Source organism: Marivirga sericea, assembly GCF_900177665.1.
Lineage (GTDB): Bacteria > Bacteroidota > Bacteroidia > Cytophagales > Cyclobacteriaceae > Marivirga > Marivirga sericea.
Genome location: NZ_FXAW01000006.1, coordinates 115,343 through 173,013 on the forward strand (window position 1 = coordinate 115,343; position 57,671 = coordinate 173,013).

At 34.6% G+C, this 57,671-nt stretch carries 49 protein-coding genes and 2 pseudogenes (2 of these 51 running past the window's edge); 22 read left to right on the forward strand and 29 right to left on the reverse strand.

Going from position 1 to position 57,671, the window contains the following annotated elements; translation table 11 throughout:
* The 3 genes from B9Y84_RS14210 to B9Y84_RS14220 all read left to right on the forward strand — a co-directional run.
* Nucleotides 1–923, forward strand: the 3' portion of a protein-coding gene (locus B9Y84_RS14210) for an ArsO family NAD(P)H-dependent flavin-containing monooxygenase (RefSeq protein WP_085518059.1). Its footprint begins 145 nt before the window's first position; only the last 923 of its 1,068 coding nucleotides appear in the window; its start codon lies off the left edge, out of view; its stop codon occupies nucleotides 921–923.
* A gap of 177 nt (nucleotides 924–1,100) precedes the next feature.
* Nucleotides 1,101–4,025 (forward strand): SusC/RagA family TonB-linked outer membrane protein, encoded by a 2,925-nt coding sequence (locus tag B9Y84_RS14215; protein ID WP_085518060.1) that lies wholly within the window; start codon nucleotides 1,101–1,103, stop codon nucleotides 4,023–4,025.
* An 11-nt stretch (nucleotides 4,026–4,036) separates the two neighbouring features.
* Nucleotides 4,037–5,365, forward strand: a complete 1,329-nt coding sequence (locus tag B9Y84_RS14220) for a RagB/SusD family nutrient uptake outer membrane protein (RefSeq protein WP_085518061.1) — start codon at nucleotides 4,037–4,039, stop codon at nucleotides 5,363–5,365.
* 228 nt (nucleotides 5,366–5,593) lie between these two features.
* Here B9Y84_RS14220 and B9Y84_RS14225 read toward each other — a convergent pair whose 3' ends face one another.
* Together B9Y84_RS14225 and B9Y84_RS14230 are read right to left on the reverse strand one after the other, a co-directional pair.
* Nucleotides 5,594–6,202 (reverse strand): DUF6134 family protein, encoded by a 609-nt coding sequence (locus B9Y84_RS14225; RefSeq protein ID WP_085518062.1) that lies wholly within the window; start codon nucleotides 6,200–6,202, stop codon nucleotides 5,594–5,596.
* Nucleotides 6,190–6,879: pseudogene (locus B9Y84_RS14230) on the reverse strand (YifB family Mg chelatase-like AAA ATPase); the annotation flags it as partial. The pseudogene B9Y84_RS14230 and the gene B9Y84_RS14225, both read right to left, overlap by 13 nt.
* A 108-nt stretch (nucleotides 6,880–6,987) precedes the next feature.
* Between B9Y84_RS14230 and B9Y84_RS14235 the strand changes: the two are divergent.
* From B9Y84_RS14235 to B9Y84_RS14250, 4 genes are read left to right on the forward strand one after another with little or no spacing between them, the layout of a single operon-like run.
* Nucleotides 6,988–7,644 (forward strand): TnsA endonuclease N-terminal domain-containing protein, encoded by a 657-nt coding sequence (locus B9Y84_RS14235; RefSeq protein ID WP_085518063.1) that lies wholly within the window; start codon nucleotides 6,988–6,990, stop codon nucleotides 7,642–7,644.
* Between the two features lie 7 nt (nucleotides 7,645–7,651).
* Nucleotides 7,652–9,496, forward strand: a complete 1,845-nt coding sequence (locus tag B9Y84_RS14240) for a helix-turn-helix domain-containing protein (protein ID WP_085518064.1) — start codon at nucleotides 7,652–7,654, stop codon at nucleotides 9,494–9,496.
* Nucleotides 9,483–10,376, forward strand: coding sequence for a TniB family NTP-binding protein (locus B9Y84_RS14245; RefSeq protein WP_085518065.1), 894 nt, complete (start codon nucleotides 9,483–9,485; stop codon nucleotides 10,374–10,376). Before B9Y84_RS14240 ends, B9Y84_RS14245 begins: the two co-directional genes overlap by 14 nt.
* Nucleotides 10,327–11,352, forward strand: a complete 1,026-nt coding sequence (locus B9Y84_RS14250) for a TniQ family protein (protein WP_085518066.1) — start codon at nucleotides 10,327–10,329, stop codon at nucleotides 11,350–11,352. Before B9Y84_RS14245 ends, B9Y84_RS14250 begins: the two co-directional genes overlap by 50 nt.
* Here the strand turns inward: B9Y84_RS14250 and B9Y84_RS14255 are convergent.
* Complete coding sequence (locus B9Y84_RS14255) at nucleotides 11,349–12,932, reverse strand: hypothetical protein (protein ID WP_139828044.1); 1,584 nt, start codon at nucleotides 12,930–12,932, stop codon at nucleotides 11,349–11,351. The two genes, B9Y84_RS14250 and B9Y84_RS14255, sit on opposite strands and share 4 nt — an antisense overlap.
* Nucleotides 12,933–13,303: 371 nt before the next feature.
* On the opposite strand from B9Y84_RS14255, the gene B9Y84_RS14260 reads away from it, so the two are divergent.
* A complete protein-coding gene (locus B9Y84_RS14260; protein WP_085518068.1) occupies nucleotides 13,304–13,537 on the forward strand; it encodes a hypothetical protein in 234 nt (77 codons plus the stop codon).
* A 45-nt stretch (nucleotides 13,538–13,582) separates the two neighbouring features.
* On the opposite strand, the gene B9Y84_RS14265 is transcribed toward B9Y84_RS14260, so the two are convergent.
* Nucleotides 13,583–13,876, reverse strand: coding sequence for a helix-turn-helix transcriptional regulator (locus tag B9Y84_RS14265; protein ID WP_139828045.1), 294 nt, complete (start codon nucleotides 13,874–13,876; stop codon nucleotides 13,583–13,585).
* Between the two features lie 46 nt (nucleotides 13,877–13,922).
* Here B9Y84_RS14265 and B9Y84_RS14270 point away from each other — a divergent pair, with 46 nt between their 5' ends.
* The gene (locus B9Y84_RS14270) at nucleotides 13,923–14,159 is read left to right on the forward strand and encodes a hypothetical protein (RefSeq protein WP_085518070.1); all 237 of its coding nucleotides are present in this window, start codon (nucleotides 13,923–13,925) and stop codon (nucleotides 14,157–14,159) included.
* Between the two features lie 38 nt (nucleotides 14,160–14,197).
* Here the strand turns inward: B9Y84_RS14270 and B9Y84_RS14275 are convergent, their stop codons facing one another.
* Entirely contained in the window at nucleotides 14,198–14,704 is a 507-nt protein-coding gene (locus B9Y84_RS14275) for an ImmA/IrrE family metallo-endopeptidase (protein WP_085518071.1), read from the reverse strand.
* Between the two features lie 11 nt (nucleotides 14,705–14,715).
* On the reverse strand, nucleotides 14,716–15,021 hold the full coding sequence (locus B9Y84_RS14280; protein ID WP_085518072.1) for a helix-turn-helix transcriptional regulator: 306 nt from the start codon (nucleotides 15,019–15,021) through the stop codon (nucleotides 14,716–14,718).
* A 367-nt stretch (nucleotides 15,022–15,388) separates the two neighbouring features.
* On the opposite strand from B9Y84_RS14280, the gene B9Y84_RS14285 reads away from it, so the two are divergent.
* Genes B9Y84_RS14285 through B9Y84_RS14295 form a run of 3 tightly spaced genes read left to right on the forward strand, consistent with a single transcriptional unit; the run spans nucleotide 15,389 to nucleotide 17,547 of the window.
* Nucleotides 15,389–16,057: a multiubiquitin domain-containing protein gene (locus B9Y84_RS14285; RefSeq protein ID WP_085518073.1), complete on the forward strand. Its 669-nt coding sequence runs from the start codon at nucleotides 15,389–15,391 to the stop codon at nucleotides 16,055–16,057.
* Nucleotides 16,032–17,213: a ThiF family adenylyltransferase gene (locus B9Y84_RS14290; RefSeq protein WP_085518074.1), complete on the forward strand. Its 1,182-nt coding sequence runs from the start codon at nucleotides 16,032–16,034 to the stop codon at nucleotides 17,211–17,213. Before B9Y84_RS14285 ends, B9Y84_RS14290 begins: the two co-directional genes overlap by 26 nt.
* Nucleotides 17,194–17,547 (forward strand): ubiquitination-like system serine protease family protein, encoded by a 354-nt coding sequence (locus tag B9Y84_RS14295; protein WP_139828046.1) that lies wholly within the window; start codon nucleotides 17,194–17,196, stop codon nucleotides 17,545–17,547. The genes B9Y84_RS14290 and B9Y84_RS14295 overlap by 20 nt, the downstream gene beginning before the upstream one ends.
* Nucleotides 17,548–17,655: 108 nt before the next feature.
* On the opposite strand, the gene B9Y84_RS14300 is transcribed toward B9Y84_RS14295, so the two are convergent.
* From B9Y84_RS14300 to rho, 14 genes and pseudogenes are all read right to left on the reverse strand, one after another.
* Nucleotides 17,656–18,297: a hypothetical protein gene (locus tag B9Y84_RS14300; protein ID WP_139828047.1), complete on the reverse strand. Its 642-nt coding sequence runs from the start codon at nucleotides 18,295–18,297 to the stop codon at nucleotides 17,656–17,658.
* The gene (locus B9Y84_RS14305; protein ID WP_085518076.1) at nucleotides 18,287–18,964 is read right to left on the reverse strand and encodes a DNA-processing protein DprA; all 678 of its coding nucleotides are present in this window, start codon (nucleotides 18,962–18,964) and stop codon (nucleotides 18,287–18,289) included. Before B9Y84_RS14305 ends, B9Y84_RS14300 begins: the two co-directional genes overlap by 11 nt.
* 169 nt (nucleotides 18,965–19,133) lie before the next feature.
* Nucleotides 19,134–19,415, reverse strand: a complete 282-nt coding sequence (locus tag B9Y84_RS14310) for a hypothetical protein (RefSeq protein WP_085518077.1) — start codon at nucleotides 19,413–19,415, stop codon at nucleotides 19,134–19,136.
* A gap of 116 nt (nucleotides 19,416–19,531) precedes the next feature.
* Nucleotides 19,532–22,306, reverse strand: coding sequence for a M23 family metallopeptidase (locus B9Y84_RS14315; protein WP_085518078.1), 2,775 nt, complete (start codon nucleotides 22,304–22,306; stop codon nucleotides 19,532–19,534).
* A gap of 114 nt (nucleotides 22,307–22,420) precedes the next feature.
* A pseudogene (locus tag B9Y84_RS14320) lies at nucleotides 22,421–23,332 on the reverse strand (YifB family Mg chelatase-like AAA ATPase); the annotation flags it as partial.
* Complete coding sequence (gene lpcA / locus B9Y84_RS14325; RefSeq protein ID WP_085518079.1) at nucleotides 23,322–23,903, reverse strand: D-sedoheptulose 7-phosphate isomerase; 582 nt, start codon at nucleotides 23,901–23,903, stop codon at nucleotides 23,322–23,324. The pseudogene B9Y84_RS14320 and the gene lpcA, both read right to left, overlap by 11 nt.
* Nucleotides 23,904–23,911: 8 nt before the next feature.
* Nucleotides 23,912–24,295, reverse strand: a complete 384-nt coding sequence (locus tag B9Y84_RS14330) for a hypothetical protein (protein ID WP_085518080.1) — start codon at nucleotides 24,293–24,295, stop codon at nucleotides 23,912–23,914.
* 129 nt (nucleotides 24,296–24,424) lie between these two features.
* Nucleotides 24,425–26,254 carry an ABC transporter ATP-binding protein gene (locus B9Y84_RS14335; RefSeq protein WP_085518081.1) on the reverse strand — a complete coding sequence of 610 codons (1,830 nt, stop codon included), beginning with the start codon at nucleotides 26,252–26,254 and terminating at the stop codon, nucleotides 24,425–24,427.
* 190 nt (nucleotides 26,255–26,444) lie between these two features.
* A complete protein-coding gene (gene atpC / locus B9Y84_RS14340; RefSeq protein WP_085518082.1) occupies nucleotides 26,445–26,693 on the reverse strand; it encodes an ATP synthase F1 subunit epsilon in 249 nt (82 codons plus the stop codon).
* A 10-nt stretch (nucleotides 26,694–26,703) separates the two neighbouring features.
* Nucleotides 26,704–28,212 carry a F0F1 ATP synthase subunit beta gene (gene atpD, locus B9Y84_RS14345; protein ID WP_085518083.1) on the reverse strand — a complete coding sequence of 503 codons (1,509 nt, stop codon included), beginning with the start codon at nucleotides 28,210–28,212 and terminating at the stop codon, nucleotides 26,704–26,706.
* Between the two features lie 188 nt (nucleotides 28,213–28,400).
* On the reverse strand, nucleotides 28,401–29,657 hold the full coding sequence (metK, locus tag B9Y84_RS14350) for a methionine adenosyltransferase (RefSeq protein WP_085518084.1): 1,257 nt from the start codon (nucleotides 29,655–29,657) through the stop codon (nucleotides 28,401–28,403).
* A gap of 82 nt (nucleotides 29,658–29,739) precedes the next feature.
* On the reverse strand, nucleotides 29,740–30,450 hold the full coding sequence (locus tag B9Y84_RS14355) for an SAM-dependent methyltransferase (RefSeq protein WP_085518085.1): 711 nt from the start codon (nucleotides 30,448–30,450) through the stop codon (nucleotides 29,740–29,742).
* Between the two features lie 45 nt (nucleotides 30,451–30,495).
* Nucleotides 30,496–31,638: a magnesium/cobalt transporter CorA gene (corA, locus tag B9Y84_RS14360; RefSeq protein WP_085518086.1), complete on the reverse strand. Its 1,143-nt coding sequence runs from the start codon at nucleotides 31,636–31,638 to the stop codon at nucleotides 30,496–30,498.
* Nucleotides 31,631–33,238 carry a transcription termination factor Rho gene (rho, locus tag B9Y84_RS14365; RefSeq protein WP_085518087.1) on the reverse strand — a complete coding sequence of 536 codons (1,608 nt, stop codon included), beginning with the start codon at nucleotides 33,236–33,238 and terminating at the stop codon, nucleotides 31,631–31,633. The genes corA and rho overlap by 8 nt, the downstream gene beginning before the upstream one ends.
* Before the next feature lie 252 nt (nucleotides 33,239–33,490).
* On the opposite strand from rho, the gene serS reads away from it, so the two are divergent.
* The 3 genes from serS (at nucleotide 33,491) to B9Y84_RS14380 (ending at nucleotide 37,561) form a co-directional block, all read left to right on the forward strand.
* Nucleotides 33,491–34,765, forward strand: a complete 1,275-nt coding sequence (serS, locus tag B9Y84_RS14370) for a serine--tRNA ligase (RefSeq protein WP_085518088.1) — start codon at nucleotides 33,491–33,493, stop codon at nucleotides 34,763–34,765.
* A gap of 187 nt (nucleotides 34,766–34,952) precedes the next feature.
* Nucleotides 34,953–35,933 (forward strand): YpdA family putative bacillithiol disulfide reductase, encoded by a 981-nt coding sequence (locus B9Y84_RS14375; RefSeq protein ID WP_085518089.1) that lies wholly within the window; start codon nucleotides 34,953–34,955, stop codon nucleotides 35,931–35,933.
* Between the two features lie 104 nt (nucleotides 35,934–36,037).
* A complete protein-coding gene (locus B9Y84_RS14380; protein WP_085518090.1) occupies nucleotides 36,038–37,561 on the forward strand; it encodes a glycoside hydrolase family 32 protein in 1,524 nt (507 codons plus the stop codon).
* Between the two features lie 446 nt (nucleotides 37,562–38,007).
* Here the strand turns inward: B9Y84_RS14380 and B9Y84_RS14385 are convergent, their stop codons facing one another.
* The gene (locus tag B9Y84_RS14385; RefSeq protein WP_176223810.1) at nucleotides 38,008–38,778 is read right to left on the reverse strand and encodes a S1/P1 nuclease; all 771 of its coding nucleotides are present in this window, start codon (nucleotides 38,776–38,778) and stop codon (nucleotides 38,008–38,010) included.
* 45 nt (nucleotides 38,779–38,823) lie between these two features.
* Nucleotides 38,824–40,848, reverse strand: a complete 2,025-nt coding sequence (gene uvrB, locus B9Y84_RS14390) for an excinuclease ABC subunit UvrB (RefSeq protein ID WP_085518092.1) — start codon at nucleotides 40,846–40,848, stop codon at nucleotides 38,824–38,826.
* A 204-nt stretch (nucleotides 40,849–41,052) separates the two neighbouring features.
* On the opposite strand from uvrB, the gene B9Y84_RS14395 reads away from it, so the two are divergent.
* On the forward strand, nucleotides 41,053–41,442 hold the full coding sequence (locus B9Y84_RS14395) for a DUF302 domain-containing protein (protein WP_085518093.1): 390 nt from the start codon (nucleotides 41,053–41,055) through the stop codon (nucleotides 41,440–41,442).
* 33 nt (nucleotides 41,443–41,475) lie between these two features.
* Here B9Y84_RS14395 and B9Y84_RS14400 read toward each other — a convergent pair whose 3' ends face one another.
* The 4 genes from B9Y84_RS14400 to mutY form a co-directional block, all read right to left on the reverse strand.
* Nucleotides 41,476–42,447 carry a CNNM domain-containing protein gene (locus tag B9Y84_RS14400; protein WP_085518094.1) on the reverse strand — a complete coding sequence of 324 codons (972 nt, stop codon included), beginning with the start codon at nucleotides 42,445–42,447 and terminating at the stop codon, nucleotides 41,476–41,478.
* 32 nt (nucleotides 42,448–42,479) lie between these two features.
* Nucleotides 42,480–43,802 (reverse strand): gliding motility-associated protein GldE, encoded by a 1,323-nt coding sequence (gldE, locus tag B9Y84_RS14405; RefSeq protein ID WP_085518095.1) that lies wholly within the window; start codon nucleotides 43,800–43,802, stop codon nucleotides 42,480–42,482.
* Between the two features lie 17 nt (nucleotides 43,803–43,819).
* A complete protein-coding gene (locus tag B9Y84_RS14410; RefSeq protein WP_085518096.1) occupies nucleotides 43,820–44,272 on the reverse strand; it encodes a single-stranded DNA-binding protein in 453 nt (150 codons plus the stop codon).
* Between the two features lie 103 nt (nucleotides 44,273–44,375).
* Complete coding sequence (gene mutY, locus B9Y84_RS14415; RefSeq protein ID WP_085518097.1) at nucleotides 44,376–45,422, reverse strand: A/G-specific adenine glycosylase; 1,047 nt, start codon at nucleotides 45,420–45,422, stop codon at nucleotides 44,376–44,378.
* Between the two features lie 231 nt (nucleotides 45,423–45,653).
* On the opposite strand from mutY, the gene B9Y84_RS14420 reads away from it, so the two are divergent.
* From B9Y84_RS14420 to B9Y84_RS14435, 4 genes are all read left to right on the forward strand, one after another.
* A complete protein-coding gene (locus B9Y84_RS14420; RefSeq protein WP_085518098.1) occupies nucleotides 45,654–45,953 on the forward strand; it encodes an HU family DNA-binding protein in 300 nt (99 codons plus the stop codon).
* Nucleotides 45,954–45,961: 8 nt separating this feature from the next.
* Nucleotides 45,962–46,798, forward strand: coding sequence for a tetratricopeptide repeat protein (locus tag B9Y84_RS14425; RefSeq protein WP_085518099.1), 837 nt, complete (start codon nucleotides 45,962–45,964; stop codon nucleotides 46,796–46,798).
* A gap of 188 nt (nucleotides 46,799–46,986) precedes the next feature.
* Entirely contained in the window at nucleotides 46,987–48,540 is a 1,554-nt protein-coding gene (locus B9Y84_RS14430) for an Rne/Rng family ribonuclease (protein ID WP_085518100.1), read from the forward strand.
* Between the two features lie 151 nt (nucleotides 48,541–48,691).
* Nucleotides 48,692–50,944 (forward strand): ATP-binding protein, encoded by a 2,253-nt coding sequence (locus tag B9Y84_RS14435; RefSeq protein WP_085518101.1) that lies wholly within the window; start codon nucleotides 48,692–48,694, stop codon nucleotides 50,942–50,944.
* A gap of 4 nt (nucleotides 50,945–50,948) precedes the next feature.
* On the opposite strand, the gene B9Y84_RS14440 is transcribed toward B9Y84_RS14435, so the two are convergent.
* From B9Y84_RS14440 to B9Y84_RS14450, 3 genes are all read right to left on the reverse strand, one after another.
* A complete protein-coding gene (locus tag B9Y84_RS14440; RefSeq protein WP_085518102.1) occupies nucleotides 50,949–52,493 on the reverse strand; it encodes a tetratricopeptide repeat protein in 1,545 nt (514 codons plus the stop codon).
* 58 nt (nucleotides 52,494–52,551) lie between these two features.
* Nucleotides 52,552–53,580 carry a ferrochelatase gene (gene hemH / locus B9Y84_RS14445; protein WP_085518262.1) on the reverse strand — a complete coding sequence of 343 codons (1,029 nt, stop codon included), beginning with the start codon at nucleotides 53,578–53,580 and terminating at the stop codon, nucleotides 52,552–52,554.
* A 115-nt stretch (nucleotides 53,581–53,695) separates the two neighbouring features.
* The gene (locus B9Y84_RS14450; protein ID WP_085518103.1) at nucleotides 53,696–55,927 is read right to left on the reverse strand and encodes a GAF domain-containing protein; all 2,232 of its coding nucleotides are present in this window, start codon (nucleotides 55,925–55,927) and stop codon (nucleotides 53,696–53,698) included.
* Between the two features lie 113 nt (nucleotides 55,928–56,040).
* Between B9Y84_RS14450 and B9Y84_RS14455 the strand changes: the two genes are divergently transcribed.
* Nucleotides 56,041–57,468: a DASH family cryptochrome gene (locus B9Y84_RS14455; protein ID WP_085518104.1), complete on the forward strand. Its 1,428-nt coding sequence runs from the start codon at nucleotides 56,041–56,043 to the stop codon at nucleotides 57,466–57,468.
* Between the two features lie 186 nt (nucleotides 57,469–57,654).
* Nucleotides 57,655–57,671, forward strand: the beginning of a protein-coding gene (gene tpiA, locus B9Y84_RS14460) for a triose-phosphate isomerase (RefSeq protein WP_085518105.1). It continues 745 nt past the right edge of the window; the window shows 17 of its 762 coding nt (coding positions 1–17); it begins with the start codon at nucleotides 57,655–57,657; its stop codon lies off the right edge, out of view.

A 57,671-nucleotide genomic window follows, 5' to 3' on the forward strand; every position in this document is an offset into this window, starting at 1 on the left:
GGAAATCCTTGACTCTTTTTTCTCCAGCAGAGCATAGCTCTCTGCCTGGCTGGTTAATGCCAAAATCCCAGCAAGAATTCCCAGCCAAAGAAGAAGTGATTGATTATATCTGCCAATATGAACAACGATATAAGCTGCGAGTCAAAAGACCAGTTCAAGTAAAAGACGTTCGGAAGGAATCTGACTATTTCAAAATTATCACTGACTCTGTAACTTTCTATAGTAAATCTGTGATTTCAGCTACCGGCACTTGGAGAAAACCCTTTATTCCTGATGTTCCTGGGAAAGATCAATTCGAAGGAAGACAAATACATTCCGCCTATTATCAAGGGCCGGATGAATTAATCAGCAAGAAAGTCTTAATTGTTGGAGAAGGAAATTCTGGGGCTCAAATTCTGGCTGAAGTTTCCAAAGTTGGAGAAACGAGCTGGGCTACCCAGAAACCCCCAGAATTCTTACCAGATGATGTGGATGGAAGGGTTTTATTTGACCAGGCTTCTGCCAAATATTACGCTGAGCAGAAAGGAGAAAAATTCGACATGTCGAAATATAATTTAGGGAATATAGTCATGGTTCCTTCAGTAAAGGAAGCCCGTGATCGAAAAGTTCTACACTCTAAAGGCCAAGTCAAGTCTTTTTATAAGAGAGGAGTCATATGGGAATCAGGTGAAGAAGAAGCTTTTGATGTTGTGATTTGGTGTACTGGATTTAGTTACGTTACTGACCATCTCCAGAACATAGTGTCTACAGATGAAAGAGGTAAGATTAACACTACGGGAACCCAATCGATTGAGGAAGCTAATCTGTGGTTGGTGGGATATGGTGGGTGGACAGGTTTCGCGTCAGCAACCTTGATTGGAGTTGGAAGATCTGCAAGATCTACTGTGCAAGACATTACAAATAAAATTGGGAAAAAAGCGTGATTTCATGAAATAAGAGAACTATTATAAGCTAACGAGCATTCGTTTGTAAAACATACAAACGTTCTCTTAAACAAAGGAAATATGTAACTCTTCTAACAATTAAATAATTTATTTGGTTAACAATTGGATTAATACAATTTAATTGCTCATATTAACATAAAACCAAATATCAAATTTATGAAAAAACAGTATCTATTAATGATTATTCTATTCCTGATGGGGACGTATTCGTACGCCCAAGACCGGGTGATAGAAGGAACAGTAGTAAGTGCCAGTGATGGGTTACCGTTAATTGGAGCTACAGTTGTAAAAAAAGGATCAACTTCTGGTGCCACCACAGATTTAGACGGTCGATTCAAATTGGAAATATCTGAACCGGAAATTTTGGTAGTTTCTTTTATTGGTTTTGCCCAAAAAGAAGTGGCTGTTAATCCTGATCAAACAGGAGATTTAAATATTAGCCTCGAAGAAGACATTACTAAATTGAATGAAGTCGTAGTTTCTGGTCTTGCTTCAAGCGTTAAAAGATCAAACTTGGGTAATGCAGTTGCTACCGTTTCTGCTGAGGAACTGACAGGAATGACCAACCAACCTACAATGGATAACGCTTTGTATGGAAAGGTGACTGGAGTGAACATAACCTCAAGTTCAGGTGCACCAGGCGGTGGTATTGCGATGAGGTTGAGAGGGGTTACCTCCATTACAGGGAATAATCAACCATTATTTATAATAGATGGTGTTTATGTAAGTAATGCAGAGATTCCAAGTGGTTTAAGAAATGCTTCGGGTGCAAATTCAGGAAATGAAGAAAATGCATCCAATAGGATAGCTGATTTAGCTCCTAGCGATATAGAAAATATTGAAGTATTAAAAGGACCTTCTGCTGCTGCAATTTATGGTGCTCGTGCTAATGCGGGTGTGGTTATCATCACTACAAAAAGAGGTAAAAGAGGTGAAACTAGAGTCAACCTTACCCAAGATGTTGGATTCAGTACTATCCAAAGAAAAGTAGGAATAGGACAAAGAAACTGGACTCCTGCCTTAGTAGGTGAAACTTTTGGTCCTGACGAAGTAGCACGTTATAATGCCGCCTTAAATGGTAGAGGGTTGGTTGATTATGAGGAAGAGATTTATGGTGAAACAGGCTTAATAACGGATACTAAAATTAGTGCCACAGGTGGAAGCGAAAAAACTAAATTTTATGTGGGTGCTTCTCTAAGAGATGAAGAAGGAATTATAAAAAACACAGGCTATACTAGAGCAAGTGTTCGAGCAAACATTGATCATCAATTGACTGACCGAATTAAATTTACTACTTCAAGTAATTTTGTGAACTCCACTACACAAAGGGGTTTTACTGGAAATGAAAATGAAGGAGGTTTGAGTGTTGGTTACAACATGGCATTCACAAGACCATGGGCAAATTTGTATCCTGATGAGTTTGGCAACTACCCAGACAACCCAAATGCCGCTGGTAATATGCTATTGGTACGGGACCAAGCTCTAAATGACGAAGTAATTAATCGATACATTCAAGGTGCAAGTATTGATATTAGTTTATATGAAACTGATCAATCATTCTTGAAATTTAAATGGAATGGTGGTTTTGATACTTATAACCTTGAGACTTATGTCTATGTGCCAGAGTATCATCAAGCACAAAGAGGATTACAGAATGGATTTATAGGAGTTGGTAAAAACAGTATTTTCAACACGAATAATCAAGGTTTTTTAGTTTGGGATAATTATCTCAGCGGTGGTTCGGTTCAATTGACCTCACAAGTGGGATATACTTACATCACTTTTGACAGAGATTTGGTGTATAATCAAGCAACACAGTTGATTCCTGGTCAAACGACTTTAGGCCAATCTGGGACACAAGAATTCGATCAAACATTACAGAATGTGAGAGAGTTCGGTTTCTTTGCACAGCAAGAAGTGAATTATGAAGACAAAATTATTGGTACATTAGGCATAAGAGCAGATAAATCAACATTGAATGCTGAGCAGAACCAATTTTACTATTTTCCTAAGGCATCGATAGCGTTAAACCTAGCTAATTTTGATTTCTGGAATCTAGATTTATTTAATCAGTTTAAATTAAGAGCTGCTTATGGTGAAACAGGTTCTAGTGCTACTTTTGGTTCATTATATACAAGTTTCCAAGCTGTTAATATAGGAGGTTCGCCAGGAGTTTCTGTTGGTGGTCTGAGGGGAAGTGAAAATTTAATTCCAGAGACGGCCTCTGAGTTTGAAACGGGTATAGATGTTACATTATTAGAAAACAAACTATCTTTTACGGCTACTTACTATAATCGAAATATAAGTGACTTGATCCTGCAAAGGGCCTTACAGCCTTCTTCAGGATTTGGATTAGAGGTTACTAACTTAGCTGATTTGCAAAATCAAGGATTGGAGTTAGCATTGAATGCAAGCCCAGTACAGAATGAAAATTTTGTTTGGACTTCCACTACTAATTTCTGGTTTAATAGGTCAAATGTGACGAGACTTGATGTTCCTCCATTTGCACCTGCGGGATCGGGATTCGGTTTAGGTCTTGGAACTGCCTTTATTGAAGAAGGCCAGCCTGTTACACAATTGAAAGGAACGATTGACGGAGAAGTGGTAACTGTGGGAGATGCAGAACCTGATTTTCAGACTTCATTCCTCAATAACTTTACCATATTCAAGAATTTTGATTTTAGCTTCTTAATTCATGTAAAGCAGGGTGGAAGTAACTTGAACCTTACTACATATTTAACAGATTTAGCAGGTCTTACAGGTGATTTGGATGATCCTTCAGGTATAGAAAGAACTTCTAATCCTAATACTGACCGATTTATTGAAGATGCATCTTATATGAGATTAAGAGAAATTGCATTATACTATAGACTACCTGAATCAGCGGTAAGTGTATTCAACGGAGCAGTTAATAAAATTAAAATTGGTGCATCTGGGAGAAATTTATGGACTATAACTCCTTATACAGGATATGACCCTGAAGTTTCTGCTAAGGGTGGTGCTGGGTTGTCTACGGGATTGGATGTTAACCCATTTCCATCTACTAAGCAAGTTTATGTTCACCTAGCCCTAGAATTTTAAACCAAAAAATCATGAAAAATATTAATATAAAATCGATTGCATCAGGACTTTTGGCGTTTTCTATGCTGTTCTTCTATTCATGTGAATTTGAAGATCAAATAGATCCTAATAATCCTAATTTGCAACAGTACAATCAAGACGCCACTGTCAACGAGCTGAATAATATAGTGGTTGGAATGGAGTCTGGAATGCGTAATGGTTACACACTTTATGTAACCTCAACAGGTACAATTGCACGGGAGTTGTATTTATTTAATGCAGATCCTAGAAATACTGAAGAGCTTTTAGGTAAAAATGGCGGTCAATTAGATAATAACGTATTTTACTTGAATGGTCCTTATAATGGAAGCTACACAAACGTAAAAAATGCAAATATTTTGTTAAATGCGTTAGACAATACTGAATTTGTGTCAGATCAAGAGGCAAATGGGTACAGAGGTTTTGCTAACACAGTGATTGCCTTGCAAGAGTTACGTGTCTTAAACATGCTGGATGAAAATGGTATCAGAATTGATGTTGCGGATCCAGACAACTTAGGGCCTTTTGTAAGTAAAGATGCCGCTTTAACTCATATTGCAGATTTATTAAATACAGCTAACACTCAGTTAGGAAATGCGGGTGCTGAATTTCCATTTAGTCTTTCATCTGGATTTGATGGGTTTAATACTCCTGAGACTTTCGCCCAGTTCAACAGAGCTTTAGCTGCACGAGTAGCCATCTACAGAGAAGAATGGGCAGCTGTTCCTGGTTTTTTAGAAGATTCATTTTTTGATCTAAATGGCGATTTGACTGTAGGTCCGAAGCATAGTTTTTCTACGGCTTCTGGTGATCTCTTGAATGGATTGTTTAAAATCCCTGGTAATAATGGAGACATGATCGTTGTTCATGACAGACTTACCCAGGGAGAGGATACTTTAGATTTAAGGGTAATCAGAAAAATGGCTAAAAGAGAAAATGCAGCATCTCAAGATGATTTAAATGGAGATTACGAAACGGCATTATATCCTAGCCCTACTTCTCCTGTAGATATTATCCGAAATGAAGAGCTAGTCTTGATTTCTGCTGAAGCCAAATTGCAAAGTGGGGATATTGCTGGAGCAATTGCCGACTTGGACATTATCAGAAATTCTGCTGGTCTTGACCCTTATAGCGGTGTAGAAACTACAGCAGCGGTAACAGATGAGTTACTAGAGCAGAGACAGTATTCTCTATGGTGTGAAGGCCATACGATGGTCGACTTAAGAAGATATGGCAGATTAAATGCAGACAACCTTCCAATTGATAGAGAAGGAGATCAAGTTTTTTCTCAATTTCCTGTTCCACTAACCGAACTCGATTAGTGGATTAAAATCTCAAAATTAAAAATCTCCATTTTTCTAATCATGAAAAATGGAGATTTTTTTATTTTAAAAAACTAATTGTTATATAAATAGCTTGTAATCACAAATGCTTTCGTGCCAATCGATAAATTGGGGAATGATGTTCAGTTTTGTTAAAAGTCTGCCTGATATAAGGGGAAGCAAAACTATAACGAGAAAGAGTTTAATGACAGAACGACTTGGGCCTTATTATTCTCTCTTCCTTAATTTTACTTGATAATTTACAGCCCCAATATTAAAATTGCGCTGGATACAAGTTCCATTTTCATCGTATTCCCAAATCGTTTTTTCATTTTCGGAATTAACCATCATATAACGGTTTTCTTCCGGCAACTTTGCAATCTTAAAATATTGATGAACACTTTCTGAAAAGACGGAATCTCGCTTGTGGGGCTGATCAAAATAAAGTTTAACAGTACTTTTTACTATAGGTTTTTCATACCAATTTTTACTAGTATCTATAATCGTCCGGTAATATTTTTTACCTAGTAATTGTTCGATTTTCGCTTCTTCAATCGTTTCTCCATTTCTTTTATCTACAAAATAGGCCTGTCGTAAAGTATCATTCTGATAAACGGCTTCTTGCAATTGGATCAATTGAGTGGGTCTAAATAGTTTGTATTCTAAGTCCATCACAGCTGAATAATAGACTTTACCACTATCTAATACTTTTTTGGTCGCTAGCATATTGCCTACAGCTTTACCTTCAATCGAAACATCATACACCAATTCTTGAGAGACGCCTGAAAAGCTTAAGTTCACTAAAATGATTGTAATCAATGTTTTTAACCTGCCCATTCTTCCCTATCTAAACTTCTATATTGGATGGCTTCTGCCAAATGCTCAATTTTAATATCTTCGCTACCTGCTAGATCTGCGATAGTACGAGATACTTTCATGATTCGGTCATAAGCTCTTGCTGAAAGTCCCAGTTTTTCCATAGCATTCTTTAACAACGCCTTTCCTGCAGAGTTTATTACACATACCTCTTTAACCATTTGAGAGGGCATCAGAGCGTTAGAATGCACATCTTCTAATCCTTCAAAGCGCTTTTCTTGTATTTGTTTTGCTGCAATGACCCTTTTACGGATGGTATCACTACTTTCTGCCTTCCGGTCTGCTGTCATCTGATCAAAAGAAACCGGTGTGACTTCAACGTGCAGATCAATTCTATCCAAAAGAGGTCCACTTACTTTATTCAAATATCGTTTTACTGAACCTGGCGGACAAACACATTCTTTTTCAGGATGGTTGTAATATCCACACGGACAAGGATTCATGCTAGCCAATAGCATGAAGTTGGCTGGAAATTCTACAGAGACTTTTGCTCTTGAAATAGTTACTCTTCTTTCTTCCAAAGGTTGACGCATTACTTCCAAAACAGTTCTTTTAAACTCAGGAAGCTCGTCCAAAAATAATACTCCATTATTCGCTAGTGAAATTTCGCCTGGCTGCGGAATGCCGCCTCCTGTAATTTACAAAAGAAAATGCGAACTTGCAGAAGGTAAGTTCGCATTTTTACTTTACAAGCTGCAAAACTTCATAAAAGTATGTGCGAACAAATCTTATTTTAACCAAAGAAGATGCAAGTAAAAAAAGCACGTGAAGTAAAAAAAAGCCATGTTTCATTAACTGGACTTTTCTATAGTCAAAAAAATCTACGACAAATTAGCTTTGAGTCGTCCTTAGAAGCAGACTATGCTGAGCTACTAGAGTTTGATTCTGATGTAGAATCTTTTCTTGAACAGCCCACAAAACTACTGTTAAGTTCTTCAAAATATTTCCCAGATTTCTTAGTTAAATATTCCAAGAAAGCTAAAATAGAGAATGGTTTTGTTGATAAGTATGTAGAGATAAAATATACATATGAGCTCGAAAAGAAAAAAGATTATTATGAAAACAGGTTTCAAGAAGTAAGGGAAGTTGTAAGTAGTTTGAATATGAACTTTGAGATTGTAACCGAAAAAACTATCAGGAATAATTATCTTAATAATGTAAAGATATTAAATGGTTATAAATATCAACCAGTTGATGAGGTACTCAAAGGTATGGTTGTCGATCAAATTGAAAGATTAGGATATACAACGGCTGAGGAAGTGGTTAGAGGCATTGGTGGTGGTCTTTATGAAAGGGCCCACTCTATTTTCATAATTTGGCACCTGCTAGCAAATGATTTTCTTTATGCAGACTTAAATGAGCCAATCTCGATTGTAACTGAAATTAGTATTAATAAACCTTAAACTGCTTATGGCAAGTATTAGTATTGAAGTAAATTCTTTGATATGCTTCAACAATGAAAACTATTTAGTTAAAAGAATTTCAGACTTAGATTCAATTATTGGAGAAAGAACCTCTGATTTAAAAAAAATAAGAATTCCTATAAATGAAATTAAGAGTCCGATTATCGAGGGAGATATTGATACGAGTCCTACAGCAGCATACTCTGAGGAAGAATGGGAAATGGCTAGAAGGAGGTTTGAAATAATTGAACCATTCTTGCAACTAACAAACAGGGCGTCACAAATCAATGAATCTTCAGAAGAACACGGCATTCACCCTTCGACAATTTATAGATGGTTAGAAAGATATGAGTCATCAGGATTAATTTCTTCCTTAGTTCCTTATCAGAAGGATGGAGGAAGGGGAAAAGGGAGAATATCAGAAAAGCTTGAACCCCTTATTCAAGATATTATTGAGAACCAGTATTTAAGAAGTCAAAGGATTAACATTAGTCAAGCTTATATTGAATTACAGCTGGCATGTAGAAATGAGAATTTAGAAGCTCCTCATATCAATACTTTCAGAAAGCGAGTAAAAGCAATTTCTCTAGAGATTAGAACTAAGAATCGCGATGGTAAGAAAAATGCTCAAGAAAAATTTGAACCAATTAGAGGTTTATATAATAAAGCTACCTATCCATTATCAATTGTTCAAATTGACCATACACTGTTAGATATTATATTAGTTGATAATGAGACAAGACGGCCAATAGGACGACCATGGATAACTGTAGCTATAGATGTATATAGTAGAATGATAACCGGGTTTTATGTTTCTTATGATCCTCCCAGTTCAATGAGTGTTGGTTTATGTCTCTCACATTCTATTCTACCAAAAGAAAAGTATCTGCTTAATTTAGGGATTGAAGGCGAATGGCCTTGTTGGGGCATAATGAATACTGTCCATGCAGATAATGCCAAGGAATTTAAGGGAAGAGTTTTAAAAAGAGCTTGTGAGGAGTATAAAATTAATATTCAATGGAGACCAATAGGCACTCCACATTGGGGAGGCCATATAGAGAGGCTTATTGGGTCTCTGAATGGTGTTCTTCATACGCTACCTGGTACAACCTTTTCGAAGAAAGAATATAGAGAAAACTATAATTCTGAAGACAAAGCAACTTTATCGCTTATTGAATTAGAAAAATATCTGAGTATGTATATAGTGGATATTTACCATAAAAAAGTTCACAGTGGGTTGAAAGTTTCTCCTATGTTTAAATATACAGAAGGGCTACTTGGAAGTGGCTCATTTGGAGGATATGGATTACCAGCAAAGGTCTCTGATGAGGATAAATTAAAGAAAGATTTTATGCCATTCTTTGAAAGAACTGTTCAAAGGTATGGAGTTAAAATTGATCAGATATATTATTATCATGATATTTTGAGACGTTGGGTGAATTCTAACGATCCTAAAATACCTTCACAAAAAAGAAAGTTTATATTTTGTAGAGACCCGAGAGATATTTCAATTATTTATTTTCTAGATCCTGAAACCAGGAATTATTATTCGATTCCTTGTAGAGATATCACTAGGCCATCAGTAAATATTTGGGAGTTTAGGGATGCAATTAAACATTTGAAAGACCAAGGAGCAAAATCAATTGATGAGGATAAAATTTTTGATGCATATGAAAGACTTAACAATCTAAAAGAAGAGTCAAAGATTAAAACTAAACATAAGAAAAGAAGAACAAAAGAAGGTAGAACAAATGTCCATGAATCAATAAAGAAGATTCAAAGTGAGAATCTTGATACAATTGATGAGCTTGATATTAAACCTTTTGACGACATAGATTATGGATCATATTAAAAGGGACCTAATACCACTACTTAATAAAAGTAAGCAAGAAAGAATAAGCTTTATTCTAAATGATCTATGGATAGGCTATCCTAGAGCTCATGAAATACTCAATAAGCTTAATTTCTTGCTACGACATCCAAGAATAAATAGAATGCCTAGTATGTTATTGGTTGGAGAAACTAATAATGGTAAAACGGTTTTACTCAAAAAATTTATAAATGAAAATAAACCATTTCTTGATGAGGATGAAGAAAGATTAACAGCGCCAGTACTCTATATACAAGCTCCACCAGCTCCTGATGAAAAGCGATTTTATAATTCTATATTGGATGCTACTTTTACTCCTTATAGGCTTAATGATAAACTTGATAAACGTCATCAACAAGTAATCAAAGTATTGAAGCAATTGGATGTTAAGGTTCTAATAATAGACGAAATACAACACATTTTAGGAGGAACTATAAGTAAGAGAGTCTCATTTTTGAATGTGATAAAGTATATGTCAAACGAATTGAGGATATCGATTATTGGAGCTGGGATTCATGAAGCATTTAATGCTATTAGTACAGATCCTCAACTTATTAATAGATTTGACCAACAAGTGTTGCCAAGATGGTCATATGATTCAGATTTTTTGAGATTACTTGCAAGCTATGAAACTTTACTACCTCTTAGAAAATCATCACACTTAGTTAAAGATAGTACCTTAAATAAAAAGATTTTTAATTTGAGTGAGGGTATTATTGGAGAGGTGTCTTCTATTATAAAAAAGGCTGCAACATACGCAATAGAAAATGACATAGAATGTATAAATAATGAAGTTATTAAATTAATTAAATTTGCGCCTCCCTCGTCCAGAAGACATAATTCAGCCTATATTAACTCATAGTGATTTCTTTGATTTATTGCCTTGCTTTACCAAACCAAAGGAAAATGAGTTGTTCACATGTTGGGTGTATCGTATGGCCCACAGTCATGATTTAAAGGTTCAAACCTTTTTCAAAGTTCTTTTTGGCAATTACAATATATGGAATAGGGATATTGATCGACTTGTACCGGATGAGATCATTCACTTTTTATCAAAAAGAAATAATATTGATTATCAAAAGGGCTTAGCGACCACCTTAAAATATTATGAAGGAAAATTATTCCCAAAGCTTAATTTTTACGGTAATTCCAAGTGGATTATGCCTTACGGTATTTACCATCGAAAACGTTTTAAATATGGGATGCAGTTTTGTCCTACTTGTCTAAATAAGGATGATACACCATATGTAAGAGTATATTGGAGGCTTTCATTATTAACCTTCTGTGGTAATTGCCTTAAATACTTACTAAACAAATGTCCTAAATGTAATTCTCCGTTTGTTTTCTTCAGACAAGATGTTGGGTACAAGAATATTTTAGAGAAAAGTAGTATTTATAATTGCTTTAATTGCGGAATAGATTTAAGGAACTTTAGTGGAGAGGATGTCAATCCAAGAACTTTAGAGTTACAATCTTCATTATTTTTAGAGGTCACCAAAATTACTAGTAATTCTGCCTATAGTAAAATAGGGTTTTTTGAGGTCTTACATCAATTCCTTGCAGTGCTTTCTAGCCGATACTTTAGATGTGTTCCTGTGCAGAAATTTATGGACAAGAAATTTAATGTGGCATATGAACCAAGAGAGGGAGGGATTAAGAATTCCTTTGACTTTCAAACAACTGAAATAAGAGAATTAAGACTAAATCAGGCGATCTGGTTATTATCTAATTGGCCACTAAATTTTCTCTTTGTTAACAAGCAGATTGGAAATTATAGGAGTCATTGGATAAAGGATATGCATAATCCACCTAGTTGGTTTATGAAGGTTTTTGATTAAGTGGTTTTGCTCAACAATTCTAATCCGGCTTTTTTTATCCTTTTATATCTATTTTTAGAATGTTTACATATAATATAGTTGAATTGAAGGTTGTCCAAGGTTGCTTTATTCTTTCGCCACTTACCCTCTATAGTAGGCACTATTTTAATTAAACTCAATAATTGGTTATCGTCAATAAATTCAGAGTTTTTTGAAAAGACTAATGTGGTAAAATGTTCTGCTGACTTTTCTCTAATTCTAGGTTCTATTTCTAATATATAAAATATCTTCCCATTACTTTCAGCTTCAATTATGATAACTCCCCTTCTTCCAGACCAATTATTTCTGTTTACTTTAGTAAAGCACGCAAAGTGTTTAGCCTTTTTATCTAAACCATATAATGGAATAGTATTTAATATTTTATAATATTCTCTGTTAAGTACTTCGTCAGCTTCTTGATGAACAACTCTATTTGAAATTTTGAAATCATTTTCGAGTAGCTGCATTGATTCAAAGAATAGCTTTAAGTTATTAATAATTTCTCTTTCTATATTGTCATCTTTATTCTCATTATCTACGTTTGCTGCTGCAGGTCCGTCTGGATTTGATCCTTCTTTGCTTGTTGTTGTAATATCCTTCTTTTTTTCTTCTTTTATCAAAGTCTCAACCTTATACTTTTGTTTCTCTTTTGACATTCTCTCGCCTGAAGGGATGCCTAAGATTGAATCATTGAATGAAAGCTCTTCAAAGGGGAAACTATCATCATGATCTGAAGTTGGATTCTTATTGTTACCAGGCTCATCTGGATTCCTTTTATAATTCTTACGTTTTTCTAGATTCTCATCATCCTTATTAGCTCCTTGTTCACCACTTATTAGTGAAGCAAAATTTAAGAAATCATAGGAAAACTTAATAGAGAGTTGACTTAAATCGTAAGCTAATAATCCCCAAGTATCATTTATCTGTACTTTTTTCCCGTATAAGGCAAATGACTTCACGTTTGCAGGTATATATGCAGATATTGGATAAAATTCTTTATTAGTCTTAAAGTATTCATCTCTTAGCCTATTTTGACAATGCTTGAACATTGTTTCTACATTAGGATTTGAGAGTATATTTGCAATTACGTGAAAATCATATGGCTTATAATTCTCTATTGTAATTAATGAAACTTCCTTTTGGCCATTATCAAAGATTTCTTCTTGATAATCAAATACTATATCGGGATTAAATGAAAAGGAAGGGTTAAATTGGTATTCTACCATCCTTGGTGTTGAAAAAAACAGGGCTTTCAATAATGATAAAGGTGGAATCAATAAAAAACTAGGTTTAAACTTATCAGTTTCATCCTTTTTAATATAATCGAAGTTATCTTCCTTTACATAAATGAATTTAGTATCGTATAATTGACTTCTAAAAAGTTTTGTGTTTTCAGAATCACCATTTTTGCTTTCCAGAAAATCTATAAATGGCCATGAATTAGCCTCAATGATATCTCGTAGTCTGATTGATCTATTATAATTTCCATGAAATTTAAATTTATAAGTGTGATCTTTATATTGCATTGTCCTTTCAACAGCAACACCATTATTAAATATCATTCCAATATGAAGTCTCAATAATTCTTGGATTGGAAATTGAATTACAGCATCATATCCCACTATATTTTGAGAATTAAAAAGGTTTGACTTATAAAATGGAGCATTATTAAAATCATACTCGTCTTTTAATTTTCTTAAGTAAATAAGTACCTTTTGATTATTTGGTTTGGTGATTCCTGCTAATGAGGATATATACCATAAGCCTTTAAGATTGCGGATTTCTTGATAGATCATTAAAATTGGGGATGTGAATGATCAGGGCCATTCAATCTTAATTTGTTTACTAATTTATATAATAAAACATTAAAGTATATAAAATTTGATTTCGCAACAACTTATATCATATTTGAGAATAAAAGAATTTGAAAAAAATGGATATTTTAAAGTTTAGAGGCCTCTCAATCTCGAAAGAGCAATTCGAAGAAAAGTATAGCTTAGTTTTAAGTGATATTGAATGGAAGGTCGTTGTCTCCAATGCTATGGCTAGCTGGGAAAATGATATAGATCAAATAAGGCATTTGGCAACTAAATATGTAAGGGATTCTATGAAGGAGGCCGGCTATTCTCTTTCACTGGAGGATGGAGAGCTTAAGTTTAAAAAATAAAAAAACCATTGATGCCCCTTAACTTAGCTTAAATAAATATAATATTCACTCTTTTCTAAGACTTTCACTTATCGCCTTTATATAACCTTCTGGTTTTAAGTCTAAAGCTGCTGCTAACTTAAAAATTGTAACTAAAGTTGGTTGTTTATGTCCATTTTCCAATCTAGAAATATGAGTGGGGTGAGAATCTATCAAGTCTGCTAGTGCCTCTTGGGATAAGTTAAGTCTCTCCCTATATTCTTTTAGTAATTTACCATAAGCTGTAATTATTTCCTTATCCTCCATTAGCTCTAGCAAGCTAATTCCTTGAAGAAAAACCAACCATAGCCTAAAGGGCAAGATGTAAAATAAATTATTTATATTCCGATGAATTTAAATTTGAGCGATGAGTAAGAAACCACTAAGCCATTATTTGGAAAGCCAATTAGGGCCAGAAAACAAAGAAAGAAATAGGACTTTAAATGTACCAGAGTCCTTACATTCATTTTTTAAGAAAGCATCTTCTAATTATGATATCGGAATTTCAACATTAATATATAATGTTCTAACAGACTGGAAAAATGAATATGAAAATGATATAATAGATGATATGCTAATAAAATTTCGCAAGAACGGCCTATAAATAAAGTCTTATGCAATTACTATTTGAAAGCTCTTAAGTTAAATTAATCGAAGATTGGTTAGTCTATAAGTCATAGCAATATTACTAACTTTATATTCTTTAGCTAATTCTTCAATTTGTTCCTCACCAATCTCTTTTGATTCAAAGCTAAGTATGTTCTTTTCCAAAAGAAATTTTGGCATCAATAAAGAAGCTGCAAAAGCATTCGCTTCTACCTCGTGAATACCTTTTGCATTACCTCTTGTGAATGTTATCTTTTCATCAATGAAGGTTGATTTTAATTTTCTATGTAAAATGTAATGTCCCAACTCATGAGCAATCGTAAATCTTTCCCTTTGAGGACCTTGGGCAATGTCAATACCAATTACACTGTGATTATCACCTTTTAATACTAAAACTCCAGATAAGTCATTGCCAAGGGATTTTCTTATTATATTAATTCCGAGTCTGTTTGCAATTTCAGTCACATCGATAGATGGTTTTTCCTGTTTAGTAAGCTTTAAGAGCTTAGCAGACTCTATATCAATCTTATCAAAATTAATCATGGTCAATAAAATTATGAATTCAATTCTTCCAAGAATTTAGCTACATGAGGTTTGTTAGCTTTAATTCTTTTTTCCGCTTTTATTTGTTCTAACAAGTCAAATGGGAAAATGTCTTCCATTTTGGCGTTAAAAGTTAATAAAATATTAAATATTAAATGGATGGTAGGCTTTTGTCTACCCTTTTCAATATTTGTTATTGAGACTCTACTGAGATCTAGCTTAGAACCAAAGTCTTCCTGACTTAGTTTCTTAGAATTTCTAAATCTTCTAAGATTGTTGCCGAACTCAATGTATACCTGATCGAATGATGTTGTCATTAGATTACAAATATAATAAAAAAAAGTATGTTGGCAATACTTATCATATAAATAAATTATAAAATATTTTTAGTAACATTTGCAAACATATAGATAAATTTTCTATCTTTACATGTATGTAAATAAAAAAGCCAGATTTCTCTGGCCTTGATTTGATGTCAAAGGGCCTAAGACAGCCATTTTTGACTCATTTATTTGTTATTTTGCGATTCAAATATAATGAAAAATCTCATCTTGGCAAGCATTCTGCCTTTAAACTTTAAAATATAGAGCCGTCTTTTTATTGAAAAAATCAAATTCATAATTGGTTGAGTACATCCAAATCAAATGTACTATTTAATAAATATTGATTTTAAAAATAAAAATTATGGCTTTAGAAAAAAAGCAAATAAGATTACGCTTAGTAGTCGAAGGAGAGTGGTTTGATTGGGACCAACAATTTATTACTGGTCAAGAAATTAAGGATTTAGCTGGTATAAATACAAATAAACCGATTTATCTATCTTTAAAGGATCCTTGGGATGATGAACTTATTGAGAATGATTTAAAAGTTGATTTAGCACGTGAAGGAATAGAGTTCTTTTATGTTAAGAATCCTTTAAAATTTAAAATAGGAAATGATCAGTACGATTGGAATAGTCAGTATATAACTGGATTGCAATTAAGGCAAGTTGGTAGATTAACTGATGATCAGGACATATTCTTAAAGATAAAAGGTGGTTTTGAGGATGAATTGGTTGAAAATAATACCAAGATAGATTTAGCTAGGCCTGGGATAGAAAATTTTGTTCTAAGTAATAGGAATTATATTTTAATTATCTCTGGCAAGGAGAGAGAGTGGACAAAAGCTGAGATTTCCTTTAAGGAGGTTATTGAGCTTCGTTTTGGGGAATGTATTGATGATGGCAAAAGGTCATATTCAGTTACTTACTCAAGAGGACCAAAAGAAAATATTTCTGGTTCTATGATTTCAGGGGATAAAGTTTTTGTTAAAAATAAAATGATATTTAATGTCACTCCTACAGATAAATCATAATCCAGATTTAAAACAATTACGGAATGATGGTTATGAAATAACCATAAAAGGTGGACACTTATGTGTTCACCATATTCCTTATGTAAGTCCTAGCGGTATGATCTTATATGGAATGATGATTTCAAAGTTAGACCTTATTTCTAACTTAAAGATTGGAAAACCTAATACACACGTAGCATACTTTTCAGGAGAAGCGCCATGTGATGGGAAGGGTTCTATCCTAAATAAGATAGTTATTGGTTCACAAAAACAAGTTTTTGATGGGATTGAAGTCAATCATACGTTGTCAAGTAAACCTGGTCCGCAAGGGTATCTTAATCAATATGAGAAGGTAGTTGCTTACGTTCGTTTAATAGAAGCTCAAGCGCAATCAATCGATCCTAAAGTTACTGCTAGAACATTTAAGGTTATGATAGACGATGGTTCCGAGGATCAACATTTTATGTATCCTGATACTAATTCTAGTAGAGCAAACATAGAGGAGTTAAATGATAAGTTCACCAATCAAAACATTGCAATAATAGGTTTAGGTGGTACCGGTTCATATGTTCTGGATGCTGTTTCTAAAACTAGAGTAAATAGTATTGGAATTTTTGATGGAGATCAAATGAAGGTGCACAATGCTTTTAGAAGCCCAGGTGCTTATTCGATTGATGACTTGAACATGTTCGAGAAGAAAGTAAACATCCTGTATAAAACTTATTCTAATATTTCTAAAGTTATTCAACCTTACCCAGAATTTATTAGTGAGGATAACATTAATAAGCTTGATAGATACTCTTTTGTATTTGTCTGTGTTGATGATGCTGACAGTAGAAAATTAATTTCAACCTACCTTATTGACAAAGGCATTCCTTTTATTGATGTTGGTATGGGTGTTTTAAAGGTAAATAATCAATTGATAGGTATGGTTCGGACAACATTAGTAACCAGAGAGTATCATGACCATACAAAAGATAGATTGCCTCTAACCCAAGTTGATAATAATGATTATAATGATAATATCCAGATTTGTGAATTAAATATGCTTAATGCTGCGAAAGCAGTAATTAAGTGGAAAAAGTTTTCTTTATTTTTTCAAGATTTATTATTAGAACATCATAGTGTTTATTCAATTAACGATTCTATGCTACATAATGATGAGGTATCAACATAAATTCGTTTCACTTATTCCAGAGGACTTAGAAGAATCAGTACTATATGTTTCTACAGAATATGCAACAGTTAGTCATCTTTGTGCCTGTGGATGTAAGGAAGAGGTTGTGACACCTTTAAGTAAAGAAGATTGGTATCTGATTTTTGATGGTGTATCTATTACCTTAAAGCCTTCGATTGGAAATTGGGATTTTGATTGTCGGTCACATTATTGGATTATCAATAATAAGGTGGTTTGGTGTCCGCCAGAGGAACCTTTATTTAAGAATTCGAAAAAGAGCAACACTAGGAAATGGTGGGATTTTTTCTCGTTTTTTACCTCATTAAAGGTATAATAACTTTCTCTTAGTTGGCTTTGCTTTTCTAAGGTTTTTGAATAGCCGTTGGTATAAATTGCCAACGGTTATTTTTTAAAGAAGAATTTATGCAATAAAGTCATCAATTTATCTAACTGTTGTTTTGTCTGTATGCGGATTGTATGAAATTGTCCCTATTCGAGGCTGTACAATTCTTGTTAATTCTTTGTTTGATTCTAATCCTTGATTTCTCATAAAACAGAATACTCGTATATTTAATTCTTCAGTTGTGAAGAAATCCAACAAAAGTTTTGCAGTAGAGTAACTAGTTCTACCTAGAGTTAATATATCATCAACAATTGTAATGTTAGTAACTCCTCTTGGAATAATACCTGATACGGTCATACTTTTAATATGAGCTTTTGGAAAAACTCTATCCTTAGAATTAGCAAAATGAGAGCTTCTAGAAACTGAAGTCTGCCTTTTTACTAGGGGAGCTACTGAATGACCTAGATTAGCTTTTACTAAACTATCACACAAAATCTGAGTATTCCATAAGGAATTTGCTCTATATTTTCTGCTACTTGGAACAGGAATTAATAATGTATCTTCATTTAAGAAATCTTTAAAGTAAGTAAGGTATTTATCTTCCGTTAATACGTCTATTATTTTTTTAATATTATTTCTCTCTCCATTTTTTATGGAATCTTTAATTGTAACACTAGTTTTTGCTTTCTTGGTTGACCCTTTAGCAGAATAATTTAAAAGGGAGCCAAATCTAAAAGGCAAATTCCTTCCTTCTGGTGAGAGCTTGTACATTTTCTAAGTGTGTATTAAAATTATACCTATTTAAAATTTCAGCACCATAACTTATCATCTCAGTGGTCCAAGTTACCTTTGGATCATTAGTAATGTTCTCTAAAATAAATAATGATCTACCTAGCCTTAATGCTTCCCATCCTTGATGTTTAGTCCCGCTTTTCTCTGATGCCTCAACAATAATTGTTGCATCGCTTATAAGTGCCATAGTCTTATTCCTCTGAGGAAAATTTTTACCTTGAATAGGTATTCCTGGTCTAAATTGGCTAATTGCTAAATGATTCCTTTTTATCTCATCAAGAAGTTCCTTATTCTCAGCAGGGTAAACTTTGTCTAGAGGAGAACCTACAACAGCAATTGTTTTCCCTTTGTATTCAATTGCTGTTTTATGTGCCATTGTATCAACACCTTTTGCTAATCCACTAACAATAATAAAGTCTAGTTCCACTAGCATTTTAACTAATGATTTAGTTCGGGCAAGACCTTCTGGAGAAACATTTCTAGAACCAACAACAGAGACTCTTCTTCCTTCAATTAATAGACTTTCATCCCCATCTATAAATAGCTCTTTAGGTGCATTTTTTGCCTCAATTTCAGTTAATTCACCCTTTAATTCTTCTAAGTTTATTTTTCTCATACAGTAATAAATCATATTTGTCGAAAGACAATGATTGACAAAAATACCAGTAATTAAAATACATATAAATAAGCGAAAGGAAAAACTTTTTTAAAAATGAATTAAGCTGAATTCATTATGTAACAAAAAAATAAGAAAAATTAGTGTTGCCAATTAAAAAATTCCTAGATTAAGAATATTCAACTGATACTTCCTCGTCTTCGCTGATATCCTCATTACTACCACTTACATTCATAGGACTCACTGTAAAATTCCAATTGTACTCCATATCACATTTATCGCAAACAATTACATCCTCAAAATTGATGGCATCACTTTCTTTACTACTTGACATATTTGGAGAAGGGATTTCAATTTCATTAGAAGTTATATTATTTCCGCAATTAATACATGTATAACTTAATGTCATTGAATTTTGATGTCCAAATCCGTTTTGAAAAAAATAGCCCATAATTAATATAATTTTATATTTAGTATATAATTAACGCTAACAAGTGTTATTAGTTCTTAAGATTAGAAAATTGTAAGTTTGTATGTTTATAATAAAGAGAATTAAATTATTCTTTATTAATCAGAAATATTGCAAATTGCGGGATTTCTAGGTTTTTGGAGTTTAATATTTATTAGACCGTTCGGAGAAATGATTTTACAATCAGGACTAATATACTCGATGTGAATATGATTTTGCATATATCTTAAATGAGGATATAATTCTTTTACCATGTTTGTCATAGTTCCTATTTTCTGACCATAGTATACAAAATCTCCCTGTTTCACTTCTGGAAAGACATAAAAGTGCCTTGAAATATAGCCGAATTCGTTCTGAATAGAGATTATCTTCTGATTATCATATCCATTTTTGACAATTCCTATATCAATTACCTTCCCTGTCATTGTGGAAAAAATAGGTTCACCTGGTGTTGCTAAGAAATCAGTGCCTGAATGCTTTTTATCTAACCTATCAGAAAGAAACATTCCGTGACCGTCATAGTCGTTCCGGACTATGCCAGATAAAGTAGGGGATCCAAAATTGGCAAATCCACCAATATATTTGTTAGTCGTTCCAAAATTCACATTAAATATTGAAGATTTATCTATATTATTAACAATTGAATTATCATGTTTATTTTCATTCAGTTCTTGATCATGTTTATCTTTTTCTTCTATCAATGATAGAAAAAAGTTAATATCATTCAATTTAAACTCATAATTAAAGTATTCATTAATATCAGAAGCAGTTAAATAATAATTTTCGTATTCGTAATTAGGCCTAATTATTTCATTCCCCTGTTTATCAACATAGGACCAACCGGAGCCTTCTTCAAATCTTCCTCCAACATAAAAATTAAAGGTGCAATTATCAGCACCTGATAGATTACAAATTTCTTCTTCAATTTTCTCAAATACTTTACCTATATCTTCACTGAACCTATTATATAATTTATCCACTCTAAAAATATCTTTAGGAAACTTATAGGATGTATGCTCTACAGGGTATTTTACGGTGAAAGAAGTACAATAAGGATTATCCTTAACTTTTATTATTTCTCCCTTTTTACCATCATGAAAAATATAATATTCAATGTCATCCCATGCACATAAATTTGAAATGTCTCTATTGATTACTTTTGCAACTCCATATGTATCATATAAATATGTATCACCATAAAAATGATACTCATTATTGAACTTTTTATATCCACTCTTAATTTTCTTTATTGGGCTGTCAGGATAATAACAAATGATCTCATTCTTAGCTTTATCTATGAAAAAAATATCCGAACCACTTATCGAGTACTGGTGTTCCCCCCCTACGTTTATAATGTATTCTATTGTTCCCTTTGGTTTGTTTCTCACTCCCCTTATTTTGTTATAATTATCAAATAAAGTATTGGGTCTAAAATTTTCATTAAGTGAAATTATTTCCACCTTACTAGGTGAAACATCAAATTCTCTCAAGGGTAATATTTCATCATAAATATAGTTCTTGACACTGTCCTTTAGAATTCCATTCTCGTAATAGGCAATATATTTTACTTGGTTATTGCGAGATATTATATGTTTTCCATGTTTAACTCCATTGATGGAAATTCCTTTATAAGTATCATGTCCTATTTTTAACTCAAAAGCTCCATTTATTTTATTATTATCAAACATTCCTGCTATCCAGGCATTAGATTCAATTAAAAGATCTTTTTTATTATCAAAACTAATTGATGGTTTGTAATTCAGATATAGAATAGCATCCCCATTTATCTTACCTTCTTTGATTAGTCCCTTATACCCATAGACCTTAAACCCTTCATTTGAGAGCAGGCTCATATAAATACTATTTTTGTTTTTTTTTACTCCAATTGAATAGGTTGGATAGTCTTTTTGAAGTTTAATAATTTCATTAAATGGATTTCTTATTTCATAGTTTTTTAAAAAAGTTGTTTCATGAACTGATTTGATTTCGGACTGTTCAACATAGGAATTGAGTGTGGTTGTCCTATAATTTAATCCGTATACATATCTGAAAATAGATGTTTGAGGAAATATTATTCTACCAGGGCTCAAAGTAAATATTCCAAAACCAGAATCGTTAACACGTTTATTAATAGTTGAGATTACATTTATTCTTTCCGAATTAATATAATGTGGTTTAAGAAATATTTCTTTTATTTTACTTAAAATAGCTTTGTATTCAATTTCATTTATTGATTCTTCAAAAGTTGTATAATCATCAGAATTGATAAATATTTCATTAGCAAATTCGGAATCGAGGGTTGAATATTTTGTCCAACTAGGCTTTTTATTAGGTTCGGTTATTAAGGTTTTAGTTGAATCAAAGCTCAATATTCCAAAAGCGAAATCAATGTTTAAAATATTTTTGTAATCCAAACTAGCTAAATAATATATCACTTGTCCATCAGGTCCAAATCCTAATGATTTCACCCCTAAAAAATATTTTCTCTCTAAAAGATAATCGTAAAGGCCGATTTGATTTACTAATGTAATCGGTTCAAAAAAGTACTCTCCTGATTTAATTATTTCCTCCGTAAATCTAGGCTCATTATAAAAGTCGATTTCGTTAAACGGTGTTCCAAATTGGAAAATAGTACTATCAGCTTTAATAGTTGTAGACTTAATTATATTTGGATCGCTTCGAATGATAGCTGTAGAAATATACCACTTATCTCGATATTTAAAGTCTTGATCAAGCTCTCTATCAGAATAACTATAATTTATTTTTATCTTTTTTTCTTGGGCGAAACAGTAACTAGGATCAAGTATTGAAAAACTTAAAAAGAGTATAGTTGTAAAAATTTTTAAAGAAGTAGGAATAATATCTTCTGTCATTAAATTGATATTTATCAATTTAATATACAATTCTTAGAGCAAATTATCATTATATTTTTTATATAAATGAATTCCTTTTTAGAATCATGGTCTTTATCCGTTTCTTCTAAAGGTATTATTATTCGCATTTACTTCTGTAGGTTCGCAACCCCTTCTGTAAATCACACCTCCCCCGACAAGCGCCACATCAGAAATTGTGTGATGAGGTGCCCTGTAGGGTCTGGTCGCAATCAAAGAAGCATGAGCTCCTAACCTTCCGGCAACAGAATGTATTTTTGTTGTTTCTAATGCTTCAGTCAAGCTCAAAGGAGGCAAAATTGATGGAAATCGTTTTGCTAACATAGTTTTTCCTGCTCCAGGAGGACCTACCATGATTACATTATGTCCACCTGCCGCTGCAATTTCAAGTGCTCTTTTAATGTTTTCTTGTCCTTGTACATCAGCAAAATCTGCCTCATAATCATTGAGATTTGTAAAGAAAATATCCCGGGTATCCATCTCCATAGGCTTGATTTCCGATCTTCCTTCCAGAACGCCTATGGCATCATTTAAATTTGATACAGGAATAACATCAAGATTATTGACAATTGCGGCTTCGGCTGCATTTTCTTGCGGTAGAATAAACCCTTTAAAGCCTTGCTTTCTAGCTTCAATGGCTATTGGTAAAACGCCTTTTATAGGACGGAGCGTACCATCTAAGGCTAATTCTCCCATAATCATATAGTGCCCTAATTCTTGAGTGAAGATTTGTTCTGAACCACTTAAAATTCCAAGAGCAATTGGTAAATCATAGGCAGACCCTTCCTTTTTTACATCAGCCGGAGCTAAATTGATGACTACTTTCTGCCGTGGCATTTTGTAGCCACTGTATTTGATGGCAGCATCAATACGGTGCTCACTTTCCTTGATGGCATTATCTGGCAATCCCACCATATGAAACCTAGTGCCTTGGCTTACATTCACCTCAATTGTGATAACATTTGCATCTACTCCATAAACTGAACTTCCATAAGACTTAGCTAACATACCCTAATCTTTTTTCTATCAGTAAAATAAAAATATGAATAATTTTGATGTGAATTTCTTGAATTCTGTCAGCATATCCAGTGTGAGGAACACGAATATCTACATCAGAGACTTGAGACAATTTGCCTCCATCTTTTCCTGTTAAACTAATAATTTTGATTCCTTTCGCTTTTGCTGCTTTGCAGGCTTCAAGGATATTCTCCGAATTTCCGCTTGTGCTAATGGCTAAAAGCACATCCCCTTTTCTCCCTAATGCTTCTACAGCTCTACTGAAAATAAAATTAAACCCGTAATCATTTCCGACACAAGTAATATGACTAACTTCAGATAATGCCATAGCAGCTATAGCTGGTCTTTCTTCTCTATATTTTCCACTTAATTCTTCAGCGAAATGCATGGCATCACAATGAGAACCGCCATTTCCACAGCTCATTACTTTTCCCTCCGCTGAGAAGGAGTTCACCATTAATTCTACGGCAGCTTCAATATTAGCTAACTGCTCTGGTTGGTTCAAAAAGTCATTCAGCGTCTTTTGTGCTGAATCCAATTCATTTTTAATAAGGTTAATCATTGAGCTTTTTAAGATTGGGGATTTGTATCTTCGGTTTTGGTTGTGTCATCTTTTTGATTGTCTTCTTCCTTTTCACTAGAAGGTTCCGTTTTTGTAGAGGCAGCGGGTGTACTTTCAGCCTCTTTTTTATCATAAAGCTTGGCCTTAAACTGATTGAGCTCCTGCTCATGTTTCTCCACTAACTTAGCCTTGGCTTTTTCTTCCTGTTTGAATAAAAATATAACCACCAGAAACAGCACAAGTCCAGCAATGGAGGTGTACTGCACTAAATCCATTTGCTTAAATAGATCAAACAGGAAATTGAGATCATTCTTTCCTATTGATATAATGACTACAGTGGCAATATGAAAGATTAGAAGCGCCACAAAGAGAATAGTTTTAAAAGTCTTCATAAAATGATGCGGTGGTTTTGATTATGAATATAAACAAATATAGAAATTATTTAACAACTCCTATGGTAGAATTTCATTGCTGTAGCAATTACGATCATTTTGATCTGCTCAATCAAGAAATGAAATGGCTCAAGAAACGGATTGTATTTCAATCAGCTTTTTATAAACCCCTCCATTTTCCATTAGTCGTTCGTGTTTGCCTTCTTCAATGATTTCTCCCTCTTGCATAACATAAATTCTATCTGCTTCTTGAATGGTACTCAACCTATGCGCGATCACGATGGATGTACGATTCTTCATTAATTTGGTTAAAGCATCTTGCACCAGCTTTTCAGATTCAGAATCTAAAGCAGAGGTGGCTTCGTCCAAGATCAGAATATCTGGGTTTTTTAAGATAGCTCTAGCAATGCTTACTCTTTGTCTTTGTCCGCCAGAAAGCTTAGTTCCTCTTTCTCCTATCACTGCATCATAAGCCCCATCCATTTGAGTAATAAAATCATGAGCATTAGCAACTTTAGCTGCTTGCATTACTTCTTCTAGTGTGCACTCAGGCTTTCCAAAGGCTATGTTATTAAAGATACTGTCATTAAATAATATAGATTCTTGGCTTACTATCCCCATTTTGGCCCTCAGGCTCTCAACTGTGATGTCTTTAATACAAGTACCGTCTATTTGTACTTCACCAGCTATCGGGTCATAGAAGCGAGGAATTAAATCTGCTAAAGTTGATTTCCCTCCTCCCGATGGGCCCACTAAAGCAATTGTTTCTCCTTTTTGAATATTGATATTAATATTTTTTAATACCTTCTCTTCCCCATAGGCGAATGAGACATTCTTAAAACTAAGCACACTTTTAAATTCATCTAACCTTTTTGAGGATTGTTTATCTTTTATGGCTGGCTCCAAGTCAATGATTCCAAAAATCCTCTCAGCAGAGGCTAAACCTCTTTGAACATTACTGAATGCGGTAGATAAAGCTTTTGCAGGCACTAGTAATTGAGAATATATAGCAATGAAGGTAATAAAGCTCCCTGCATCTAACTCCGATTCGCCTTCCAAGATCATAGCTCCGCCAATTAGTAAGACTCCGACCACTACAAATACGCCTAGAAATTCAGAAGTTGGCCCTGATAAGGCCTGTCTTTTTTGCATGCTGATATTAAAACCTGCATAATTATCTACTTCTTTTTGGAAACGATTCTTCGAGAAATTAATAGCATTGAACGCTTTAATAATCCGCATACCGCTTAAGGTTTCCTCCAGGATATCTGAAATTCTCCCGATGGTCTCCTGACTTTTTCGGGCCTTCTTTTTTAATGAAATTGCAATATAAGAAATGATAAAACCGGAGACAGGAAGTATGATTAAAGTGATTAAAGTAAGCTGAACGGATATAAAAAAAAGAGCTATGAAGTATCCAATTAGCATTAAAGGCTCCTTGATAATTACTTTTAAACTATTGACTACTGTATTCTCGACTTCCTGTACATCTGCCATCACCTTAGACATGATATTCCCTTTTCGTTCTTCAGTATAAAAGCCTATATGCATGTTTATTAACCTATTGTAGAGCGCATTCCGTAAATTAGAAATTACGTTTGCTTTTACGACAGCAGAAATCACTGCCAGTAAGTAGCGAAATAGGTTTGAGAAAAATATGCTGACAATCAGAATGATGCAAACAAACTGAAGTGCAAGAAACTGATCTTCCTGCATGATGGAGAGGAAGTAAAAATCAAATACTTCTTTAAAATACTGTATGCTTAAGCTGAAATCAGGTAAGACTTCAGGTATTTCATTTTGTTCCTCTTTCACCTTGAACAAAACATTCAGTACAGGCGCTAATATACCTAGGGTAATTACACTAAATACAGTTTGAAGTAAAGCATAAACCAGATATTGTGGAGCTAACCATCCTAAAGGTCTTGCATAAGAAAGTACTCTAAAATATGTTTTCACGAATATTGAATTGGTTTTTCAGTCAGTTTTGATTCATCCATTAAGGGATAAGACTATTTTTTTAGACTTGTTGGCAATTTACAAGATATTGTTGGTATTAAGAACTCAGAAACACTTGTTGTATAAAAACGAAAAAAGCCGATTTACATTTCAGTAAACCGGCTCATTCTTTTATATATATTTAACTAAACTACTCTTCAATCACTTTTTCAGCTAGAACAGTAATGTTATTATTTAAAACCTCTACTACGCCACCGTCTACCACAATAGTTTTGGTTTTACCGCCATCAGAAAATTTCAAGTCTCCTTTGTCTAATGAACTAATTAGTGGTGCGTGGTTATTCAAAACCTGAAAAGAACCATTGCTCCCCGGAAAAGTAGCAGAATCTACATTTCCTTTAAACACATTTTTTTCCGGTGTAATGATTTCTAAAAGCATAATTTCAATTTTAAGCTTCTGCTAACATTTTTTCTCCAGCTTCAATAGCTTCTTCAATAGTACCTTTCAAGTTGAAAGCCGCCTCTGGAATATGGTCTAACTCACCGTCTATGATCATATTGAAACCTTTGATCGTATCTTTGATATCAACCAAAGTACCTTTCAAGCCTGTAAATTGCTCGGCAACATGGAAAGGCTGTGACAAGAATCTTTGTACTCTTCTTGCTCTATAAACAGTTTGTCTATCATCCTCAGATAATTCGTCCATACCCAAAATTGCAATGATATCTTGCAATTCTTTATATCGCTGCAAAATTTCTTTCACTCTTTGTGCACAATCATAATGATCATCGCCTACAATACTTCTCTCCAAAATTCTTGAAGTGGAATCTAATGGATCCACTGCAGGATATATACCTAACTCAGCAATTTTACGAGATAATACTGTAGTAGCATCTAAGTGAGCAAAAGTCGTTGCAGGAGCAGGGTCAGTTAAATCATCCGCAGGAACGTAAACGGCCTGAACAGAAGTAATTGAACCATTTTTAGTAGAAGTAATTCTTTCCTGCATGGCCCCCATTTCAGTGGCCAATGTAGGCTGGTAACCTACAGCAGATGGCATTCTTCCTAATAAGGCAGAAACCTCAGAACCCGCTTGAGTGAAACGGAATATATTATCAATAAAGAATAGAATATCTTTTCCTGTTTCATTGCTATCTTTATCACCATCACGGTAATACTCTGCCAATGTCAGTCCAGACAACGCCACTCTAGCACGTGCACCAGGAGGCTCATTCATTTGACCAAACACGAAGGTAGCTTTAGAATCCTTTAAGGCTTCTTTATCTACTTTAGAAAGATCCCATTTGCCTTCTTCCATTGAGTGCATGAATTCATCACCGTATTTTACAATACCTGATTCTAACATCTCTCTAAGCAAGTCATTTCCTTCACGAGTCCTTTCACCTACACCGGCAAATACAGACAACCCACCGTGTCCTTTGGCAATATTGTTTATCAACTCTTGAATCAAAACGGTTTTACCTACACCGGCACCACCGAACAAACCAATTTTACCCCCTTTAGAGTAAGGCTCAATTAAGTCAATAACTTTAATTCCTGTATATAATACTTCAGAAGAAGTAGACAAATCTTCAAATCGTGGAGCGTCCCTGTGAATAGGCATTCTGGTTTTTCCTTCAGGCTGGTCAATTCCATCGATGGCATCACCAATCACATTAAACAACCTTCCTTTGATATCTTCACCAGTAGGCATTGAGATAGGTTGCTCAGTATCTACAACTTCCATACCTCTTGTCAAACCTTCAGTACCATCCATTGCGATGGTTCTTACCCTGTCTTCACCTAAATGTTGCTGACATTCTAAAACGATTACAGAACCGTCAGATTTCTTTACTGTAAACGCATCAAAGATGTTCGGTAATTTTGCGCCTTCTGCTTCAAAGCTCACATCCACTACCGGGCCAATTACTTGGGTAATCCTACCAATATTTGCCATGATTTAATAATTATAAATAAAATAAAATTGCTATCTTCTTTCAGGGTGCAAAGCTAAGGTTTAATTCAATTATAACAAAGCATTTTTAGCTTTCGGTTTGAGTTGACTTAGAAATTCCGAAGTCAAATGCTTGATGTATTTTGAAATTTTTATTTTTTCCTGCCTTTGTTCGCTTTTTCTAGTATTGATTATAAGCCAAAAGCCTCCTTTACTTTATCAACATAATCCAATTTCTCCCAAGTGAAAAGCTCTACATCTTTCGAGAAAATATCTCCATTGCTAGCATTAAAAGTTTTCTTTTCAGTTCTTGGTTCTCTTCCCATGTGCCCATAAGCAGCAGATTCACTGTACATTGGATTTCTTAATTTTAATCGGGTTTCGATTGCATAAGGACGCATATCGAATATTTGAGAAACTTTTTTGGCGATTTCACCATCTGTCATATCTACATTAGCGCTTCCGTACGTACTAACATAGATCCCCATAGGTTCCACAACTCCAATAGCATAAGAAACTTGTACTAATATTTCATCTGCAACACCAGCCGCTACTAAGTTTTTAGCGATATGACGAGTGGCATAAGCTGCAGATCTGTCTACTTTTGAGGGATCCTTTCCAGAAAAAGCTCCACCACCGTGAGCTCCTTTTCCACCGTAAGTATCCACTATAATTTTTCTTCCTGTTAAACCAGCATCACCATGAGGCCCACCAATTACAAACTTTCCTGTAGGATTTATATGATATTTGATATCATCATTAAAAAGCTTTTGTAATTCAGGCTTTAATTGAGCTTTCACTCTAGGAATTAAAATATTGATGATGTCATTTTTGATTTTAGTCAACATCTTTTCATCATCATTATCAAAGCCATCATGTTGAGTAGAAACCACTATAGCTTCTATTCTCTGTGGAATATTATCATCAGAATACTCAATAGTAACCTGAGATTTAGAATCTGGCCTAAGATATTGGATTTCATTATTCTCTCTCCTTAAGTTAGCTAATTCCATTAGAATCTTATGAGAAAGATCTAAAGCTAGAGGCATATAATTTTCTGTCTCTTTAGTTGCATAACCAAACATCATACCTTGATCACCAGCACCCTGTTCTTCAGGATTACCTCGATCCACTCCTTGATTGATATCTTGAGATTGCTCATGAATAGTAGAAATAACTCCACAAGAGTTGCCATCAAACATATACTCGCCTTTGGTGTATCCTATTCTATTGATCACGTCTCTGGCTACTTGCTGAACGTCTACATAAGAATTACTGCGAACCTCACCGCTCAATACTGTCAAGCCAGTTGTTACCAAGGTTTCGCAAGCCACTTTGGATTGTGGGTCAAAAGCTAAGAAATTATCTAATAATGCGTCAGAAATCTGATCGGCTACTTTATCAGGATGTCCTTCTGAAACCGACTCTGAGGTAAATAAATATGGCATAACGTTTTAATTTTTCAGTGGGCAAATTTAATAGACTATTTATAATTATTTTAATTTATTTCTGATTTCTATAAGGCACTGATCAATTGAGGCCTAAAAGAAAAATGCAAGGTACTTTATGTAATTCAGGCTTATTCTTTTTCCAGTTCTCAATGGTATCCGTCTTTATTATTTCATCCTCAGCATTAATGTTTTTTGCAATACATAATTTCATTTGAGGGGCACAGGTCTTTAAAAGATCCTCAACCAATTGATTATTGCGATAAGGGGTTTCCATGAAAATCTGCGTTTCACTTGTTTTGAACACTTTTTGTTCGAGCTGCCGAATTACTTGCGATTTTTCTTTTTTATCGATTGGCAAATAGCCGGAAAAAGCAAAAGATTGACCACTGAAGCCTGAGGCCATTAAAGCTAAGAATATGGATGAGGGCCCAACCCAAGGTTCTACTCTTATCTCATGTTCATGAGCGTAAGAAACTGCTTTTGAACCTGGATCAGCAATGCCGGGGCAACCAGCTTCTGACATAATACCAATAGATTTGCCTTCAAAAAGCGGTTGCATTAAACCTGCAATTTTTGATTCTTCTGTTTTCTTGCTCAATTCATGAAAGCTGATCTCAGGTATCGGTTTACTAATATTCATTGCACTCAAACATCTTCTAGCTGTTCTGACATTCTCCACCAAGTAATAATCTAGAAGATTACATAGTTGGATTAAGTCTGGAGACAATGCTTTTGTCTCAGAATTGGGCGCAATCACTGTGGGAATTAAATATAGAACTCCTTTTTTCATAAGCTTAGATACATTAAAAGGACTACCTTAGAGAGTTGTCATCTATTACATCCACTTTTTATATTTGAAGATCGCCAACGTTACCACTGCCATTCCGATTATCAATGACCAAAAGTAAGCATATCCAAATTCCCATTTAAATTCCGGGACATTTTCAAAATTGATTCCATATACTCCGGCAATGAAAGTAAGCGGGATGAAAATTACAGAGAAGATAGTAAGCGTTTTCATTACTTGATTCAGCTTATTACTGATAACTGACTGATATAAATCTCCTAAACTAGAAATGAAGTCTCGGTAGGTTTCCACTGAATCTATTGCTTGGATGGTATGGTCGTAAACATCTCTAATAAAGAGGCGAGTTGATTTTCGGATCAACTTAATTTCGTCCCTTTCCAATTTAACAATCACTTCCCTTAATGGCCAAACAGACCTCCGAATATGAATTAACTCTCGCTTTAAAGTGTAAAGTAGGTCAAAATCTCTTTTTTGCCCTTGGAACATTATGCGTTCTTCAATCTCTTCTAATATATCTCCGAATTTTTCCAAGACGATGAAATAATGATCGACAACAGTATCAATCAGTGCGTAAAGTAGATAATCAAGCCCTTCTCTTCTGATCCGACCTTTGCCAGCTCTCAATCTGTTTCGCACTGCTTCAAAAGTATCTCCTTTTCTTTCCTGAAAAGTGATCAGCAGATTTTTGGTCAAGACAAAGCTGACCTGCTCATTAAGGGTTTTCTTTTTCTTTTCATCAAATTGCAACATTTTTAGCGCTACAAAGAGATAGTTTTCGGTATCATCAATCTGTGGTCGCTGGCCAACAGATAAAATATCTTCCATCGTTAATGGATGGATTTGAAAAGCATCACAAATTTCTTTCACCTTTTCAGAATGGTGAATACCTTCAATGTTTACCCAGTAGAATTTACCATCTTGGGGAATGTTAATCACTTCCTCTAAAGAAATATTTGATTTTTCTTCTAGGTGATTTTCACTAAATTCAAAAAGGTCAATGTTAAAAGGAGTATCCTTTCGAAAGCCGGTGTAAATTGCACTCCCAGGCGGAAGGCCAGCAGTCTTTGCACTTTCTCCGAACATCCCACGGATGCCAGAATATAAGTTAAGCGGCTCCTCAACAAGGAGCCGCTTAGGTAAGTTTATTATTTTCTTTGTGAGTTTATCCATTCATGGAAATCAAAAACTCATCATTATCCACAGTGCCTTTCATTTTCGTCAATAAAAGATCCATTGCTTCACCTGAGTTCATGTCTGCCATGAATTTACGTAATATCCAAACTCTTTGCAATTCTTCTTTGCTCATTAATAGATCTTCTCTTCTAGTACCAGAAGCAGGGACATCAATGGCAGGGAAAATTCGCTTATTAGCTAATTTTCTATCTAAAACTAATTCCATATTACCTGTACCTTTGAATTCCTCGAAGATCACTTCATCCATTTTAGAACCGGTTTCAATTAGAGCAGTTGCTAAAATGGTTAATGATCCACCATTTTCTAAGTTACGTGCTGCTCCAAAGAATCTTTTAGGCTTATGTAATGCATTAGCATCCACACCACCAGATAGAATCTTACCAGAAGATGGGATGACAGTGTTGTATGCTCTTGCTAGTCGTGTAATAGAATCTAAAAGAATCACAACATCGTGACCACACTCCACCATTCTTTTGGCTTTTTCTAATACCATGCTCGCCACCTTCACATGTCGGTCAGCTTGTTCATCAAAAGTAGAACTTACCACTTCTGCTTTTACAGAACGTGCCATATCAGTAACCTCCTCAGGTCGCTCATCGATTAGTAAAATTAATAAATAAGCTTCTGGATGATTTTCAGCCATCGCATTTGCCACTTCTTTCAATAGCTCTGTTTTACCTGTTTTAGGCTGAGCAACAATCATTCCTCTTTGACCTTTACCGATTGGCGCAAATAAATCTAATATACGAGTAGAATATTTGTTCGGCTTAGTGCTTAGGTTGAATTTTTCTTCCGGGAAAAGTGGAGTTAAGTATTCAAAAGGAACTCTGTCTCTGATTTCTTCAGTAGTTTTTCCATTGACAGAAGATACCCTTAATAAAGCAAAATACTTTTCACCTTCTTTTGGGGGTCTAATTTGTCCTTTAACTGTGTCTCCGGTTTTTAAACCAAATAATTTGATTTGAGATGGAGAAACGTAGATGTCATCTGGGCTTGCAAGATAATTGTAATCAGAAGAACGCAAGAACCCGTATCCGTCTTGCATCATTTCCAATACGCCTTCATTTTCAATGATACCATCGAAATCTTTAATGTCTGCTTTTTTCGAACGATTTTCGTTCCTTTCCTGTCTAGGGGGTCTATCACCTTTGTCATTTGAACGTTCCGTTCTCTCAGGCCTTGGTCTTTTATCTTTTGGCGCTGGTCTAGGCTTGCGTTCCTGCTTATCATCTGCATCAGATGACTGATCAGCTGGAGTTTGCTCCGGTTTTTTCTCAGGCTTAGCTTCGGCTTTTTCTTCCTTTTTAGGCGCTTTAGCTTGTGGTTTTTCCTCCTTCTTCTCTGGAGATTTTGCTCTCGGAGCTGCTTCTTTTTTATGGGCCGGAGCTGCTTTTGGAGCTGATTTTTCCTCTTCTTTTTTTGGTAAATCACTTTCAGGTAAAAGTGCTTGTTGATCCAAAATTTTGTAAATCAATTCTTTCTTCGGCAATTTCTTGTACTGAGATACTCCCAGTTTTTCTGCTATTTCTTTAAGTTCAGAAAGTAGCTTTAAGTTTAATTCTTCAATGTTATACATAAAGGGACTTTTACTTGTTCAGGATTTGAGACCCTGATTTTTTGGTATGGTAAATTTGATATTATGTTTTTGGATTTTTTTGAACGAGACATTTGAACTTTGCCCCATATTCTTTTTAGATAGTACAATGATATGCTAAGCATTTTTAATTGTCAAGCAAATTAAGAAATATAAAGTAGAAATTCTCATTTAAGATGTGTTTCTGTTTATAATACGGTTAAAAATAGCTTATTTTGCCAAAAATTTTTAAAAATGTTACAAGTTGCAAATTTGCGGGAAGATAAAGCCAATGCAGTAAAAGGCTTATTAAAAAGGAATATTGATAATGCAGAATCTTTAATCGATGGCGTAATTGCTTTAGATGACAGAAGGAAAGCGTTGCAAACTGAATTAGACTCAGTTTTGGCAGAATCAAACCAAATTTCCAAAAGCATAGGCATTTTGATGAAAGAGGGTAAAAAGCAAGAGGCAGAAGAAGTAAAAGCCAAAACCGCTGAATTGAAGCAACGCAGTAAAATTTTGCAGGAAGAATCTCAGGAGATAGAGAAAGAATTAACGAATAGTCTTTATCAAATCCCAAATATCCCTCATGAGGATGTAAAGCAGGGGAAAGGTGAGGATGATAACGAAATTCTTTCTGAACATGGTCAAAAACCAGATCTGTATGCTGGGAAGAAGCCCCACTGGGACCTGATTAAAGAGTATGATATCATTGATTTTGATTTAGGAATTAAAATCACAGGAGCGGGTTTTCCAGTTTACAAGGGCAAAGGAGCTAGAATGCAGCGAGCTTTATTGAATTTCTTCTTAGATGAAGCAAATAAACAAGGCTTCAAAGAAATTCAACCCCCAGTTGTTGTGAATGAAGCATCCGGAATCGGGACTGGTCAATTGCCGGATAAGGAAGGTCAAATGTATCATCTTGAGGATACAGATTTATACCTTATTCCTACCGCAGAAGTGCCGATTACTAATCTATTGAGAGGTGATATTATAAACGAAGAAGATTTACCCATTAAATTAACAGCTTATACGCCCTGTTTCCGAAAAGAAGCGGGCTCTTGGGGAGCACACGTAAGGGGTTTGAATCGTCTACATCAATTTGATAAAGTAGAAATTGTGCAGGTCCAGCATCCAGACAAATCCTATGAGGCATTGGCGGAAATGAGTAATTATATCCAAAGCTTGCTAAAGAAATTAGAGTTACCGTATAGAGTTTTAAGATTATGCGGAGGAGATTTGGGTTTCACAGCAGCTTTAACTTATGATATGGAAGTTTGGTCTGCCGCACAAGAAAAGTGGCTAGAGGTTAGTTCGGTTTCTAATTTTGAAACTTATCAGTCTAACCGATTAAAATTGCGTTACAAAGATGCGGATAAGAAAAAACATTTGTTGCACACTTTAAATGGTAGTGCACTAGCCTTCCCAAGAATCTTAGCTGCCATATTGGAGAATAATCAATCAGAGAAAGGGATTCGAGTGCCTAAAATCTTACAATCTTACACGGGTTTTGAATGGATTGATTAATTTAGGATTCATTCAGAAGGAACTCAGACCTTTTAGGTTTAAGCGTTTAATTCATGTCAAAAGTTTAAAATGAATTATTTAAAAGAACGTGAAACCTTCATTTTCTAAAAACATCTAGTTTTCCTAAACCTTAGGGACACTTCACGTATTAATTAAGTATTGATTATAATTCAATTGACTAATTAAGATGCAAAACGTAGATGTTCTAATAATCGGAGCGGGGCCTATCGGCTTGGCTTGCGGAATTCAAGCAGAGTCAGAAGGGCTTTCTTACTTAATAGTAGATAAAGGCACTTTAGTCAACTCTCTGTATCATTATCCTTATGGGATGACTTTCTTCAGTACTTCTGACAAATTAGAAATTGGTGGAGTTCCTTTTATCTCGCATAATCCGAAGCCTACGAGGATGGAAGCATTGGAATATTATAGGAGAGTAGCAAGTTCACATAGACTCAATACATCTTTATATAATCCCGTTAAGAACGTGGATAAAAATGAAAACGGCTTTAGGATAAGGACTGAGAAATTCGATCTATTGGCGCAGAATATCATTGTAGCTACTGGCTTTTACGATTTACCCCATAAATTAGGAATTCAAGGAGAAGATTTGCCAAAAGTATCACATTATTATAAAGAGGCACATCCTTATTATGACATGAGATTAGCCATTGTTGGGGCTGCTAATTCTGCGGTAGATGCTGCCTTGGAATGTTATAGAAAAGGTGCGAAAGAAGTTACTATGGTGATTAGAGAAGAAGAAATCCGTAAAACCGTCAAATATTGGGTGAAACCTGATATTGAAAATCGAATTAAAGAAGGCAGTATTAAAGCGTATTTCGAAAGTGAAATAACTTCTATTAGAGAAAATCAGATAGACATCAAAACACCTGTGGGAGATAAAACTATCGAAAATGACTTTGTATTAGCTATGACAGGCTATGAGCCCAATTATGATTTCTTAAATGAAATGGGAGTTGAGAAAATAGCGGAACCACCTTTTGCACCAGTGTATGATGCTGAAAGTATGGAGACCAATGTGGAGGGAATTTATCTAGCCGGGGTTATCTGCGGTGGCATGGAAACCAATAAATGGTTTATCGAAAACAGCAGAGTTCACGCAGATTTGATCATGGAAGACATAAAGAGTAAACGATTTGCAGCCATCTAAATCTTGAAACAGTATCTAATAACTGGTATTTTAGAACTATTTCCTAAACAGTTTTAAATGTTTATATTTACTCTATCATTTAATTCTGAGACTTTTCTAAGCATATGCCAAAATACTTCTACATCTTATTTGTCTTAATTTTTACCATCTCTTGCACAGAGATTGAAAACAAAGAAGAGAAAGGCGAGCCAACTAGGTACCAAGAAAAATATAGACCTCAATATCATTTCACACCACCTTCCGGATGGATGAACGACCCTAACGGCATGGTGTATTATGCGGGTGAATATCATTTATTTTACCAGCATAACCCCGATTCGACTGTCTGGGGTCCGATGCACTGGGGGCATGCTGTAAGCGAGGATCTAGTGAATTGGGAACATTTACCAATCGCAATTTACCCTGATAGCTTAGGGACAATTTTTAGCGGAAGTGCGGTCCTAGATCAAAAAAATACATCAGGATTGGGGACTGAAAACAATCCGCCTTTAGTGGCCATTTATACTTATCATAATGCGGAGATGGAAAAGGCAGGTAGCGATAAATTTCAAACTCAAGGAATCGCATATAGTATTGATAGCGGAAGAAATTGGCAAAAATATGAAGGTAATCCAGTCCTGAAGAACCCAGGTATAAAAGATTTTAGAGACCCAAAAGTAAGTTGGCACAGTGAAAGTCAAAAATGGATAATGTCGCTTGCAGTTAAGGATAAGATTAGTTTCTACTCTTCACCTGATTTACTAAACTGGACCTTTGAGAGTGATTTTGGACAAGCATTAGGAGCACACGGTGGAGTTTGGGAATGTCCAGACCTATTCCCTCTTGATTTTGCGGGCGAAGAAAAGTGGATATTGCTTGTGAGTATTAATCCGGGAGGTCCAAACGGTGGTTCAGCTACTCAGTACTTTATTGGAGATTTTGATGGGAAAGAATTTACCACAGAACAAGAAGAAACACTTTGGGTCGATTACGGCACTGACAATTATGCGGGGGTGACTTGGTCAAACGTAAATGATAAACAGCTATTTTTAGGTTGGATGAGCAATTGGCAATATGCAAACATAGTACCAACTGATAACTGGAGAAGTGCGATGACAATTGCAAGAGAACTGTCTTTATCAGAAATAGACGGTAAGCTTCGATTACTTAATAGTCCTGTAGAAAACTATAAAAACCTATTGCAAAAAAAATCCCACAATTGGGAATTGATAGGACAAGATTCTTTTCTGCTACAGCAGGCTTCAGAATGGACTGAGTTTTCTTTTAAGAACAATCGCTCTGATAATCAATTAATTAGATTCGACTTCTTCAATGACGAGGGAGAAGAATTATTGTTTAACCTTGACTTCGCAGAGAATATAGTTTCAATAGATCGGTCACTGATTGATAACCATAGTTTTTCAGAAAAATTTAAATCTGTTCAAAAAGCACCGATGAATGTCAGTTCAGATAAATTAAAAATAGAGATCTATAAAGACGCCTCCTCCGTGGAAATTTTTATTAATGAAGGAGAGTTAGTGATGTCGGCTCTCTATTTTAGCGAGAAAGACTTGAATAGGATCAGAGTAACATCAAACCATAGCATGACAGCAGATATACAAGCTGCTGATTTCCATTCAATCTGGTAAAATAAAAAGAGTAAAACAGTAATAATCTAAGCTGTAATCTTCTCTAGGTCACAACCAAAAGACAAAATAGGGCTGGCAAGGTATACGCATGAAAAGAAAATCTAATTAAACGAGCTAATCTTATTATTTGATTGATTGCCTTTTTATCATCTTAGTATGGGGCATAAATCTTCTCAAAGGATATTACTGCGTTTTATGTTTTCGATGGAGCCGAGTGAGTTTTCTCAAATTTTTCTGTTCTTCAACGGCTAGCGCTCTTTGACTCTTCCCTCTGAATTGGTAGGGTCCCTTAGTTAATAAGTTTCATTTTTATGTTAAACTCACTGCGTGGTTCGCAAGGGAAACAGGATTTTGAAATCAGTTTACTTCATAAAAGCAAAAAGGGTTAAGAAATTATACTTTCTCAACCCTTTTTAATTACATTTTTAGGTATTTAATATTCCTGTTTATCCGTAAATCTCGTTCAAAAGACCTGCTAATCTAATGCCTGCCTTTTTAATTTGAACTTGTACGGTGTCCCAATTTTTATAGCTGTATTCATACCCAATATACATATCCTCTGGTAAAGCATATACTTGATCTCTCAAACCCATAGCTTCTTTGTACCAATCGTCAATCGTATTGCTTTGCAAAGCTTTTACTTCTTCTTTGGTGGTGATGTTAACCATATTGGCTAATTCGGTATAGCTAAATGCTTTCGAGTCGATCATTTCGCTGTCCCAAACGCGGTGCAGATTAGAGTTTTTACCAAACCATTTTAGTTTAATGGCATTGCCTCCCATATCTTCCCCATTTCCTACATGGCACGGCTGATGTATATCTCCCACTAGATGGATCAGCATTTTCAGCTTATTTTGCTCTTCTTGGGCACTTAAATTTCCTGCCTTCAATTCTTTGATGATTTCTTCAATCTTCATGATGATGTCACCATCGGCACTTTTCTCTGTTTCTTCGTAAGTCATCCCATCTGGAATGGTCACATAATGCCAGGGTTTAGCATAGTCCCAGCTATCTTCTGATTTAATGTTGTCCATCCAAACACTAGCTACCGCTATGGATTCTCTATTCAATATCTCACTTACTTTCTTTTCAACTTTTCTTTTCAAATAGAAGGAAGCCACTTCACCAACAGCTCTGTGGCCTGTTTGACCCCACGCTAAAGCTTGAGACAGAGTGAAAATACATAAAATAAAAGTGCTTATAAATCTGATCTTCATATTTTTAAATTTTTGCAAATATAGTCTTTTAGTAATACCGAAAGGTTATTTTTTGTCTCGTAATTTCTGGAGTTCTTGCCATTCATCTCTTAGCCTAGCTGCTTCTATAAAATCGAGATCTTTTGCTGCTTTCTCCATTTTCTTCTTCGTTGCTGTAATCATTTTATTTAGTGCTGGCTTATCCATATATTGAACCACAGGATCAGCAGCCACCGAGGTTTCTTCGATTCCAGCATAATATTTCTGTTGTGAGGTCTTTTTAGAATCAACTGCAACAGTTTGCCCTAAAATACTTTCTCTAGATTTAAAAACGGTTTTCGGGGTGATTCCATGTTCATCATTATACGCTTTTTGAATCGCTCTTCTACGATTCGTTTCATCTATTGCTTGCTCCATAGAAGCCGTCATCTTATCAGCATACATGATTACTTTTCCTTTTTCATTTCTGGCAGCTCTACCAATGGTTTGAACTAATGAACGCTGGTTCCTTAAAAAGCCTTCCTTATCTGCATCTAAAATTGCCACGAGCGAAACTTCTGGTAAGTCTAAGCCTTCTCTAAGTAGATTTACTCCAACCAACACATCAAATTCACCTAATCTCAAATCTCTGAGAATTTCAACTCGATCTAAAGTATCTACCTCGGAATGAATGTAACGAGACTTAACGCCTGCTCTGCCCAAGAATTTGTGCAGTTCTTCTGCCATTCTTTTGGTTAAAGTAGTGCATAATACGCGCTCATTTAGCTTTACTCTTTCATCGATCTCCTCCAATAAATCATCGATTTGATTTCCACTTGGCCGAACATCAATTTCGGGGTCTAGTAAGCCTGTCGGACGAATCACTTGTTCCACTACGGTTCCTTCTGTTTTCCGCAACTCATATTCAGCAGGAGTGGCGCTTACATAGATAGTTTGCCCTATCAAATTTTCAAATTCATCAAATTGTAATGGTCTATTATCCATTGCAGAAGGAAGCCTATATCCATAATCCACCAGATTGATTTTTCTAGCTCTGTCTCCACCATACATGGCTCTCACTTGCGGAACGGTGACATGACTTTCATCAATCACCATCAAATAATCATCAGGGAAATAATCTAACAAACAGAAAGGTCTAGAGCCTGGAGTTCTTCGATCAAAGTAGCGAGAGTAATTCTCAACACCAGAACAGTACCCTAATTCCCTCATCATTTCAATATCAAATTCAGTTCTTTCTTGAAGACGCTTGGCTTCTAAGAACCGACCATCTCTTTCAAAAAACTTGACCTGTTCTACCATATCGTTTTGAATTTCTTTGATGGCTTGGTGCAGAACATCTTTTCCAGTCACAAAAAGGTTAGCAGGGAAAATACTTATAATTTTTTCTTCAGATATCTTTTTCCCAGACTCGGGGTCTATTCGTTGTATAGACTCTATTTCATCTCCCCAGAACATAATTCGGTAAGCAAAATCTGCATAAGCCACAAAAATATCAACTGTATCTCCCTTTACTCTGAAAGTCCCCCTCTTGAATTCTGCTGTTGTTCTATTATAGAGAATATCCACAAAAGCAAATAAGAGTTGATTTCGAGGCACTTTATCACCTTGTTGTAGACGAATAATATTTTTACCGAATTCTTCCGGATTTCCTATACCATAAATACATGAAACCGAGGCCACAACAATTACGTCTCTTCGACCAGATAATAAGGCAGAAGTAGCACTTAACCTTAGTTTTTCAATTTCTTCATTAATAGAGAGATCCTTTTCTATATAAACATTGCTTGAAGGAATAAATGCTTCAGGCTGATAATAATCATAGTAAGAAATAAAATATTCAACCGCATTTTCAGGAAAAAACTGCTTGAATTCACCATAAAGCTGGGCAGCAAGTGTTTTATTGTGACTAAGAACTAGAGTAGGCTTTTGGACTCGCTCTACTAAGTTCGCTATCGTAAAAGTTTTTCCTGACCCAGTTACCCCTAAAAGTACTTGATCTTGTTCCCCTTCTTCAACTCCTTTTTGTAGTTCATTAATTGCTTTCGGTTGATCACCCGTTGGCTGGTATTCACTTATGATTTTAAAATCCATACTTACAACAAACGATTAAGTTGGAAAATGTTTGAGAACAAATATAAACAGAATTCAGGGTAATAATTGCACATCCGAAATGTGATTAGAAGTAATATATGTAACTATTATTACACATGGCTCTTGTGTTTCAGAAAATACAGTAATAACCTAATCTTACTAGATTTATAACCGTTTTAAAAAAGAAGACAAAAACAAGTAGAAATGAATTACTATCACTCTAAAATAGTTAAAGGAAAATCTTTTGAGACAGTAAGAAATGCTGTAGAAGTAGCGCTAAAAGATAATGGTTTTGGCGTCTTAACCGAAATAGATTTTAAAGCCACAATGAAGAAGAAATTGAACAAGGACTATTTGCCTCATGTGATTTTGGGAGCGTGCAACCCCACTTATGCAGACAAAGTAGTTTCAATTGAGCCTCATATCAGCACTATGCTGCCTTGCAATGTAACAATTCGGGAAATGGAAAGTGGAGAAATCGAAGTTTCTGCTATTGATCCTGCAGCCGCTATGGGTGTAGTGGAAAATGAGGAAATAGTGCAGCATGCTGAAGAAGTAAATGAAATGCTTAAAAATGTTTTAAAAGCAATCTGATATTATGAACTAGGGCAGCAGAAATGTTGCCCTTTAATCAAATTCATCTTCAATATCACCTACTATAGTTTCTACCAGATTTTCTAAGGTAATCATGCCAAGAATCTTATCATCATTGGATTTGACCATAGAGATATGAAATCTATTCTCGTTCATTTTTTTTAAAAGCGTAATGATAGGCGTGTTTTCGTTTATAAAAATAATAGGCCTTATAAATTCAGTAAGACGATTCTCAGAATCTTCTCTCTCATTGAGCGCAATTTCCTTAAAATTGATGTACCCATACACCTCTTCAATAGAATCAGTACGGCTTATAGGATAACGCGTGTGCTTATGTCTACTAGCTAGATTAAAGTATTTATCAAAGCTTATATTCTCCTTGAAAAAGATGATCTTTTCAACAGGTAACATGATTTCTTTTACAAATCGTTTTTTTAAAGTTGAAGTATTGATAATGATATTCTCTTGGTCAGTATCGATGATCTTCTCCATTTTTGCCATTCTTGCAATTGTTCGAATATCATCAAGGCTGTAGGGACTGCTCTTTTTTCTTTTTCCCACTAGTAGTTTAGTAAATGCCTGCGTCACTAAAATAAAAGGGTGCAGAATTTTAATAAGGAGCTGAAGAGGCCAGGCCATCTTTCTTGAGATTAAGTTGGATTTATTTACTCCAATCACTTTAGGAAGAATCTCCGTTCCAAAAAGAATGACAATCGTAAAAATTACTGAGAAAATCCAAATGTATTTTTCACCGTATAGAGCGTCAAAAGCACTACCTGCAATAGTTGCACCACCAGTATGGGCAATGGTATTTAAGATAAGAATAGCAGAGATTGGCCTATCAATATTGGATTTGAGTTTATGCATAATCCTAGCATAAGTCAAACCTTTTTCTTTATCAGTTTCTATTTTTACTTTATCTACACTGAGCAAGACTGCTTCAGCCATAGAACATAAAAAGGATACAAATACTGCTACAAATGTGCTTAATACGAAAACAAGCATAGGAATCTATTTAGTTTTCAATAAGAGAATTACTACTTCTTAGTAAATACTCTAACTCTTTTGATTCTTTTTTGGTCTACTGCCACTACCGTAAAAGTAAAATTGTTGAATTTTATCTTCTCTCCAGTTCGAGGCAATTTGCTATTGATTTCTAAGATCAATCCTCCGAGGGATTCACTTTCTCCTTTTACTTCTTCAAAGGTGCTGGGTTCTTCATTAATAATTTTACAAAAATCGTTCAGGGAGGTTCTACCTTCAAAAATATAAGTGTAGTCATCTAACTTATTGTAGGCGACATCAATATCCTCATCAAACTCATCATTGATCTCTCCTACAATTTCCTCAATCACATCTTCTAAGGTAATTAGTCCTGAAGTGCCACCGTACTCATCTACTACTATAGCCATGTGAACTCTTTTTTCTTGAAAGTCCTTTAACAAGCTATCAACTTTCTTGGATTCTGGAACAAAAAAACCAGGCCTTAAAAGTGTTTGCCATTCGAAATTATCTTCCTTCTCAATGTAGGGTAATAAATCCTTTACATAAAGAATACCTTCAATTTTGTCTATAGTATCACGGTAAACGGGAATTCTACTAAAACCATTTTTGTTGATTTGATCCATCAATTTATGGTAATCGTCTTCAATGTCGAAGGCAGTTATGTCCAAACGAGATTTCATTACCTGGCGAACAGAGAGCGTACCAAAATTTACGATACCTTTCAAGATACCTTTTTCTTCTTCTGTAGTGTCTTTATCTGCAGTAATCTCTAAAGCATGATGTAATTCATCAATAGAGACACTGAACCCTTTTTGCTCAACTCTTTTTTCGATAATGTTACTTAAACTCATCAATGATATTGATAAGGGGCTGAAAATCTTAGCTGAGAAATTCAAAGGAAGGGCCATTCTGGAAGCAAAGCTTAAATTATTTTGATTAGCATACACTTTAGGAACAATCTCGCCATAGAAAACGATCAGGAATGTGATAATAGCGGTTAAAGTTACAACTAGTAAACCTTCCGTTTCTTTAGTACCTACGATCTCCCAGGTTACGTAAGTTGAAAGTGTTACAATTCCTACATTAATAAAATTGTTAAGGATAAGAATAGTTGCTAGCAAACGTTTGGGGTTTTTAAGCAACTCCAGAATAGTCTGCTCTTTAGGCTGGCTGCTCGTTTTGCATTTGGCTAAATCGTCATGCGATAGAGAAAAGAATGCAACTTCGGAGCCTGATACAAGTGCCGACATCAAAAGTAAAAACATCATCAATAAACTATTGATGATGTAAAACCAATGATTGCCATTTTCGGCTATGCTTGCTAATAAAAATATACTAGGGGAAGGGTCTTCCAATTTTTATATTTATTTATTTAAAATGGTAAATCATCCATTTCGCTATTGGTATCCGGCGTTTGACTGGCTGCCGCAGTACCTTGACTACTGGATTGATTTCCTGAGTAATTGGATGACTGACCAGCGTCATCTCCACTTTTCTTTCCACCGAGCATGGTCATTTGGTCACCTACAACTTCTGTAGTATATCGAGTTACGCCATCTTTTTCCCACGATCGGGTTCTAAGTTTTCCTTCGATGAAAACGCTATCTCCTTTTTTCAAATATTTTTCAGCTACCTCAGCCAAACCCCTCCAAAGCACAATATTGTGCCATTCCGTTTGGTCAACTCGCTCTCCTGAATTTCTGTCTTTATAGGTTTCGGTTGTGGCTATTGAAAAATTTGCAACGGATGCTCCATTGTCTAAATGTCTTACTTCTGGGTCTTTACCCAAATTTCCAATCAAAATGACTTTGTTTACTCCTGCCATAAGTTAAAAAGTTTTAGTTCAAAATTACAGTTAATAGTTGAAGCAAACTGCTTTTTAGCGGGAAATATTTTCCAAGCAGTTAAATCTTCAGGTATAAATTTACCTAAAAATCTTTGCTTGTCAAATAATTCTCGATCAATCTGGGCTTTGGAAGTTCTTCAACCTCTTGTTTAGTATAATACTTTAATCTATGGTCTTCTACGGTATTCTCTTTGAATGAATTTAACTCCACAAAAACTGCTTCCAGTCGCTGATGTGAAAGTATATGTTTGATGGGCTCAGATATTTCCGCTACTTCCGCATTAAAATATTTTTCACTAACTTTTTCAAAAATCTCTTCTGTTGATAAGGAGTTATTTGTTTCTATTAAATCAAAATCAAATAAACCTTGCCAAATATCATTTGGGCCTCTCTTCTTCATAGCTAATTTCTCGTCCTTCTGCCATATCAAATAATAGAGATACCTGTTTTTGATCTTGATTTTCTTTTTCTTAATGGGTAATTCTGATTGCCTATGCTGTATTCTTGCTATACAATCTTCTGAAAGCGGACAATTTTCACAATCAAATTTCTTCGGAGTACAAATTGTTGCTCCTAATTCCATTATGGCCTGATTGAAATTAGAAGCTTCATCTTTTGGAATGATTTCGCTGGCAATATTGAAAAAAGTGCCGAAGCTTTTCGGTTGAGCTATATCATCTGATATATCAAAATACCTTGCAAGGACCCTAAAAACGTTGCCGTCTACAACGGGCACTGACTCATCGAACGCAAAAGAGGCTATTGCCGCTGCCGTATATTTTCCAATACCTTTTAATTTCTGAAGTTCTTGATATGATTTTGGAAACTTTCCATCGTAGTCATTAACAATTGATTTTGCGCACTCATGAAGATTTCTTGCACGAGAATAGTACCCCAACCCTTGCCACAATCTCATAACTTGATCTTCAGGAGCATTCGCTAAAGCATAAACAGTTGGATAATGGCTGACAAATTTATCAAAGTACGGCAATCCTTGATTAACTCTCGTTTGCTGAAGAATGATTTCTGAGAGCCATATTTTATAGGGATCCGAAGTATTTCTCCAAGGTAGGTCTCTTTTATTAATCTTGTACCATGAGATAAGTCGGTTTGAGAAGCTTTGCGTCATATAAATGCAAATATGGGTAATCTTAAATTAAATAAATAAAAAATATAAAGATGAAGTTATTAATAAGTTTTTGCATAAATTGTTGATAATTAAAAAGTTAAATATGAAATATCGATTTAAAGCTTACATATCTTTAAAAGATTTTACTTTTAAATTCAAAAATGTAAGGTTACCTTTGCAGACCCAAAATGAACGGGAGAATTTTTTTAATAATTTTAAATATAAACAAGCGTGACTAAAGCAGACGTTATATCAGAAATTTCTGAAAAAACAGGTATAGACAAAGCAGATGTAACCGCTACAGTAGAAGCATTCTTCTCTGTTGTGAAGGACTCAATGGCTGATGGTGAAAATATTTATGTGAGAGGCTTTGGTAGTTTTGTGAATAAAAAGAGAGCAAAGAAAATTGCTAGAAATATTTCCAAGAATACCGCTATCGTAATAGATGAACATTATGTACCTAGTTTTAAACCCTCAAAAGTTTTTGTGGAGAAAATCAAAACCTCAAATAAAATCACTGAAGAAGTATAAATCCTGGCATGCTTAAGTCCCGAATCATATTAATCGTTATTGCAATTGCTCTCATAGCTGTATTTTTCAGCTTACCGAAAGTAGTAGTTGACAACGAGAACGAAAGTATTGACAAGGGGTCAGAAGCACCCGCGTTAGATTCTAGCTCAGAGCAACAAGCAAGCACTTCAGCTGATGAAATAATGTCCGAATCTCATTCAGGCAAAATCCCCGAAGAGATCAGACAAGACATTGTAAGGCTAAGAAATAGTTATGAACTAGCAAAGAATCAAGAAAATAGTGCTATATTTGCCGATTCTTTAGCAAGCGTTTATCGAAATCTAAACAGATTAGATAGTGCTGCTAAATATGTCGAGTTATCGAAAGAAGATAATGAATTAATAGGAAATGCCTATTATGAAGCTTTCAGTTTTGCCGCTGATGTTGATAAAGCAAAAAGGTTAGCAGTGAAAACCAGAGAATATTTGCAAAAAGTATTAAATGGAGATCCCGCTAACAACAGTGCTAAAATCAAATTAGCAATGACTTACGTTTCATCAGATAATCCCATGCAAGGGATTTCGATGTTGTTAGAAGTTGTAGAAGAAGACCCTAATAATGAAGAAGCACTTTTTAATTTAGGAATTCTTTCTATACAGTCAGGCCAATATAGTAAAGCGATTGAGCGGTTCGAGAAGCTACTCTTACATCATCCTGATAATATACAGGCTGAGTTTTATTTAGCATTGAGTTTGATGAATAATGGACAAAAAGTAAAAGCCAGGAAGTTATTCACAGAAATTAAAAATAAAAGTAATGATGAACAACTGTTAGCAGCTGTTGAAAGTTACTTGAATGAATTATAATAAAATTGTTTAACAAAAAATTTTAAAATTATGCCTTGCGGTAAAAAAAGAAAAAGACACAAGATTTCAACTCATAAGAGAAAGAAAAGACTAAGAAAGAATAGACACAAGACCAAGAAGTAATTAGTACTTCTTGGTTGTCTTATATCAAGAGAATTTTTTAGTTTTTCACTTAAACTTATAGAGCTTTGAGCAATGAATTAATTATTAATTCAACTCAAAATGGCAGTCGTATTGCCCTTCTTAATGATAGGAATCTTATTGAGATTCATCATGATAATGAAGAAGAGCAGTTTAGTGTAGGTGATATTTATTTAGGGAACGTCCGCAAAGTGATGCAAGGCTTAAACGCTGCATTCGTGGATGTAGGTTATGAAAAAGATGCGTTTTTGCATTATCATGATCTTGGACCGAAAATAAACTCACTTTTAAAATATACTAAATTTGCCACTACTCGTAATAACACCTCATACAAATTAAGTAAGTTCAAATTAGAGCCGGAGATTGACAAATTAGGAAAAATCTCCCAAGTGCTCTCTAAGAACAAGCAGGTGTTGGTTCAGGTTATTAAAGAACCTATTTCTACGAAAGGGCCAAGACTATCATGCGAGTTGTCACTAGCAGGAAGGTATTTGGTATTAGTACCATTTGCCAATGGAATAAGCATATCCAAAAAGATATCAACTAGTGAGGAACGTAAAAGACTCACCAGATTAATCTCTTCCATTAAGCCGGAAAACTTTGGCGTCATTATACGCACTGTTGCTGAAGGAAAAGAGGTAGCAGAACTGGATACTGATCTAAGAAATTTATTAGAAACTTGGGAGAATGGAGTTAAAAAGCTTAAAGATGCCAAGCCGAAAGATAAAATTATCGGTGAAGTAGGAAGGGCTTCTTCTATTTTGAGAGATATGATGAATGAATCTTTCGACAACATCCATGTGGATGATGAAGAAACGTTCAACGAAATTCAGACTTACATTCAGAAAATAGATCCCAGTAAGGAAAAGATTTTGAAGCTTTATTCGGGAAAGAATAAAATTTTCGAACATTTCGGTATCGAAAGGCAGCTAAAATCTTTATTTGGACAATCTGTTAATATTAAAGGTGGAGGTTACCTCATTATTGAGCATACTGAAGCATTACACGTTGTTGATGTTAATAGCGGAAACAAATCTAATAACGAAGAAAGTCAGGAGGATACAGCCTTAAATACTAATCTTGAAGCTGCAAAGGAAATTGCGAGGCAGTTACGATTAAGGGATATGGGTGGTATAATAGTGGTCGATTTTATCGACATGAAAAATCCAGACAATAAGAAACTCTTATTCAAAAAGATGAAGGATTTTATGGAAACAGATCGCTCTAAGCATACTGTTCTGCCTTTATCGAAGTTTGGATTAATGCAGGTAACCCGACAAAGGGTAAGGCCTGAAATGAATATTGTCACTAAAGAAAATTGCCCAACTTGTAATGGAACTGGTAAAATAACAGCTTCTATTTTGGTTACAGATAAAATAGAGCAAGATTTGGACTATTTATTGACAAAGCAAAATGAAAAATCGCTTAGTCTTGCAATTCACCCATTTTTGTATTCATACTACACGAAAGGAATTATTTCTTTACGTGTAAAATGGTTTTTCAAATACGGGAAATGGATTAAATTGATACAAGATAGCTCGTTAGCTCTTACAGAATACCATTATATGAATGCAAATCAGGAACTTATCGAAATGGAGTAGTAGATAGAAATTGTATTTTATTAATAGCCCTTGTTTTAAATAAGCATGGGCTATTTTTTTTATATTATATCGAAGCCAAATAACTGTTTATCTAATATATTTTTCGAGCTGATTTTATTTCTCTAGATTTACATTACTAGATTTACTCTATATGGTATTCCTCAAATCATTGCTTCACTCGCGAAATCGGAAAGCATGGCATTTATTTTTATTTATTATTCTTTTTGAGCTCCCCACTCTTAATGCCGCTTCCTTTCAAAATGCTAATCCTCCTATCGAGGACCCTAAAGATTCTATAATATTTCGTGATTTTGATGGTTCCAGCTATCGCGGTAGTTCTTTTAACTATATGTCAGTGGAAGACCAAGATGGGATTATGTATTTTGGCAATGAAAACGGCTTACTGGAATTTGATGGTACTCACTGGCAACTACATAAAACTACAAATTTCACCCCTATTGAGTATCTAAATTTAATAGATGATAAAATATATACATATGGAAATCAGGAATTAGGGTATTTCCAACGCAATAGCTTAGGAAATATGATGTATCAATCTTTGAACGATAAGATGCAGAATGAAAAAAAAATTCCATTTGTATGGAATGTTATACAAAATAAAGGATACACATATTTTAGTTTGGATAGTGCACTTTTGAAATGGGATGGTGAGGTGTTATCGAGGATAGAAATTGGAGCAAGCATAACATCCTATAAAGTAGGACAGGAAGTCCTTATTTCCGTTTATGGACAAGATCAAGGAGGATTAGCACTCCTTAAGGATGACTCACTCATTTACGTCAATAGGGATTTTAAATTTGGTGATGACTATATCTGGGAAGTAGTAAAGCAAAAGAATCGTAATTGGCTTTTTTTTACGTCTGAGAACGGGATTTACAATTATAATTCTACTACGCATGAAGTCACTCCATTTGATAGCGAGATCTCATATTTTTATAAATCAGATAGTCTATTTCTTTATTGGGCACATAAAATGTCAGACTCCTTATATATAACTTCTAGTTGGGAAAATGGGATGCAAATTTTTGATTCTGAAGGCCACATATTAAAAAACTTAAGTAGCAAAAATGGCCTATTGTCAAATTTTATTGTGCACCCTGAAAGCGATAGAAGGAGTAATTTATGGTTGACTAGCGGTTCTGGTATACAATACTTGGAATTTCGTAATCCATCGAATAAATTAAGATTTGAACCTCAAGCCAAGGTTAGATACATTAAATTAGGAGATAGTTCTGTCTTTATCAAAGGTCTCGACCATGTAGTGACTTTATCACAGGAAAACAGTAATTCTATTGATTTTTACTTTTCAGTTCCTAGTTTTTTCAAAGAAGATTTAGAGTTCTCATATTATTTAGAGGGTTTTGACAATGACTGGTCTACTTGGTCAAATAACTCAAGAAAAGAATATACTAATTTGGCAGGAGGGGAATACATATTTCACTTAAAAGCTCGTGGTGTTCATAATCCTGAATTAAATATAAAACCATTTAACTTCACGGTCATTGTTCCAAAGAATTGGTACGAAAGCTATGTTACCTATATACTATTTGCCTTATTGGTTGGACTACTGGTGTTTAGTTTCATTAAATATAGGACACATCGATTAAGCATTACCAATAAAAAATTGGAGTCAATAGTTAAGGAAAGAACTTCTGAATTGCGTTTGCAGAAGGAACAATTAAAAAAGGCTAATGAAGAATTAAAAACCATTAATAATGAATTAGATAATTTCGTTTATCGTTCTTCTCATGATTTAGTGGCTCCTTTGAAATCATTAAGAGGGTTAATTGCAGTAGCAGGGATGTCAAATAATCCTGATGAGATTAAGGAGTATTTCAAGTTAATGAATATCAGTATCACTAAGCTAGAGGAGTTTATCAAGGGTATTATGGATTTCTCGACTAACACTAAAAAGCCGCTAGAGATGAAATTCGTCAGAATGGATGATATTTTGGACAGCATAGTGGAGGATTTAAAATATTATCAAAATGCAGACAGGGTTGAGCTGATTAGAGCTTATGATTCAGATTTCAAGATTAAAACAGATCCAAAAAGGATTAATATTGTAGTAAGTAATTTAGTGACTAATGCATTAAAATATCACGATTTCAATCAAGATGACCCTCAATTCATTAAAGTTTCAGCTAAAATTGAGGATAATTCTTATGTGCTAGAGGTAAAAGACAATGGTTCTGGAATACCTGAAGAACATCAAAGCAAAATATTTGAGATGTTTTTTAGGGCTCACCAAGGTATAGAAGGCTCAGGTTTAGGATTATATATAGTGTTAGACACTTTAAAAGTATTGAAAGGTAAAATAGAGTTTACTTCTAAGACAAGAGTAGGAACGACCTTTAGGGTGACACTCCCTCTGATAGATTAACGAATTATTCTTCTAGCTTTTCATCTAATTCTAAAAGATTTTTTAAGTTATAAATAACCTTGTCCAATTCTGTTGCACTAATTTTAAGGTAATTAAGTACAGCCGGGTCTATTTTTCCATCTTTTGTTAACTCTATTACATTTATAAGCCCTAATACATTGGCAACTGGCGCTCTTAATTTATGAGAATTATAATAAGTGAATTCAGCTATTTGTCTATTACGCTCATTCAACTTTTTAGTCCGTTCCATAACCCTTTCCTCCAAATTTTTATTCAAACTGTGAAGTTCCTTGTTGACTCTTGCTAAGTCTAATGATTTAGATGATAATTTTCGCTGCTTGTCTTCTATTTCTTCTTTTTGCTGCTTAAGCTTCAGATGAGCAGTCTTGAGCTGATTACTTTTACTCCTGAGATAAAAGACTATTACTATTGAAAAAATAAGCGCAACAGTTATTAAAATCAAAACCTCTGTTCTTTTTTCTATTTTATTGGCCAGTTTAGATTGTTCTAGTGCTAGCTTGTAACTTTCTTTTTCCCTTTGAGACAAATCATACTGAATACTTAGCTTATTGATTTCTGCTCTAGACTCTGAATTAAATATCGAGTCTTTGATTCCTAAATATTTATCAAAGTAGAATGTTAAGGAATCATTAGTTGCGGTTAGTTTGTACAAGTCAATCTTAGATTGATAAATCTTAAGCAACAAGTCTAAGGTATTTGCTTTTAGTGCTAACATCTCTGCTTCTTCTAAAAAGCGATTGGCTTTAATTAAGTCATTCTTTGCAATATAGACTCTGGCGAGTTCAATTGTGGTTTCTACCGTTCCTCTGGCGTATGCTAAGTCTGCCCAATGTTCCAGGCTTTCTTGAAGGAACAAAAGAGCAGAATCAGTTTCGCCAGTTTCCCTACTAATCATGCCTTTATAAAGATTAGTAAACCCTTTGATTTGAGAGGTGAGACTATCTTGGCTAAGTACTTGGTCTAGGTAATATTTTGCACTATCATAGTTTTCATTAATCATGAAAAGCTGACCTAAATTCACTAATATTAATCTGGGAGAGAGGCCTTTTACCTCTTTTGATTTAGCAAGTGCTAATTTTATGAATCTAGCTGATTGAATATAATCTTTTTGTTTTTTATAGGTTTCCCCTATATTATTGAGCGTTTTAATGACTTCAATTGAATTGCCTTGCTCCTCAAAAATATCTAAAGCCTCAAAAAAAGCTTTTAACGAGGCGTCATATATTCCTTGCAACCAATAATATGTTCCTTTCTTAACTAGAGTGTAAGCTCTACCAGACTCGTTATTATTTCTGTTTAGTTTTTCTTCTAAAGCTATTACATAAAATAAACCTTCCGCTGGAAATTGTGAGTAAATTTGATCTGTAATTTCTAGATATTTTTTAACATCTATTTCTTGGTCAAAAAGCTCATTCTGCAGTTTCGAATCTAGCTTATTTTTTAACGAATCATTCTTAACTGCGAATACTGAGAAAGCAATGCAAAGAAAGAATATTGACGATATAATAATAAACCACTGGCTTCTCATAATTCAACTTGCCAATAATTTAGTTAAAAAAATCTAACGTTTCGAATGTTTATCCAACCTAATTTCTAAGTACCAAAGATTTTAATGTTTCCACCCAATCCTTATTGTCATTTAAACTCTCTACTAAATCCCAACGCTCCCCTCCTGCCTCTTCGAATTCTTCCTTGAATTCTTCACCTACCTCAATAGTAGTTTCTAAACAATCGGAAACAAAAGCTGGGGAAAAAGCCAAAACTGACTTTTTCCCTTCCTTAGGTAAGTCTTTCAGCACTTCATCTGTATAAGGTTTAATCCATGGATCATTTCCTAAACGACTTTGGAATGTCACCGTATATTGATCTTCAGAAAGATTCAATTCGTTTGCAATCAACCTCGCAGTTTGAAAGCATTGCGCCCTGTAGCAGAATCGGTTCTTGTCATGATAGACATTGCAACAGCTTCCTAATTTGCAATAGTTATCAACTGAACCTTTTCTAATTTGCCGTTCTGGCAAACCATGGAAACTAAAGATTACATGATCGTACTTATGCTTATCTAAATATTTTTTACCGAGAGAGGCAAAGGTTTTGTAGAAACCTGGCTCTTCAACAAAAGTGCTGATAAAATTTAGCTGCGGAATAATCTGCCATTCTTGTACAATTTCCATTACCTTGTCGTGCACAGAACCACTAGTTGCTGAAGCATATTGAGGAAACAAAGGGACTACTATTATTTTAGCTACTTTATGATTCCTCAGCTCTTCCAAAGCATTTTTGATACTTGGAGACTGATACCGCATACCTAGCGCAACCACGTAATTCTCATCTAGCTCATTTTGAAGCAATTCCTTTACATCTTCTCCATAAAACTTTAATGGAGAGCCTCTTTCTACCCATAATTTCCGATACTCTTTTGCGGATTTTGGAGCCCGGAAAGGTGCGATAATTAAGTTTACCAACATCCACCGAAGGAGAAAAGGGATGTCAATCACTCTTTTATCCATCAAAAATTCTCTTAAATATTTCCTTACGTCTGACGTTTTTGTGGAATCTGGAGTACCCAAATTCACTAATAATACTCCCGTTTTTCCGTGATTTGATTTTTTCATATTGGCTTCAATAACCTGCATTGCAGTTATATGTTTGCTAAAACTTAGTGTTTAATGTATAGTATAATAGATTTTTGACGTAGGAAAGCTATAATATTAAGAGTCTTAATGAATGTTAAGAAATCCCTAAGTCTCCCTTTTGTTTCTTAAGTGCATTTTTTAACTCTGCTTCATTTTGCTGGAGTTTCTCTACTAAAGACTTTTTCAATTGCTTTTGATAGATTTTAAGTTCATTTAACTGGCCTGGTTCAACACCTTCAATTTTCACTTCTATCTCTGATAATTGCTTAAGTAAAGTTTCCTTCTCTTGCACGAGAACTTCCAATCTTTCGTAAACTTCACTTACATCAAAAGCAAATTTTATGATTTTAGTGATTTCTCCATTCTGATTTCGTAACACAGTATAGGAGCCCTTAATATTAATCTTTCTTCCGTTTTTTCCATAACGTTCGAATACTCCACTTTGAATCTGTCCTGCTTTGAGATTATCCCAAAAAGACTGATACTCTTTAGAGTTTGCATAATCATCGCTTAGAAATATTCGATGATGCTTGCCTTTAAGCTCATCGACTGTGTTATAACCAAATAAACTTATAAAAGTCTCGTCAGCCGTAAGAATATCTCCACTTGGGGTAAATTCAATATAAGCTAATCCGCTTTTTTCCATGGCATTCAAACGCTCAGTGTTCTCCTTCTGCGAACGCTCCATTTCTTCTTGAGTGGCTTGCAACTCTTCCATATTCTGCCGCATTTCTTCCTCTTGAGCGCGCATTTCCTCCGTCATCTGTTGCGAATCTTCTAAAAGTCTATTGGTTCGTTCATTGATCTTAACTGACTGGACGGATGAGGCTATGTTTTCACCAACATCCTCGATAAATTTTCTTTCATTATCTGTAAATTCAGTGAATGTCCCAATCTCGATCACTCCATAAACAGTATCATTAGCAATAAGAGGGACGATAAAAATACTCTTTGGCGTTGCTTTACCTAGACCTGAAGTAATAGTGATATAATTTTCAGGCAACTCCTTCATATAAATTGACTGCTTTTCAAGATATACTTGTCCTACCAATCCCTGACCAGGTTGAATAGTTTTCTCGAGAAACTTCTTTCTATCATATGCATAGGTAGCAGTTAGTTGTAAATCTTCCTCTCCATTTTCATCTTCATCTACAATAAAAATGCTCCCTTGGTTAGCTTTTAAATAACTCACCATGAAGGTAATGACATGATCGCTGAGCTCGCCTATATTATTATTAAATTTTCTCAGAATATCTCCGAATTCAGCTGAACCCTTATTGGTCCAGTTCCTAATTCTAGCTTCTTCTGATACATTTTTCAAACTGTCCCTCATTTCGGCAAGTGAATTTCCTATATCCCCTTGATTATTAAATACCGAAATATCGCTATCAAAACTGCCCTTCCCTACTTCCAAAGCAAAGTTTTTGACATTTGATAAATTTCCGGAAAGTGTGTGAATTTCTTCTAAAATGATATCAAATTCGTCATTTGTATTCGCTTTTGTTTCCGGAATATTGCCTTCGCTCAAGATTTTTACTTCAGACTGTAAAGCATCAATACTTCCTTTAAATTGATTTCGAGCCAATCTGTAAAATAGGAAACATAGAATGATAGAGAAGATGACAATACTTGATTCAACTATTACAAATCTATCTCTTGCCGAAAAGATTTTTTCTCCTATAGCCATGGATTCTTCTTCCAGATTTGAATATAAAAGTTGTGCTTTTTCGTCAAACTCATCACTCAAGGGCTTTAAATTCTCAGCATATAAATTTCCATTTGGGTTATTGCTCGAGCTTTGATTATTTAATTCTTCATCAATCCAGCTTTGTAAATCATTTTTATCATAAATGGTGTCGCCTTCAGAACCCATATAATTGTAAAGCGATAAACTTATATTCCCTCCACCAAATTGGGCATTGTTCAGTACCTCTTTTTGTTTTGCTTTGATTCTATTTCCTAATCTGCTTAGCTTTTCAAACAAAATGATATTCTCAGGGCTATTCCAATATATTTTTAAAGAATCTATGCTGTCATTTGCTGACTGTACTTCTTTTTCCCAAATTTCATCTATTTCTTTCTTCAATGCATCATTACCTGAAAGCAAGTAGTTTTGAAGCGTAACATTGGAATGCCGAACTCCACTTTTCATCGCATCAACATACATTCGGGATGGTTGCTTATTTTCAAGAATATCATTCCCCATCACCATTATATTGGCAATTTGCGAAAGTGTAATAAGTACCACAATCACAATCAATAATGCCATACTGCTATAGCCGATGATCATCCTACTTTTAATGGAATTGAAGTTTATTTTTTTCATTTTACACACTCGCTATTTCGAAAGGTCAATTTATCTTTTATCGATCTAATTAAAAAGCTTCAAACATAAATTTTGACCAATCAGTTATGATGATAGATTAAAATCCGAAGATAATGGAAAAAAAGTATCAAAAGTCACTGATTTGGTTTAGAAGGAATTTAAGAGTAGAAGATAATGAAGCCCTATGGGAAGGGATCCACAATTCAGAAAAATATCTTTTCCTCTATATATTTGACGAAAAGGAATGGGACGAAAATCCATTGGGAATTAGACGATCTTCTAGCAAGAAGCTCAGTTTCAGATGGCAATCAGTGTTGGATCTCAAGCAAAAAATTGAAGAACTAGGAGGCCAATTAATGCTTCAAAAAGGTGATTCTAAAATCATCCTTCAGTCACTTCTAACGGAGCACAAATTTGATGCACTTTATGCTCCAAAGGAGTCTGGAAGCGAGGAAGTAAGTGAAGAAAAAGCTATCCAAAAATTATTTTTAAAAGATAAGGCAGCAGTCCATTATTTTGCACAAACCACGCTTTTTCATGAAGACGATATTCCCTGGCCTATAGGAAAATTACCAAATATTTTTACTCAATTTAGGAAAGAAAACGAAAAGCAGACGGAGGTTAGAGCATTATTTAAAGCTCCTTCGGATTTGTCTGACGCTGTGAAAATTGATAATAAATTTGAATTTTCTGATTTACAAATAGAAAATAATTGTAAGGAAGAGAAGGCTGTATTGAATTTTACAGGAGGAGAAACAAAAGCCTGGGAAAGGTTAAATTATTATCTATGGGAAACAGACCAACTTAAAGATTACAAAAATACTAGGAATGGATTATTGGGGGAGGGCTACTCTTCTAAATTTTCACCATGGCTTTCAGAAGGCTGCATTTCTGCTAAATCAATCTATTACCAAGTAAAGAGATATGAAAAAGAGAGGAAGAAAAACCAATCGACATACTGGATGGTATTTGAACTAATCTGGAGAGATTATTTCCATTTTGTACTGAAAAAATTTGGCTCTAAACTTTTCCAAAAAGAAGGCATAAAAGGAGAGAAAAGGGATTGGCAATGGAATTTAGAACTTTTTGAAAGATGGAAAAATGGTGAAACCGGAGTACCCTTTATAGATGCCAATATGCGGGAGTTGAACGCTTCAGGATTCATGAGCAACAGAGGTAGGCAAAATGTAGCCAGCTTTTTAGTAAAAGATTTAGGATTGGATTGGAGAATGGGTGCTTGGTACTTTGAACATCAATTAATTGATTATGATGTCGCCAGTAATTGGGGTAATTGGGCTTATGTGGCGGGGGTTGGTAACGATCCCAGAGAAAATCGCTATTTTAATATTTTAAGCCAAGCCAAAAAATATGATGCTAAAGGTGAATATGTTAGATATTGGATTCCTGAATTAGCTGATATCGAAGGCTTTAATAGCAATAGAGTGGCTTTACTGAAAAATGGAGAATTGGAAAAAGTTGATTCAATTATACCAGAAATATACCTTAAACCTATAGTGGATATTGGGAAGTGGGAGTATTAAATTAAAGGTTTAATTTAAGGCCATTTTTTAGAAATTTGTAGCCATTAGTCTATGGGAGGTTATTAGAAGATCCCCTACAGTTCTAAAGTTTCAGGGTCAAAAATATATCTTAATCCAGCTTCCTTAGCTTTATGGTCAAATCTTCTTATTTTTGTTTTTTAGCCTATAACAAAAACTGAAAATAAGATGAGACAGAAAATAGT

What these genes read in the sequence shown, in the direction of transcription:
- B9Y84_RS14315 (WP_085518078.1), bottom strand. Translation starts at nt 22,306, where the DNA reads ATGACAGAAGATATTATTCCTACTTCTTTAAAAATTTTTACAACTATA.
- B9Y84_RS14305 (WP_085518076.1), bottom strand. Translation starts at nt 18,964, where the DNA reads ATGAGAAAAATAAACTTAGAAGAATTAAAGGGTGAATTAACTGAAATT.
- B9Y84_RS14355 (WP_085518085.1), bottom strand. Translation starts at nt 30,450, where the DNA reads ATGAAAAAAGGAGTTCTATATTTAATTCCCACAGTGATTGCGCCCAAT.
- B9Y84_RS14245 (WP_085518065.1), top strand. Translation starts at nt 9,483, where the DNA reads ATGGATCATATTAAAAGGGACCTAATACCACTACTTAATAAAAGTAAG.
- B9Y84_RS14375 (WP_085518089.1), top strand. Translation starts at nt 34,953, where the DNA reads ATGCAAAACGTAGATGTTCTAATAATCGGAGCGGGGCCTATCGGCTTG.
- metK (WP_085518084.1), bottom strand. Translation starts at nt 29,657, where the DNA reads ATGCCATATTTATTTACCTCAGAGTCGGTTTCAGAAGGACATCCTGAT.
- B9Y84_RS14450 (WP_085518103.1), bottom strand. Translation starts at nt 55,927, where the DNA reads ATGAAAAAAATAAACTTCAATTCCATTAAAAGTAGGATGATCATCGGC.
- B9Y84_RS14235 (WP_085518063.1), top strand. Translation starts at nt 6,988, where the DNA reads ATGCAAGTAAAAAAAGCACGTGAAGTAAAAAAAAGCCATGTTTCATTA.
- mutY (WP_085518097.1), bottom strand. Translation starts at nt 45,422, where the DNA reads ATGACGCAAAGCTTCTCAAACCGACTTATCTCATGGTACAAGATTAAT.
- B9Y84_RS14395 (WP_085518093.1), top strand. Translation starts at nt 41,053, where the DNA reads ATGAATTACTATCACTCTAAAATAGTTAAAGGAAAATCTTTTGAGACA.
- B9Y84_RS14425 (WP_085518099.1), top strand. Translation starts at nt 45,962, where the DNA reads ATGCTTAAGTCCCGAATCATATTAATCGTTATTGCAATTGCTCTCATA.
- B9Y84_RS14260 (WP_085518068.1), top strand. Translation starts at nt 13,304, where the DNA reads ATGGATATTTTAAAGTTTAGAGGCCTCTCAATCTCGAAAGAGCAATTC.
- atpC (WP_085518082.1), bottom strand. Translation starts at nt 26,693, where the DNA reads ATGCTTTTAGAAATCATTACACCGGAAAAAAATGTGTTTAAAGGAAAT.
- B9Y84_RS14440 (WP_085518102.1), bottom strand. Translation starts at nt 52,493, where the DNA reads ATGAGAAGCCAGTGGTTTATTATTATATCGTCAATATTCTTTCTTTGC.
- atpD (WP_085518083.1), bottom strand. Translation starts at nt 28,212, where the DNA reads ATGGCAAATATTGGTAGGATTACCCAAGTAATTGGCCCGGTAGTGGAT.
- B9Y84_RS14330 (WP_085518080.1), bottom strand. Translation starts at nt 24,295, where the DNA reads ATGAAGACTTTTAAAACTATTCTCTTTGTGGCGCTTCTAATCTTTCAT.
- B9Y84_RS14280 (WP_085518072.1), bottom strand. Translation starts at nt 15,021, where the DNA reads ATGACAACATCATTCGATCAGGTATACATTGAGTTCGGCAACAATCTT.
- B9Y84_RS14455 (WP_085518104.1), top strand. Translation starts at nt 56,041, where the DNA reads ATGGAAAAAAAGTATCAAAAGTCACTGATTTGGTTTAGAAGGAATTTA.
- B9Y84_RS14240 (WP_085518064.1), top strand. Translation starts at nt 7,652, where the DNA reads ATGGCAAGTATTAGTATTGAAGTAAATTCTTTGATATGCTTCAACAAT.
- B9Y84_RS14385 (WP_176223810.1), bottom strand. Translation starts at nt 38,778, where the DNA reads ATGAAGATCAGATTTATAAGCACTTTTATTTTATGTATTTTCACTCTG.
- B9Y84_RS14295 (WP_139828046.1), top strand. Translation starts at nt 17,194, where the DNA reads ATGATGAGGTATCAACATAAATTCGTTTCACTTATTCCAGAGGACTTA.
- B9Y84_RS14290 (WP_085518074.1), top strand. Translation starts at nt 16,032, where the DNA reads ATGTCACTCCTACAGATAAATCATAATCCAGATTTAAAACAATTACGG.
- B9Y84_RS14285 (WP_085518073.1), top strand. Translation starts at nt 15,389, where the DNA reads ATGGCTTTAGAAAAAAAGCAAATAAGATTACGCTTAGTAGTCGAAGGA.
- B9Y84_RS14220 (WP_085518061.1), top strand. Translation starts at nt 4,037, where the DNA reads ATGAAAAATATTAATATAAAATCGATTGCATCAGGACTTTTGGCGTTT.
- B9Y84_RS14225 (WP_085518062.1), bottom strand. Translation starts at nt 6,202, where the DNA reads ATGGGCAGGTTAAAAACATTGATTACAATCATTTTAGTGAACTTAAGC.
- uvrB (WP_085518092.1), bottom strand. Translation starts at nt 40,848, where the DNA reads ATGGATTTTAAAATCATAAGTGAATACCAGCCAACGGGTGATCAACCG.
- B9Y84_RS14215 (WP_085518060.1), top strand. Translation starts at nt 1,101, where the DNA reads ATGAAAAAACAGTATCTATTAATGATTATTCTATTCCTGATGGGGACG.
- B9Y84_RS14255 (WP_139828044.1), bottom strand. Translation starts at nt 12,932, where the DNA reads ATGATATTTAATAATGGTGTTGCTGTTGAAAGGACAATGCAATATAAA.
- lpcA (WP_085518079.1), bottom strand. Translation starts at nt 23,903, where the DNA reads ATGATTAACCTTATTAAAAATGAATTGGATTCAGCACAAAAGACGCTG.
- B9Y84_RS14435 (WP_085518101.1), top strand. Translation starts at nt 48,692, where the DNA reads ATGGTATTCCTCAAATCATTGCTTCACTCGCGAAATCGGAAAGCATGG.
- hemH (WP_085518262.1), bottom strand. Translation starts at nt 53,580, where the DNA reads ATGAAAAAATCAAATCACGGAAAAACGGGAGTATTATTAGTGAATTTG.
- B9Y84_RS14310 (WP_085518077.1), bottom strand. Translation starts at nt 19,415, where the DNA reads ATGGGCTATTTTTTTCAAAACGGATTTGGACATCAAAATTCAATGACA.
- B9Y84_RS14380 (WP_085518090.1), top strand. Translation starts at nt 36,038, where the DNA reads ATGCCAAAATACTTCTACATCTTATTTGTCTTAATTTTTACCATCTCT.
- corA (WP_085518086.1), bottom strand. Translation starts at nt 31,638, where the DNA reads ATGGATAAACTCACAAAGAAAATAATAAACTTACCTAAGCGGCTCCTT.
- B9Y84_RS14400 (WP_085518094.1), bottom strand. Translation starts at nt 42,447, where the DNA reads ATGCTTGTTTTCGTATTAAGCACATTTGTAGCAGTATTTGTATCCTTT.
- B9Y84_RS14275 (WP_085518071.1), bottom strand. Translation starts at nt 14,704, where the DNA reads ATGATTAATTTTGATAAGATTGATATAGAGTCTGCTAAGCTCTTAAAG.
- B9Y84_RS14270 (WP_085518070.1), top strand. Translation starts at nt 13,923, where the DNA reads ATGAGTAAGAAACCACTAAGCCATTATTTGGAAAGCCAATTAGGGCCA.
- B9Y84_RS14410 (WP_085518096.1), bottom strand. Translation starts at nt 44,272, where the DNA reads ATGGCAGGAGTAAACAAAGTCATTTTGATTGGAAATTTGGGTAAAGAC.
- rho (WP_085518087.1), bottom strand. Translation starts at nt 33,238, where the DNA reads ATGTATAACATTGAAGAATTAAACTTAAAGCTACTTTCTGAACTTAAA.
- serS (WP_085518088.1), top strand. Translation starts at nt 33,491, where the DNA reads ATGTTACAAGTTGCAAATTTGCGGGAAGATAAAGCCAATGCAGTAAAA.